Below are 46,243 nucleotides of genomic sequence, written 5' to 3' on the forward strand. Positions count from 1 at the left end.
TGTTAAGCACGCCGCCAGCGTTCGTCCTGAGCCAGGATCAAACTCTCCGTTGAAAACGTAAAATTCTACCCTGACAGGAGACACTGACATCAAATATTGTCAGAATCATTGTCAAAGAAATCCGCGACCAAACCCACCCGAAGGCAGACCCAGTCAACGGGGCATAAACAAACTAATTCGTCGACTATGACACACTGTTGAGTTCTCAAAAATCAGACGCACTCGACGCTCGGCCCGAGTGGGGCTCCGCTGCCGGGGCAACCTGCGAAAACTTACCGGCTTCGTCTGGCCCCGTCAACTCGGGGCCATCCTCGCGGCTGTTCTCGCGATGTCTGGGCGTGCAGCAACCCCTTCGTTTGGCCTCTCGGCCCGAGGGGGCTTGCCGCTCGCGGCGACAAGAAGAACGTTAGCAGCGGGTTACGGGGATGCCAAAATCGGGTCACGTCCTGGGGCGCAGGGGTGCCGCCGGACGGTAGGTGGAGACGCTCCGCTCCCCCGTGATCCAGAACCGCCAGGGCCGCTCAGCTGCGGCGCGGAGACCCACACGCGGGCCGGTGGAGACGTCCCTCGGCGGGGTGCCGAGCTCGAGCGTCACGGGACCGGTGTCGAGGTCGACGCCGTCGTGGTCGAGCGTGATGCCGAGGGCGTTGCAGAGCCGGGCGGGTCCGCGCGCGAGGTCGCGGTCGGAGGCACCGGGGCGTCGGGACCGCGCGACGTCGATGCCGTCCACGATCTCGCCGGCGCGCAGCAGCACGGCGCTGGCCTGTCCCTCGGGGCCGCACACGACGTTGCAGCAGACGTGCATGCCGTAGGTGAAGTAGCAGTAGAGGTGACCGGACGGGCCGAACATGACGGCGGTCCGCTTGGTGATCCCCCGGAAGGCGTGGGAGCCCGGGTCGGTCGTCCCGTCGTACGCCTCGACCTCGGTGAGGCGCACCGCGACCTCGCCGTGCCGGAGCACGGCGTTGAGGAGGCGGGGTGCCTCGTCGAGGACGGGCCCGGACAGGTCAGGCAAGACGGGTGCGGTGCCCCTCGACCCGAGCGGACAGGTCCGCGAGCTGCTCGCGCACCCGGGCGGGCGCGGTGCCGCCGCGGCCGTCGCGCGCGGCGACCGAGCCCTCGACCGTGAGCACGTCGCGCACCGCGGGCGTGAGCGCCGGGGAGATCTCCGTCAGCTGGTCGTCGGTGAGCTCGTCGAGCTCGATCCCGAGCTCCTCGCAGCGCCGGACGCACTCGCCGGCGACCTCGTGCGCGACCCGGAACGGGATGCCCTCACGGACCAGCCACTCGGCGACGTCGGTGGCGAGCGAGAAGCCCTGCGGCGCTAGGTCGGCCATCCGACCGGTGTCGAAGGTCAGGGTGGCGACCATGCCGGTGAACGCCGGGAGCAGCACCTCGAGGGTGTCGACGGAGTCGAAGACCGGCTCCTTGTCCTCCTGCAGGTCCCGGTTGTAGGCGAGCGGGAGCGCCTTGAGCGTCGCGAGCAGCCCGGAGAGGTTGCCGATCAGGCGGCCGGCCTTGCCGCGAGCGAGCTCGGCGATGTCGGGGTTCTTCTTCTGCGGCATGATGCTCGACCCGGTCGACCAGGAGTCGTGGAGCGTCACGAACCCGAACTCGCGCGTCGACCAGAGGATCACCTCCTCGGCGATCCGGCTCACGTCCACGCCGATCTGCGCGGAGACGAACGCGAACTCCGCGACGAAGTCGCGCGAGGCGGTGCCGTCGATCGAGTTGGCGGTCGAGCCGGTGAAGCCGAGCTCCGCAGCGACCCCCTCGGGGTCGAGGCCGAGGGTCGAGCCGGCGAGGGCGCCGGAGCCGTACGGCGAGTCGGCGGCGACGCGGGCGTCCCAGTCGCGGAGCCGGTCGACGTCGCGGAGCAGCGCCCAGGCGTGGGCGAGCAGATGGTGGGAGAGCAGCACCGGCTGGGCGTGCTGGAGGTGGGTGCGGCCGGGCATCACGACGTCGAGGTGGTCGCGGGCCTGGGTGGTGAGGGCGTCGACGAGGTCGAGGACCTGGCCGGCGACCACGGCGGCGTGGTCGCGCAGGAAGACCTTGAAGAGCGTCGCGATCTGGTCGTTGCGGGACCGGCCGGCGCGCAGCCGGCCGCCGACGTCGGCGCCGACCTCGTCGACCAGCAACCGCTCGAGGGCGCCGTGGACGTCCTCGTCGGACGGATCGGGGTGCAGGTCGCCGGCGGCGTACCGCTCCCCCAGCGCCTCGAGCCCGCGGAGCAGCTCGGTGTGGTCGGCGTCGGTGAGCAGGCCGGCCCGGTGGAGCGCGTTGGCGTGGGCACGCGAGCCCGCGAGGTCGTACGGCGTCAGCCGCCAGTCGAAGTGGGTCGACCGCGAGAGCGCATCGAGCTCGGGCGAGGGGCCACCCGCGAACCGGCCGCCCCAGAGCTTGCCGGTGTTGGTGCCGGAGTCCTTCGTGGTCATGCGTCTGTCTCTCCCAGGATGGTGCGGATGGCGATCCGCATGTGGCTCGTCAGCTCGTGGTCGGCGGCGGTCCCGGCGGCGTCCAGCGCGTCGGGGGTCCACCAGCCGGCCTCGTCGGTGGTGGCTCGCTCCAGCGGCTCGAGGCCGTCGAAGCTGAGCTCGACGGTGTCCTCGAGCGCGATCGCGTAGAACGTCTGGTGCTGCACGAAGTGCCACATGCCCCAGTCGAACTCGACGGTCGCGCGGGCGATGGAGGCGGTGAGGTCGGCCGCCCTGACCTGGACGCCGATCTCCTCGCGCATCTCGCGGGCCGCGGCCTCGACGAGGTACTCCTCGCCCTCGACCGCCCCGCCGATGGTGAACCAGAACGGCCGCTCGGGGCGGACGGGGTCCCAGCCGTGGAGCAGCAGCACCTCGCCGCGACTGTTGACCGGCAGCACCCGGCCGGTGTGCCGCTCACGGACGGGACGGCGAGACATCAGTCGGTGCCGAACTCCATCGCGGCCGCGTCGAGGGCGACCTCGTCGGGCTCGGCGTCGACCGCGGGATTGGCCTCGATCCGCTCGGCGCCACCGGCCGGGAGCTCACCGAAGAGGGTGCCGTGCTCGACGAGCACCTGACCCTGGTCGAGCGGCTGCGCGGCGTACATCTCCAGCTTGGCGCGGGAGTCGGCGATGTCGAGGTTGCGCATCGTGAGCTGACCGATCCGGTCCGTGGGGCCGAAGGCGGCGTTCTCGGTGCGCTCCATCGAGAGCTTGTCCGGGTGGTAGGAGAACGCCGGGCCCTCGGTGCGCAGGATCGTGTAGTCCTCGCCCCGGCGCAGCCGGATGGTGACCTCGCCGGAGACCAGCGAGGCGATCCAGCGCTGGATCGACTCCCGCAGCATCAGCGCCTGCGGGTCGAGCCACCGGCCCTCGTAGAGGAGCCGGCCGAGCCGCCGGCCCTCCAGGTGGTAGTTGGCGATGGTGTCCTCGTTGTGGATCGCGTTGAGCAGCCGCTCGTAGGCGATCCAGAGCAGCGCCATGCCCGGCGCCTCGTAGATGCCGCGCGACTTGGCCTCGATGATGCGGTTCTCGATCTGGTCGGACATGCCCAGGCCGTGGCGGCCGCCGATGGTGTTGGCCTCGTGGACCAGCGCGACCGGGTCGTCGTACGACGTGCCGTTGATCGCGACCGGCCGACCCTCCCGGAAGACGACCGTGACGTCCTCGGGGGCGATGTCGACCGCGGGGTCCCAGAACTTCACGCCCATGATCGGCTCGACGGTCTCGAGGGAGACGTCGAGGTGCTCGAGGGTCTTGGCCTCGTGGGTGGCGCCCCAGATGTTGGCGTCGGTGGAGTAGGCCTTCTCCTTCGAGTCGCGGTAGGGCAGGTCGTGCTCGGTGAGCCACTGGCTCATCTCGGCGCGACCGCCCAGCTCCGTGACGAAGTCGGCGTCGAGCCACGGCTTGTAGATCCGCAGCTCCGGGTTGGCGAGCAGGCCGTAGCGGTAGAACCGCTCGATGTCGTTGCCCTTGAACGTCGAGCCGTCGCCCCAGATGTCGACGCCGTCCTCGTGCATCGCCCGCACCAGCAGGGTGCCGGTCACGGCGCGGCCGAGCGGGGTGGTGTTGAAGTAGGCGCGGCCGCCGGAGCGGATGTGGAAGGCGCCGCACGCCAGCGCGGCCAGGCCCTCCTCGACCAGCGGGCGGCGGCAGTCGACGGCGCGGGCGATCTCGGCGCCGTACTGGAGCGCACGGTCGGGGACGCCGCTGATGTCGGGCTCGTCGTACTGGCCGATGTCGGCGGTGTAGGTGCACGGGACGGCGCCCTTGTCGCGCATCCACGCGACCGCCACCGAGGTGTCCAGGCCGCCGGAGAAGGCGATGCCGACCCGCTGGCCGACGGGAAGGGACGTCAGGACCTTGCTCACGCTGGTGGGTTCCTCACTGCTGCTGGGAGTGGGTGTCGGCGAGGGAGAGGAAGCGGCGGGCGAGGTCGTCGCCGCCCTTCGGCTCCCGGCCGATCACGAGAACGGTGTCGTCCCCGGCGATGGTGCCGAGGATGTCGGGGAACTCTGCCTTGTCGAAGGCGGAGGCCAGGAACTGGGCGGCGCCGGGCGGGGTGCGCAGGACGACCAGGTTGGCGCTGGCCTCGGCGCTGACGAGGAGCTCCCCGCACAGCCGGGCCAGTCGCGCCGCGGCCGCCTGCGTCTCCGCCGGCGCCGCGGGTCGTCGGTCGCCGCCCTCGGCGGGCACCGCGTACACGAGGGCGCCGGAGGCGGTGCGGACCTTGACCGCGTCGAGCTCGAGCAGGTCGCGCGAGAGGGTGGCCTGGGTGACCCGAAGGCCGCTCTCGGCGAGCAGGTCGGCGAGCTCGCCCTGCGAGCGCACCTCGTGCTGGGTGACGATCTCGACGATCCGCTGGTGCCGGGCGTTCTTGGTGGTCGGCCGGAGGGCCGTGCTCATGACGTCGCCTCCTCCATCAGGAAGGTGAGGATCGCCTTCTGGGCGTGGCGACGGTTCTCGGCCTCGTCCCAGACGACGCTCTGCGGTCCGTCGAGGACCTCGGCGTCGATCTCCTTGCCGCGGTAGGCGGGCAGGCAGTGCATGGCGATCGCGTCGGGCTTCGCGTGCTCGAAGAGGGCGGTCGTCAGGGAGTACGGCGCGAAGACGGCCGCGCGGGCGGCGGCCTCGTCCTCCTTGCCCATCGAGATCCAGGTGTCGGTGACGACGACGTCGGCGCCGGTCACGGCGGCGACCGGGTCGGCCTCGAGGGCCGCCGAGCCGCCGGTGGTCGCGGCGATCGCGGCGGCGCGGTCGACCATCTCCTGCGCCGGGGCGTAGCCGTCGGGCGAGCTGATCCGGACGTGCATGCCCGCGGTCGCGCCGGCCAGGAGCCAGGAGTTGCCCATGTTGCAGGCGCCGTCGCCGACGAACGCGACGGTGAGGCCGGCGAGCTGCTGCTTGTGCTCCTGCACCGTCAGCAGGTCGGCCAGCAGCTGGCAGGGGTGGAAGTCGTCGGTGAGCGCGTTGACGACGGGGACGCCGGAGTGCTCGGCCATCTCCTCGAGCCTGGCCTGGGCGTAGGTGCGCCAGACGATCATCGAGGCCTGCCGCCCCAGCACCCGCGCGACGTCGTGGACCGACTCGCGCACGCCGATGCCGGCGAGCGAGCCGTCGACCAGCATGGGGAAGCCGCCGAGCTCGGCGATGCCCGCCGCGAAGGACGACTGGGTGCGCAGCGTCTGCTTGTCGAAGATCATCGCGACCGTGCGCGGACCCGCGAGAGGCTTCGCGTCGTACGGCGCGTGCTTGAGCTCGGCCGCGAGCGCGAGGACCTGGGCCTGCTCGGCCGGCGTGAGGTCGTCGTCGGCCAGGAAGTGACGCATCACAGGCCCGCCTCGTCGAGGATCCCCGGCCAGGCGGCGAGGAGCGCGTTGACGTCGTCCTGGGTCACGACCAGCGGCGGCGCGAGCCGGATCCGCTTCGGCGTGGGGTTGTTCAGGATGAAGCCGGCCCGCTGGGCGGCGGCGACCACGTCGGCTGACTTCTCGTCGGCGAGGTCCAGGCCGATGAGCAGACCCTCTCCCCTCACCTCGGTGACTCGCGGGTCGGCGGCAAGGCCGTCGCGGAGCTTCTGGCCGAGGACGGTGACGTGTTCGAGGATCTCGTCGTCCTGGATGGTGCGGACGACCGTGAGCGCGGCGGCGCAGGCGACCGGGTTGCCGCCGAAGGTGGTGCCGTGGTTGCCGGGCTGGAGCAGGTCCGCGGCGTCGCCCAGCGCGATGCAGGCACCGATCGGGAAGCCGCCGCCGAGGCCCTTGGCGAGCGTGACGACATCGGGCCTCACCGCCATGGTCTGGTGGGCGAACCACTGGCCGGTGCGGCCCATGCCGGACTGCACCTCGTCGAGCCAGAGGAGCGCGCCGTGCTCGTCGGCGATCGACCGGGCGGCGGCGAGGTAGCCCTCGGGAGCCACGTTGACGCCGGCCTCGCCCTGGATGGGCTCGAGCAGGATCGCGGCGGTCTGGTCGGAGACGGCCGAACGCAGCGCGTCGGCGTCGCCGTACGGCACGAAGACGACGTCGCCCGGGAGCGGCTCGAACGGCGCCCGGTAGGCCTCCTTGGAGGTCAGCGCGAGCGCGCCCATCGTGCGGCCGTGGAAGCCGCCCTCGGCGACGACGACCTGCGTCCGACCGGTGCGCCGGGTCAGCTTGAACGCGGCCTCGTTGGCCTCGGTGCCGGAGTTGGCGAAGAACACCTTGCCCGGGCCGGCGTCGAGGAGCGTGAGCAGCGCCTCCGCGAGCTCGACCTGCTGGGGGCTGGTGAAGAAGTTGGAGATGTGACCGAGCGTCTGCAGCTGGGCGGTGACGGCCTCGACCAGGGCCGGGTGGGCGTGCCCGAGCGCGTTGACGGCGATGCCGCCGAGGAAGTCGACGTACTCCTTGCCGTCCTCGTCCCAGACGTGCGCGCCCGCGCCCCTGACCAGCGCGAGCTTCGGCGGCCCGAAGGTGTTCATGAGGGAGGCGGAGTACCGCTCCTGGTAGGAGGTCACTGGGAGTCCCTCGCCTTCCGGGTCTTGGTCTCGACGCCCGGCAGCACCTGGGTGCCGACGCCCTCCTTGGTGAAGAGCTCGAGCAGCACGGCGTGCTCCTCGCGACCGTCGACGACGGTGGCGCGGGACACGCCGCCCTGGACCGCCTGGAGGCAGGCGTTCATCTTGGGGATCATCCCGGACGCGAGGGTCGGGATGATCTCCTCGAGCGCCTCCGGGCTGATCTCGCCGATGACGTCGTCGGAGTCCGGCCAGTCGAGGTAGAGGCCCTCGACGTCGGTGAGGACGAGCAGCTTCTCGGCGCCGAGCGCGACCGCGAGCGCGGCGGCCGCCGAGTCGGCGTTGACGTTGTGCACACGGCCGTGGACGTCGGGGGCGACGCTGGACACGACCGGGATCCGGCCGGCCTCGATGAGGTCGAGGACCGACTCGGGGCGGACGTGCTTGACCTCGCCGACCAGGCCGAGGTCGACCTCCTCGCCGTCGACGACCGTGTTGGTCGGCTCGGCGGTGAAGAGGCCGGCGTCCTCGCCGGAGCAGCCGACCGCGAGCGGGCCGTGCTCGTTGATCAGCCCGACGAGCTCGCGCTGCACCTGGCCGACGAGCACCATGCGGACGACGTCCATCGCCTCGGGCGTGGTGACCCGGAGGCCGCCGCGGAACTCCGACTCGATGCCGAGCTTGTCGAGCATCGTGGAGATCTGCGGGCCGCCGCCGTGGACGACGACCGGCTTGAAGCCCGCGAACCGCAGGAACGCGATGTCCTCGGCGAACGCGCGCTTGAGGTCGCCGTCGGTCATGGCGTTGCCGCCGTACTTCACCACGACGATCTTGCCGTGGTACTTCTTCAGCCACGGCAGCGCGGCCGCGAGCGTGCGGGCCTTCGCCGGGTCGGGCTTGGACGGGTCGTGGTGGGTGTGTTCGATCGTCATGAGCTGTAGGCGCTGTTCTCGTGGACGTAGGCGTGGGTCAGGTCGTTGGTCCAGACGGTGGCGCGGGCGTCGCCGGCCTTGAGGTCGATGGTCACGCTGACCTCGCGTGGCTTGAGGTCGACGGTGGTCGGGTCGGCGTGCGGGGTCGACTGCTTGCAGACCCAGACGCCGTTCATCGCGACGTCGAGGTCGGCGGGGTCGAACTGCGCGTCCGTCGTACCGATGCTGGCCAGGACGCGGCCCCAGTTGGGGTCGTTGCCGAAGACCGCGGCCTTGAAGAGGTTGGACCGGGCGACGCTCCGGCCGACCTCGACCGCCTCGTCCTCGGACGCGGCGTGCAGGACGGTGATCGCGATCTCGTGGTCGGCGCCCTCGGCGTCCTGGAGCAGCTGCATGGCCAGGTCGGTGCAGGCCTGGGTCAGCGCGGCGGTGAAGTCGTCGAGGCTCGGCGTGATGCCGCTGGCGCCGCTGGCCATCACGGTAACGGTGTCGTTGGTCGACATGCAGCCGTCGGAGTCGAGCCGGTCGAAGCTGACCCGGGTCGCGGCACGCAGAGCCGTGTCGAGGTCGGCGGCGGGGACGACGGCATCGGTGGTGAGGACGACCAGCATCGTGGCGAGCTGGGGCGCGAGCATGCCGGCGCCCTTGGCCATCCCGCCGATCGACCAGCCGGCACCCTCGACGACGACGGTCTTGCTGACGCTGTCGGTGGTCATGATCGCCTCGGCCGCCTGCTGGCCGCCGTCGGCGGCGAGGGCGTCGTACGCCGCCTCCGCGCCGGCCAGCACCTGCGTGCGGTCGTTGGTGAGGCCGATCAGGCCGGTGGAGCAGACGACGACGTCGACCGCGCCGATGCCGAGCTTGCCGGCCACGGTCTCGGCTACCGCGTGCGTGGTCTGGAAGCCCTCGGGGCCGGTGTAGCAGTTGGCGCCGCCGGAGTTGAGGAAGACCGCCTTGACGGTGCCGTCCTTGACGACCTCCTGGCTCCAGAGGACCGGGTTGGCCTTGCAGCGGTTGGCGGTGAAGACGCTGGCGGAGTCGAAGTGGGGGCCGTCGTTGACGACCAGGGCGACGTCCTTGTTGCCGGTGGACTTCAGACCGGCGGCGACGCCGGCGGCCCGGAAGCCTGCGGGGGTGGTGGTGCTCATTACGGGGCTACTCCTACGGTCGAGAGGCCCAGCCCTTCGTCGAGGCCGAGCGCGAGGTTCATGCACTGGACGGCAGCGCCGGCGGTGCCCTTGGACAGGTTGTCCACGGCACCGACGGCGACCATTCGTCGTGCGTCCTCGTCGACCGTCACCTGGAGGTGGACGGCGTTGGAGCCCGTGACGGACTTGGTCTGCGGCCACTGCCCCTGCGGGAGCAGGTGGATGAACGGCTCGTCGGCGTACGCCTTGGCGTAGACGTCGTAGACCTCGTCGGCGGTCAGGTCCTCGACGAGGGTGGCGCTGCAGGTGGCGAGGATGCCGCGCGGCATCGGCACCAGCAGCGGGGTGAAGCTGACCCGGACGGTGCCGTCGGTGAGCTTCGAGAGGTTCTGGGTGATCTCGGGGGTGTGCCGGTGGACCCCGCCGACGCCGTACGCGCTGGCGTTGGACATCACCTCGGAGCCGAGGAGGTGTGGCTTGGCGGCCTTGCCGGCGCCGCTGGTGCCGGACGCGGCGACGACGGTGACGTCGGGGTGCACGATGCCGGCGGCGATCGCCGGGGCGAGGGTCAGGGTCGAGACCGTCGGGTAGCAACCGGGAACGGCGACCCGGGTGGCGCCGCGCAGCTGCTCGCGCTGACCGGGGAGCTCCGGCAGGCCGTAGGGCCAGGTGCCGGCGTGGCTGCCGCCGTAGAACTTCTCCCAGGCGGCCGGGTCGGCGAGCCGGAAGTCCGCGCCGCAGTCGACGACCACGGTGTCCTCGCCGAGCTGGGCGGCGAGCGGCCCCGACTCCCCGTGCGGGAGTGCGAGGAAGACCACGTCGTGGCCGGAGAGCGTTTGGACCGAGGTCTCGTCGAGCACCCTGTCCGCGAGGGGCACGAGGTGCGGCTGCAGCGCACCGAGCGGCTGCCCCGCGTTGGAGGCACCGGTGAGCGCGCCGATCTCCACCTCCGGATGGGCGAGGAGGAGGCGCAGCAGCTCACCTCCGGCGTACCCGCTGGCTCCGGCGACGGCGATCCTGATCGGCATGTGCATGACCATACATGACTCTGCATGTATATGTAATCCAGAGGCGCGTGTCGGCGGTCACCCCTAGGGTCGACCCATCATGGCGCGCCTCTTCTTCGACGACTACCTCCGACACATCCGCCTCGAGTCCGCGCGACTGCGCGAGGCGCTCGCCGCGTGCGACCCCGCCGCGCGGGTGCCCGGCTGTCCGGACTGGACCGCCGCCGACCTGCTCGGGCACCACGCCGGTGTGCTGCACTTCTGGTCGACGATCGTCGAGCAGCGCCCGGCCGGTCCCGACGACTGGACGGAGCCGGACAAGCCGGCGGCGTACGACGCGCTGCTGGCCTTCCACGAGGAGCAGGCCGAGCGGTTCGTGGTCGCCCTCACCGCGGCCGACCCGGCGGAGCCGGCCTGGACGTGGTCGGAGGAGCAGACCGTCGGGTTCACCTTCCGCCGGCAGGCGCACGAGGCGCTGATCCACCGCCTCGACGCCGAGCAGGCGGCCGGCACCGTGACACCCCTCGACCCGGCGCTCGCGGCCGACGGCGTCGACGAGGCTCTCGACGTGATGTACGGCGGCACCCCGCCCTGGGGGACCTTCAGCGGACTCCCCCACCACGTCCGCGTCGACATCACCGACGCCGGCGAGTCGATCTGGGTCCGGCTCGGACGGTTCGCGGGCACCCACCCCGAGTCGGGCGAGACCTACGACGTCGAGGACATCGAGACCGTGACGGACCCGGGCACGGGGCCGGACGCCGTCGTCGCCGGCCCGGCGGCCGCGCTCGACGCGTGGCTCTGGCGCCGTGGCGACGACGCCGACATCACGGTCACCGGCGACGTGGAGAAGTACGGCTACTTCCGGCGCTGCGTCGACCAGCCGATCGACTGACCGGTCGCGCGACCGGTGAAACCGGCGTGAAGGCGACGTGAAACCGGGACCCTCCACGGTGGTTCCATGACACGAGTTCCTGACACCGACCTGGCCGTCGCGGCCTCCGGGCTGGTCAAGACCTTCGGCGACGTCAACGCGGTCGACGGGATCGACCTCGAGGTGCGTCGCGGTGAGGTATTCGGCGTGCTCGGCCCCAACGGCGCAGGCAAGACCACGACCCTCAAGATGCTCGCCACCCTGCTCCCCATGGACGGCGGCGAGGCCAGCATCTTCGGTGTCGACGTCCGTCGGCACCCGCACATGATCCGCCAGCTCGTCGGCGTGACCGGGCAGTACGCCTCCGTCGACGAGAACCTCACCGGCGCGGAGAACCTCTGGCTCTTCGGCCGCCTGCAGGGCCTGTCGTCCTCGAGGGCGAAGGCCACCGCCAACGACCTGCTCGAGCGGTTCGGCCTCACCGAGGCCCGCGACCGGCAGATCTCCACCTTCTCCGGCGGCATGCGCCGCCGCCTCGACCTGGCCGCGAGCCTGATCTCGCAGCCGCCGCTGATCTTCCTCGACGAGCCGACGACCGGCCTCGACCCGCGCACCCGCGGCCAGATGTGGGACACGATCCGTGACCTGATTCGCGAGGGCAGCACCGTGCTGCTGACCACGCAGTACCTCGACGAGGCCGACCAGCTCGCCGACCGGATCGCGGTCATCGACCGCGGCCTGAAGGTCGCCGAGGGCACGCCCGACGAGCTCAAGACCTCCGTCGGCAGCTCGACGCTCCAGCTCCGCATGGCGGAGCCGGCCGACACGACGCCGGCCGTCGACGTCGTACGGCGGGTGCTCGGCGAGGAGCCGGTCCTCACCCCGGAGGCCGGCGGCATGAACGCCGCCCTCACCGACGCCAACCAGGCCGCCGACGTCCTGATCGCGCTGCGCCAGGCCGGCCTCTCGATCGCGTCGGCGACCGTCCAGAAGCCCACCCTCGACGAGGTGTTCATGGCCATCACCGGTCACGGCGCCGAGGACGAGACCGATCAACAGCCACGGCACGAGATGGAGGTGGCCTCATGAGCACGAGCCTGCTCGCCGACCACGAGACGACCGAGGTGCTCGACCGCACCATCATCACCCGGCCGTCGCTGCGCGACACGATCGACCAGAGCCTCGCGATGGCGTGGCGGGCGCTGAAGAAGATGCGGCGCAACCCGGAGCAGTGGTTCGACGTCACGCTGCAGCCGCTGCTCTTCACCGCGATGTTCGCCTACATCTTCGGCGGCGCGATCTCCGGCAGCGTCGAGGACTACCTGCCGATCGTGATCACCGGCATCCTCGCGCAGACCGCGCTGACCGCCTGCATGGCGACCGGCATCCAGCTCCGCGAGGACATGGACAAGGGCGTCTTCGACCGCTTCAAGTCGCTGCCGATCGCCCGGATCGCTCCGCTCGTCGGTCCGGCGCTGGCCGATCTCATCCGCTACGCGACCGCGGCGACGCTGACCATCCTGACCGGTCTGCTGATGGGCTACCGGCCCGGCGGCGGCTTCGTCGGCGTGCTCGGTGGCTGGCTGCTGACCGTCTTCGCCGGCTGGTCGCTGGCGTGGATCTTCACCTACTTCGGCACCCGCGCTCGCAGCGCGCAGGCGGTGCAGGGCATCTCGATGATGGTGATGTTCCCGCTGACCTTCCTGTCCAACGCCTTCGTGCCGTCCAGCACCCTGCCGGGCTGGCTCGAGGCCTTCGTCAAGGTCAATCCGGTCTCCCTGGTGATCTCCGCCGTGCGGGACCTGATGAACGACGGCGCGCTGACCGCGAACGTCGGCTGGGCACTGCTCGGCTGCGGCATCGTGGTCGCGATCTTCCTGCCGCTGTCGGTGCGGTCGTACTCGCGCAAGATGTGAGCGCCCGTCGTACCTGACGAGATGGTCGTGGGTCGGCGCGATCCACCGCCAGAACGTCAGGTACGACGCGTCAGCCGAGCTCCGCCAGCAGGGCACCGACCTCCTGGCGGAGCTCGGGTGCCTTCCGGCCGTCGAGCGTCGCGCGGAAGCGCGCCACCTCCCCCGGCAGCACCGACTCGGCCATCGCGAGGCCACGGTCCCAGGCGAGGCTCGGGAGCTGCCGGTTGTAGCCGAACCGGTCGGCGTAGACGAGCAGGCGGACGGCGCGGACCGCGCGCTCGGGGTCGGGGTCGTCCGCGAGCTCCCACTCGGCGAGCGCGAAGAGGATCGACCCGAAGACCGGGAAGTCCAGGAAGCCGACCATGCCGGTGAGGATCTCCGGCGCCTTGGTCAGCAGGTCGCGCCGCATGCCCTCGACCTCCTCCTGGCGGCCGTGGTGGACGTGGGCGGCGATGGCGGCGGCCTCGGCGTACAGGGTCCAGGGCTCGAACCCGAGCATGGTCTCCAGCTCCGGGAAGCCACGGGCACCGAGCGTCGTCACGGCCTCGCGGAAGCGCTGGAGGCCCAGGTCGACCCGGCCCGCGATCAGATCGAGCTCGGGGCGGCCGCAGAGGAGGATCAGCGCCGCGCCGAAGATGCCGGCGCCGGCGTCGTCGGCCTCGATCTCGTCGAAGATCCGCTCGGCCTCGTCGAGGTCCCCGATCTCGATCGCGCCCATCGCCAGGACCGCCTTGAGCTGCGCGACGTCCTCGGACGCGCCGAGCGCGTCCAGCACCGGGATGGCGTCCCGGGCGTAGCCCATCGCCTCCTGGGTGTCGCCGACCTGCATGGCCAGCCCCGCCAGCTGGGCCCGGATCAGCGCCGTCCCCCACGGGCCGTCGCCGTCGTCGGTGATGGCGAGCGCCTCGAGGCCGCGCCTCAGGGAGAGCTCGACGTCGCCCTGGTTCTCGTAGAACTGGGCCGACCACTGCATCGCGAGCCGCGCGACCCGACGGTCGGGGTCGGTGCAGAGCTCCTCGAGGACGTCGAGACGCTCCTCGGCGATGTCCTTGCGGGCAGCGAGCAGGACCCGCGCGGAGACCGAGCCACGCGACCCCGGGTCGCCGGAACCCAGGGCCTCGAGGCGGTCGAACGCGCGGCCCGCGACCGAGTCGGTGAAGATCATCGAGTTGAAGGCGATCGCGCTCAACGTGGTGCGCAGGGCGTCCTCGAGGTCATCGCCGATCTCGGCGGCGAGGACGACCTCCTCCACGTCGGGGGCGATGTTGACGACCTTGAGGTGGCTGCCCTCGATGGTCCAGAAGTCCGACAGGCAGGCCATCAGCGCGACCGTGCCCTCGCCGGCCCGGTCGCGCAGGCAGCGGCGCAGGAGGTCGACGAGGTTGCCCTCCTCGGTGCGGATCGCGGTCATCGTCTCGATCTGCAGCGGTCCGAAGAGCTGACGGGAGCACCGCAGGGCGTAGTCAGCGCCCCAGTCGCGGAGCCGCTCGACGGTCTCGGCGTCGTCGCCGGCGTCGACGAGGGCGACGTGCCCGAACTCGCGCACCGTCTCGAGCAGGCGGTAGCGGATGCCCTCGGCCGCCTCGACCACCGTGACGAGGGACTGGTCGACCAGGTCCGCGACGGCCGCGAGCGCGTCGTCGCCGACCACGGCCTCGGCCGCGTCTAGCGAGAAGCCGTCGCGGAAGACCGAGAGCCGCCGCAGCGCCCGCCGCTGCACGTCGTCGAGGAGGTTCCAGCTCCAGCCGATCACGGCGAGCAGCGTCTGGTGACGCTCGGGCGCGTCCCGGGAGCCGCCGCGGAGGAGCGCGAAGCGGTTCTCGAGCCGCCGCTCGATCTCGGCCACCGACATCACCCGCACCTTCGCGGCCGCGAGCTCGACCGCGAGGGGCAACCCGTCGAGCCGGGCCACGAGCGAGCGGACCTCCGCCTCGTCGAGGCGTACGCCGGGGCGGGCGGCCGTGGCCCGCTCGCGGAAGAGCTCCACGGCGTCGTCGTCGCTGAGCTGCGGCAGCTGGTAGACGCGCTCGGACGCGATGCCGAGCGGTGCCCGCGTCGTGGTGAGGACCCGGAGCTCGGGGGTGCGCTGGACGAGGACCGAGACGAGATCGGCGACCGCGTCCACGAGGTGCTCGCAGTTGTCGAGGATCAGCAGCGCGGGCGCCGTACCGATCTGGTCGACGATGCGGCTCATCAGGTCCGCCCGGCGCGTGACGGCGGCGTTCAGGCGCCCGGCGGCCACCGACTCCCGCACGCCGAGGACGTCGCCGACCTCCACCGCGACCCCCTCGGGCGAGGTGACGCCCGCGAGCTCGACGAAGTGGACGACCGGCTGCTCGGCGAGCCGGCCCATGAGGTGGGCCAGGCGGGTCTTGCCGAGGCCGCCGGGGCCGACGATCGAGGTGACCCGCGAGGACCGGATCATCGACTCGAGCGCGGCGACGTCGCCCGCGCGGCCGATCAGCCGCGAGGCCTCGTAGAGCAGGCCCTCGCGCACCGGCCGGTCGCGCGCCAGCAGCTCGGTGTGCAGCGCCTGGAGCGCCGGGCTGGGGTCGACGCCGAGGCGGTCGGCGAGGTCCTCGCGGTAGGACTCGTAGCGCTCCAGGGCGGCCGGGACGCCGTGGACGCCGGCGGTCGCCCGGAGCAGGGCGACGACCACCTCGTCGTCGGGGTCGGCGCGCTCGAGGAGCGGCAGCGCGGCGGCGTACTCCCCCGCCGCAGCGAGCCGGAGGCCCTCGGGTCGCAGCGCCCAGGTGTCGACGTCGAGCGGGCCGAGCGCGAGCCGGTAGCCGCGCGGGGTCCGCTCGATCACCTCGGCGCTGGTGGCCGACCGGGCGCGGGAGACGACGACCTGGAGCGCCTTGGTCGGGTTGGCCGGGACGTCGTCCCCCCAGATCTCCTCGACCAGCGCGGACTCGCTCAGGCCGCGCGACCCGGCGTCGGCCAGGATCCGCAGCAGGGCGTGGGTCCGCTCGCCCGGGACGGGCCGGCCGTCCCAGCTCACCTCGTCGAGCACCCGGAGCCGGGTCATCGCGCGACCACCCGCTGCTCGGTCGCGAGATCGCGCAGGTCGGCGTCGGTCAGCCGCACGGATGCGGCCGCGACGTTCTGCTCGAGGTGCCGGAGGTCGCCGGTGCCGGGGATCGCGAGGACGTGGGGCCCGAGCGCGAGGGTCCAGGCGATCCGGACCTGCGCGTCCGTCACGCCGTGCCGGCCGGCGACCGCCGCGACGACCGGGTCCGCCTGGACCGGGCCGTGGTGCCGCCCGGCCCCGGCGACGCTGAAGAACGGCACGAACGCGATCCCGAGCTCGCCGCAGCGCTCGAGCACGTCGAGGTCGCCGGGCAGGTCGGGCGCGAGCCGGTTCTGGACCGCGACGACGGGGGCCGTCGACCGCGCCTCGTCGAGCTGCTCGAGCGACACCCCGGAGACGCCGAGGTGGCCGATCAGCCCCTCGGTGACGAGGTCGCGCAGGACGCCGAGCCGCTCGGCGAGGGAGCCCGGGTCGGAGACCCGGAGGTAGACGAGGTCGAGGCGGTCGCGGCCCAGCTGGCGGAGGTTCTCCTCGACCTGTCCGCGCAGCTGGTCGGGGCCGGCCGGCTCCGTCCATCGGCCGTCGCGGTCGCGAGCGGGTCCGACCTTGGTCGCGACCGTGACCTCCGGCGCCGTGCTCAGCGCGGTGGCGAGCACCTGGTTGGCCGAGACCCGGCTCGAGAAGTAGAAGGCGGCGGTGTCGACGTGGTCGACGCCGAGCTGGAGCGCCCGTCGTACGACGCGCAGCGCGGTCGCCGGGTCGCGGGGCGCACCGTCGTGGAAGGGGCGGGTGCCGGTGAGCCGCATGGCGCCGAGGCCGAGCCGGCGCACCGGCCGGCCAGCGAGCGGCCACGTTCCCGACGCGCCTGCCCCGGGAGCGTGGTCAGCGCTGGACGGCACCGGTCCGCTCGGCGGCGAGCGCCACGGCGGCGTCGCGCGCCGCTGCGGTCTCCTCGACGGTGAGCGTGCGGTCGGGCGCCCGGAAGCGCAGCGCGAACGCGAGCGACTTGTGGCCCTCGCCCACCTGCGCGCCGGTGAACACGTCGAAGAGCCGGACGGACTCGAGCAGGTCGCCCGCGCCCTCGCGCAGCGCCTCCTCGACGGCGGCGGCGGTGACGGCGTCCTCCACGACCAGCGCGACGTCCTCCTTTGCGACGGGGTAGGTCGAGAACTCCGGGCCGGGCACGACGTCGCGGGCCAGCCTCATGAGCTGGTCGAGGTCGATCTCGACGGCGGCGCTGCGCGGCGGCAGGCCGAGCTCCTGGCAGACCTTGGGATGGAGCTCGCCCGCCTGGCCGAGGAGCACCTCCCCGATCCGGACCTCGGCGCAGCGGCCGGGGTGCCACGGCATCAGCTGGGTGGCGGCGACCTCGACGGTCACCCCCAGCTCGGCGCCGAGGCGGCGGACCAGCGCGATGGCGTCGGCCCACCCGGCGGCGCGGCCCTCGCCCCACCAGCCGGAGCGCTCGCGCTCCCCGGCGAGGACGACGGCGAGGTGCAGCGGCTGGACCGGGAGGGCCTCGAAGAGCTTGGCGAGCTCGGCGTCGCTGGGACGCCAGTCGACGCCGTAGATCGGGGCCGGACCGGCGTCGACCGGGAACGCCACGGTGCCGGTCTCGAAGAGGGCGACGCCCGGGGCGCCGCGACCGATGTTGCGCGCGGCGGCCTTGAGCAGCCCCGGGAGCAGCGTCGTAGTGTACGACGGCTCCTCCGACGAGAGCGGGTTGGCCAGGCGGACGGTCGTCCGGCGGACGTCGTCGGCGGGCAGGCCGAGCGCGTCGAAGGTCGCCTCGCCGACGAACGGGAAGCTGATCACCTCGACGCAGCCGGCGCCGGCCAGGGTGCGGCCGATGCGGCGGCGCAGCCGCTGCTCACGGGTGAGCCCGCGACCGGCGGCCTCGCGCGGCAGCACCGACGGGACCTGGTCGTAGCCGACGATCCGGGCGACCTCCTCGACGAGGTCGAAGGGGTCGGTGAGATCGGGGCGCCACGGCGGCGGCGTCGCGGTGACGGTCGAGTCCTCCTTGACCAGCACGCAGCCGACGGCCTCGAGGTTGGTGACGGTCGTGGCGGCGTCGATCTCCATGCCCGTCACCCGCGCGGGCAGGTCGTAGGAGATGGTGATCGGCGCCTGGCGCGGCGGGGTACCGACGACGGTGACGCCGGCGTCGGCCGTGCCGCCGCCGTACGTCGTGAGCAGCTCGACCACCCGGTCGGCGGCCGCCTGGGTGACGACCGGGTCGACGCCGCGCTCGTTGCGCTTGCCGGCCTCGGAGGTGATCTTGTGGCGCTTGCCGGTGCGGAACATCGAGGTGGCGTCCCAGTGGGCGGCCTCGACCAGGATGTCGGTGGTGGTCGCGGACATCTCGGTGGTCTCGCCGCCCATCACGCCGCCGAGGCCGATGATCCCGGAGTCGTCGGTGACGACCAGGTCCTCGACCGACAGGGTGCGCTGGGCGCCGTCGAGCGTCGTCATCCGCTCGCCCTCGTGGGCGCGGCGGACCCGGATGGTGCCCTGGAGCTTGGCCGCGTCGTAGCCGTGGATCGGCCGACCGATCTCGAGCATGACGTAGTTGGTGACGTCGACGGCCAGCGAGATCGGGCGCATCCCGGCCTGGGTGATCCGGCGGACCATCCAGTCCGGCGACGCCGCGGTCGGGTCGAACCCGGTCACCCGGCGGACGACGAAGACCGGGCAGCCGGCCGGGTCGTCGATCTCGACCGGGTAGCCGGCGCCGTTGGGCTCGGGGACGCTGCGCTCCGCGGGGTCGCGGTAGGGCGCGTCGTAGGCGAGCGCCGCCTCGCGGGCGACACCGCGCAGCGACAGCGCGTAGGCGCGGTCGGGGTTGATCTCGAACTCGATGACCTCGTCGTCGAGGCCGAGCACCGGGAAGGCGCTGTCGCCGGGCTCGCCGGCGCCCTCGGGCAGCACGATGATGCCGTCGTGATCCTCGCCGAGGCCGAGCTCGCGGGCGGAGCAGATCATGCCGGCGGAGAGGTGGCCGTAGGTCTTGCGGGCGGAGATCTCGAAGTTGCCGGGCAGCACGCCGCCAGGCAGCACCGCGACGATCAGGTCCCCGGGCTTGAAGTTGTGCGCACCGCAGACGATGCCCTGCGGTTCGCCGGTGCCGTTGGCGTCGCCGACGTCGACGGTGCACCAGTTGATCGTCTTGCCGTTCTTCTGCGGCTCGGGGTCCATGGTGAGCACGCGGCCGACGACGAGCGGGCCGGTGATCTGGTCGGCGGGCTTCTCGATCGCCTCGAGCTTGAGCCCGAGCGCGGTCAGGCGCGCGGTGAGGTCCTCGGTCGAGACGCCGTCGGGCAGGTCGACGTACTCGCGGATCCAGGAAACGGGGGCCTTCATCTCGTCCTCAGAGCTCGGTGCCGAATGCGGTGGTGAAGCGGACGTCGCCCTCGAAGAGCTCGCGCAGGTCCTCGATGCCGTGGCGGAACATCAGCGTGCGGTCGATGCCCATGCCGAAGGCGAAGCCGGTGTAGCGCTCCGCGTCGACGCCGCAGGCGGCGAGCACGCGCGGGTTGACCACGCCGCAGCCGCCCCACTCGATCCAGCCCTCGCCGCGGCAGGTGCGGCACGGGGCGCCGTCGAGCACGCCGGCGCCGCGGCAGACGAAGCAGACCAGGTCGACCTCGGCGCTGGGCTCGGTGAAGGGGAAGTACGACGGGCGGAAGCGGGTGTTGATGCCCTCGCCGAACATCTGGGCGGCGAAGTGGTCGAGCGTGCCCTTGAGGTTGGCCATCGTGATGCCCTCGTCGATGGCCAGGCCCTCGACCTGGTGGAAGACCGGGCTGTGCGTGGCGTCGTACTCGTCGGTGCGGAAGACCCGACCCGGGCAGACGACGTAGATCGGGGGCTTCCGGGACAGCATCGTGCGCGCCTGCACCGGGGAGGTGTGGGTGCGCAGCACGAGGTGGTTGTCGGCCGGCTCGGTCCAGAAGGTGTCCTGCATGGTGCGGGCCGGGTGGTCGGGCCCGAGGTTGAGCGCGTCGAAGTTGAGCCACTCGGCCTCGATGACTGGGCCCTCGGCGACCTCCCAGCCCATCGCGACGAAGATGTCGGCGATCAGCTCGGCGCCGGTCGTCAGCGGGTGCCGGGCGCCGGTCGCGACCCGGTCGGTCGGCAGGGTGACGTCGACGGTCTCCTCGACGAGCATCCGCTCCTCGTGCTCGTCCTCGAGCACGGCCTGGCGCTGGCCGAGCGCCTGGTTGACGGCGCCCCGGGCCTGGCCGATCCGCTGACCGGCCTCCTTGCGCGCCTGCGGCGGGAGGGCGCCGATCTCGCGGTTGGCGAGCGCCAGCGGAGACCGGTCACCGGTGTGGTCGATCCGGACCTGCTTCAGCTCGGCGAGGTCGGCAGCGGCTGCGATCGCGGCGAGTGCGGCGTCGCGCGCGGCCTCGACCTCCTCGGCCTTCAACGGGGTGACCTCCACGGGGTCGTAGTCGGTGTTGGGTCCGGACACGGGGACGAGTCTAGGAAGGCGGGCGGGACGGGCGCGAACCGGTAACGCTGGGCGGACGGCGCCTCGGGGCTACTCGTGGGGCGCGGAGGCCGGGAGGAGGACCTCGATCCGGGCGCCGCCGCCCGCGGCGTCGCCGATGACGACCGTGCCGTCGTGGGCGCGCACGAGGCCGTTGACCAGGTAGAGGCCGAGCCCGGAGCCGCCGCTCTTGCCGCCGGTCCAGAACTTCGTGAACACCCGCCGGCGGATCTCCGGCGAGATGCCCTCCCCCTCGTCCTCGACGACCAGGCGGACGCCCGGGACGTCGGGGGCGTGCTCTGCGGGCTCCAGCCGTACGGCGACGCTGCCCTCGCCGTGTCGGACGGCGTTCTCGACGAGGTTGGTGACGACCTGGGTGAACTTGTCCGGGTCGACGGTCACCTCGGGCACGGGCGCGAGGACGGTGAGCTCGATCGGCCGGCTGGTGCCGGCCGACACCGAGTCGGCGACCCGCTGCACGAGCACGGTGGGGTCGACCGGGCGGGGATAGAGCTGGAGCCGTCCGGTGTCGATGCGGGCGACGTCGAGCAGCTCGGCGATCAGCCGGCTCAGCCGGTCGGAGTCGGACGCGACGGTGGTGAGCATCAGCTTGCGCTGCTCGTCGGTGAGCTTGTCCCAGCGGTTGAGGAGGGCCTGGACGAAGCCCTTGACGCCGGTGAGGGGCGAGCGGAGCTCGTGGGCCACGGTCGCGACGAGGTCGGAGCGCTCGCGGTCGAGCCGGGCGCGTCCCCGCCCGGAGCGGATGCTGACGGCGACCTGCTCGACGGGCCGGTCCAGCGAGGACCGGTGCAGCTTGGCGACGACGAGCACCTCGGTGCCGTCGGGCAGCAGCCAGGACTGCTCCGGGACCGCGGTCCGGGTCGGGAGTCCGTCGTACGGGCAGTTGAGCGAGCACCAGTCGCGGCCCTCGTGGTCCTGGAGCGCGAGGACGTCGCCGAGCGGACTGCCCACCGCCGCGGACGCGTCGACACCGAGCCAGCCGGCCGCGGCGGCGTTGACCGCGGTCACCCGTCCGTCGCCGCCGGCGAGGACGACGCCGTCCGCGAGCAGGTCGAGCGCGGTGGTCACCAGGTCACCCTAGGGCGAGGACCCACGCGCTTACAGGCCGGCGGCTTCGATGCGGTGGCGCAACCGCTTCGCCCACGGGTCGCCGACCTTCACGAACGCCGCCGGGGTGCCGATCGGGGCGGTGACCGTGGCGGTCCGGTTGCCGGCGTAGACCTTGCCGGTGAGCAGGTGCTCCCACTTCCCGGGCGGGAAGGTCACCCGCACCGAGGTGGCGCCCTGGCTGAGCACCGGCGCGACCAGCACGTGCGCGCCGAGGAAGAACTGCGTCTCCGCGTCGGCTGCGCGGGTGCCTGGCACGACCAGCCAGCCCTGTCGGACCGCGGGCACGCCGGTCCGGGTCGCCTCGTCGACGACCGTGCGCCGGTACGGCGTGAGCGCGGCGTACAGCCGCGTCATCCGGGCGAAGGTCTTGGCCGACGCGGCGGAGCTGAAGACCTGGGCGTTCTCGGCCGGCCGGTTGCCCTCGTGGGTGCGCATCATCGTGCCGAACGCCTGGAGCTCCGCCCACCGCGGCAGGAGGTCGGCCGAGCGCTGCGCGAGCACCTGGACCGAGGTGTAGCCGCCGATGTCGGAGTGGGTCAGCGGCCAGCCGGAGACCCCGGCGGAGAAGGTGCCGAGCAGGACGGAGGCGAGGCCGTCCTGGCGGCTGAAGTCGACGAGCTGGTCGCCGTTCCAGAACATCGGGGAGGACGCCGCCTGACCGAGGCCACCGCTGCGCAGCCAGGTCACGCAGCCCGGCTTGCCGGCGAGGAGGCAGCCCTCCCGCACGGTCTGCGCCCAGAGCGTCGGCCAGCGGTTGTGCAGGTCGGCCGCGTCGCCGTGGGCGAGCACCGCGTCGAATGGCAGCCCCTCCGCGAAGTCGGCCATGAAGCCGGAGACGCCGTGCGCGAGCACCTCGTCGGCGATGACGTGGGCGAACCACTCCTGCGCTTGGGGGTTGGTCAGATCGACGAGGGAGGCGTCGAAACCGCCCTGGTCGAGCAGGTAGGGCCCGCCGTCCGGGTCCCGGACGAGGTAGCCGGCGGCGTCGGCCTCCGCCCACAGGTTGCGGATCGAGTCGTCGCCCTTCGGCGCCGCGTCGACGAGGAACGGGTTGACGTACGTCGTGACCCGGATGCCCTGCTTGCGCAGCCCGGAGACCAGGCCGGCCCACCCCGGGTAGCGGCTCCTGTCCAGCTGCCAGGTCCACCACAGCCGGCTGCCGAAGGACGTGACGCGCTGGCCGGTCCAGTCCTGGAGCCAGACCCCGGAGATCTTGGTGCCGGCCTTCTGGAGGGTGCGCAGCTCGCTGCGGACCTCGTCGGTACCGCCCTGGAGCCCGATGATCGCGCCCTTCGTGGCCCACGGCGCGAGCGCGGGGCGGGTGTCGCCGGCCTGCTGGGCGCGCACCAGGCCGACCGGGCTGCCGGCGGCCGAGGCCTGGGCACTCATCGTCGGCGACCAGAGCTCCAGGTCGACGGCGTCGGGATCGCGGGTGTCGGCCATCGCGAACGCACTCGAGCCGGGGGCGTCGGCCGCGAGCCGGAGCCCGCGGAGGTCCTCGGTGAGGAAGGACGGCCAGGCGGCGTACGTCATGTCCTCGGTGCCGCCGGCGCCGTAGTTGGTGGAGTCCGCGGCGCCGGTGATGGGCTGCTCACCGCGGCCGACGCCCTGCTCGCGGTCGACGATCGGTAGCAGCCGGCCGTCGAGGTCGAAGTCGGTGAACTGCTCGCCGAGGCCGTGCACCGCCGCATGGTCGGAACGGCCGGACACGAGCCCGACCGAGGTCAGCGGGGTCGCCGCGTCGGTGGTGAGGTCGAGGGACGCGCCGTGCGCTCGGCGCGGGCCGATGGTGAGCGTGTACGTCGCACCCTCGGTGCTGCTCTCGCCCACCAGCCCGCCGGTCACGACGACGGTGTCGCCGTCCTGCGTGACCGCGTCGACGCTCTGGTCGCCGAGGCGGTCGGCGTAGGTGACGGTCGGCCAGAAGTAGCCGCGGGACTCCTCCCACGCGACGGTGCCGCGGCCACCGGTGACGAACGCCTGACCGGCGGGCGACGCCCAGACGGTGCGCCCGGCATCGGTGGTGACCGCCAACCCGGCGTCCGCGGTGATCGTGACGGTGAGGTCACCGGCGTGCCAGGTGCCGCCCGCCGCGTCGGCGACCGTGAGGGTGCCGGGGGCGACGATGTCGGTGTGGTCGACGGGGAACGCGTCGGCCCGCTGGGCGTCCGCCGCCGAGGGAAGCAGCGCGAGGCCGACGGCCACGGCGAGCGAGACGGGGAGGAGAGGCAGACCGCGGGCAGGCACGAGGCGGGAGACTACCCGCGCTGGACCCTCGCCGAGGCGTAGAGGCACAGCGCGGCGGCGGTCGAGAGGTTGAGGCTCTCGGCGCGGCCGAAGATCGGGATCGAGACCACGTGGTCGGCGAGCGCACGCAGCTCGGGCGGCAGGCCCCAGGCCTCGTTGCCGAACAGCCACGCCGTGGGTCGGGCGAGCAGCTCGTCGGCGTCGTAGAGGTCGACGTCGCCACCGCCGTCCGCGGCGAGGACCGTGTAACCGGCGGTGCGGGCACGCTGGACGGCGGTCGCCGCGTCGCGCTCCTGCCCGATCGGCAGGTGGAAGAGGCTGCCGACGCTCGCGCGGACCGCCTTGGGGTTGTAGGGGTCGACCGAGTTGCCGGCGAGCACGACGCCGCTCGCACCGGCAGCGTCCGCGCAGCGGATCACCGTCCCGGCGTTGCCCGGGTCGCGCACGTCGGCGCAGATCGCGATCAGGGGGGCCGTGCGTGGATCGAGGACCGGCTCGTCGTCGAGGAACCGGCACACGGCGACGACGCCGGCCGGGCTCACGCTGTCGGAGAGCGACTCCATCGCGCTGTCGTCGACCAGGGTCACCGGGAACGCGGCGACGACGTCGGCGTACTGCTCGGCCGCAGCGGGGGTGGCGAAGAGCTCGACGACCACGCCGGCCCCGAGGGCCCCCTCGACAGCCTTCGGCCCGTCGGCAAGGAACAGCCGCCGCTCGGATCGCTCCGAACGGCGGCTGATCAGCTTGCGTGCCTCCTTGACCCGGGAGTTGCCACGGGCGAGGGGCCGCGGGTTGCTCAGGCCGAGACCTTGGGCGCGTTGACGTCCTCGGGCAGCGCAGCCTTGGCGGTCTCGACGAGCGCGTTGAACGCGGCGACGTCGTTGACGGCCAGCTCGGCGAGGATCTTGCGGTCGACCTCGACGCCGGCCAGGTTGAGGCCCTGGATGAAGCGGTTGTAGGTCAGGCCCTGCGCACGCGCGGCGGCGTTGATGCGCTGGATCCACAGGCGACGGAAGTTGCCCTTGTTCTTGCGCCGGTCGTTGTAGCTGTAGACCAGCGAGTGGGTGACCTGCTCCTTCGCCTTGCGGTAGAGGCGCGAGCGCTGGCCGCGGTAACCGCTGGCGCGCTCGAGGGTCGTCCGGCGCTTCTTCTGGGCGTTCACTGCCCGCTTGACGCGTGCCACTGTCTTACTCCTTGTTGCTTGTTAAGTCGGGTGCGGGAGGCCGGTCAGAGACCGAGCATCTTCTTCGCGCGGGGGACGTCGGCCTTGGCGACCTCGACGGTGCCCGTCATGCGGCGGGTGACCTTGGAGGGCTTCTTCTCCAGGTTGTGGCGCTTGCCGGCCTTCTCGCGAAGGATCTTCCCGGACCCGGTCACGCGGAAGCGCTTGCCGGCGCCGGAGTGGCTCTTGTTCTTCGGCATCTCTTTCGTCTCTCTCTCGTTGCTGCAGATCGCACCGGCCGAGCGGACTCGGGCTGGCTCGACCGGCTGGTGGCGGTCTGCGAAGGTCAGGCGTCGATCTCGGGATCGAGGTTCTCGGAGCGGCCGCGCTCCTTCTTCTGCGCGACCGGGCCGGCGGCGTGGGCGGCGTCGCGCTCGGCGCGCTCCTCCGCCTCGATCGCGGCACGCTCGGCGGCGCGGGTCTCCTTCTCGGCCTTCATCTCGACCTTGGCGTCGGCCTTCTTCTTGTGCGGGCCGAGCACCATGATCATGTTGCGGCCGTCCTGCTTGGGCGCGGACTCGACGAAGCCGAGCTCCGTGACGTCCTCGGCCAGCTTCTGGAGCAGGCGGAAGCCCAGCTCGGGGCGGTGCTGCTCACGACCACGGAACATGATCGTGATCTTCACCTTGTCCCCGGCCCGGAGGAACCGCACGACGTGACCCTTCTTGGTCTCGTAGTCGTGCTGGTCGATCTTCGGGCGGAGCTTCATCTCCTTGATGACGACGTTCGTCTGGTTCCGCCGCGCCTCACGGGCCTTCTGGGCGTTCTCGTACTTGAACTTCCCGTAGTCCATGAGCTTGCAGACGGGCGGCTTGCCCTGCGGCGCGATCTCGACGAGGTCGAGGTCCGCCTCCTGGGCAAGCTTCAGGGCCTGGTCGGTCGGCACGATGCCGACCGTCTCCCCGTTGGGTCCAACAAGACGGACCTCGGGAACCCGGATCCGCTCGTTGATACGCAGCTCGGTGCTGATGTGTCCTCCTGTGGCCTACTGAACCGGAAGTCCTTCGCCGGCCCGGGCCTCTGGGGTCCGAAATCAACAATGGCTTCCGCTGTCACAAGCGGAAGCCAGTCCGACGCTCCCCGAACGCGGGGCACGCCACCGAGCGAACCCAGATCCGTGGCGTACGGCGTACGCACCGGGATCGAGCCCTCGGGACCGGACCCGACGACCTGGTGGAGCGACGGTCGGTGCGGGTGGGAGGCGATCGTGCGGGCCTCCGCTTGTCTGATCGGCTCCGGCGCGGGTGCACCGGAACTGATCGGTCAACAAGGAAGGGTAGCCGAAGATTCCGCTGCGGGCCGAATCCAGACGACCTGACCCCCCGCGCGGGCGATCGTCCAGCCCTCGGCGAGCCGGCGCAGATCGTCGCCCTCGACCACGAACCGCACCGGTCCGGCGACGTCCACGACCAGCGCGGCCGCGCCGTCCTGGAGGGCGGACTGCGCGGCCAGCTCGGCGCGCACCGGCACCGGCCGGCCCTCGGGGTTCCACGCGGCCAGGGACGCCGTACCGGTGAAGGCGAGCAGCGCGAGCCGCCCGTCGGCGCCCTGGAGCAGCACCGTGGCCATGTCGCTCGTCTTGTCCTGGGCCAGGCCGGCCTCGTCGACCTCGACCTCCCCGAGCACCGCGACCACGGGCACCAGGAGGCGGGAGCGCTGCAGCGCCGCCAGCGCCTCGGAGTAGGCCTGGGACGCCGACCGGTCGCCGTCCCAGGCGGCGAGCGCGGCGGCCAGCTCGGGGGCGGCGGTCCCGTCGTCGTCGGCGAACCCCGGGTCGGGGATCACCCGCGACTGGGTGGGGTCGGGCTCGAGCACCCGCCCATTGTGCTCACCCGCCGCCGCCCGACCGAATCGGGCGCCGTCTCGGGTGGTCGGCACCGGGAGACGCCGGCCGTGTCGTCCCGACGCCGCGCGCGTCGCGTCGTACCTGTCAGTAGGCTGGCGACGTGGACGACGCATCGTGGGCAGCCCTCGCGCTGAGCCTGACGGTGGCCGGCGGGATCTGGACGTGGTTCTCCTTCCGGCGCCGGGGCATCGCGTCAGGCCTGCGGGCGCTGGCGTTCACGCTGCTGCCGGTCGCGGCGTACCTCACCCGCACGCTGCGGCTGCTGGCCGACATCAGCCACGCCGTGTCGGTGTGGGCGAGCAACTTCGTGTGGCGGCCGACGGTCTGGCTCGGCCTGATGGTGCTCGGCGTGTCCGTGCTGCTCTTCGGGGTGTCCGCCCGGCTCCGCCGACGTGAGAAGCCCGCGGCCGAGAAGGTCGAGGGCGCCGAGCCGCGACGGCTCGGGCGTGCGGCGGCCGCCCCGGCCGCCCCGGCCGTCGACCCGGAGATGGCCGAGATCGAGGCGCTCCTGCGCAAGAGAGGGATCAGCTGATGGGCGGCGCGTCTCTGGTGGATCGCAACCACCTCTGGTCCCGGCTCCAGGGAGCCGTCGAGAAGCACGGCGTGCCGCTGCCGACGCCGGCGTTCGTCGTCGACCTCGACGCCTTCGACGCCAACGCCGCCGACCTCGAGCGCCGCGCCGGCGGGCTGCCGATCCGGGTGGCGTCCAAGTCGCTGCGGATCCCGGCGCTGATCCGCCGCGCGCTCGCGCGCGACGGCTTCGAGGGCGTCCTCGCCTTCACGCTCCGCGAGGCGCTCTGGCTGTACGCCGAGGGCGTCACCGACGACCTGGTCGTCGCCTACCCGACGGTCGACAAGGGCGCGCTCGCCCAGCTGGTCGCCTCCCCGGACGCGGCCGCCGCCATCACCCTCATGGTCGACGACGTGGCGCACCTCGAGGTGGTCGACAGCGTCCGCTTCGACGCCGACACGGAGATCCGGATCGCCATCGACGTCGACGCCGGCCTGCGGGTCGCGGGTCAGCACGTCGGTCCCAAGCGCTCCCCCGTGCACGACGTGGACGGCGTGCTCCGCCTCGCGCGGGCGATCACCGAGCGCGACGGCTTCCGCCTGGTCGGCGTGATGACCTACGAGGGCCAGGTCGCCGGCCTGCAGGACACGCTCCCCGACGCGAAGGCCCGGTCGGTGATCGTGCGGCGGATCAAGGCGCTCTCGATGTCGCAGCTGGCGACCCGCCGGCGTGAGATCGACGACGCGCTGCGCCGGATGGCGGCCCTCGAGTTCTGGAACGCCGGCGGGTCCGGCTCCGTCCAGGCCACCGCGGCCGACCCGGTGGTCACCGAGATCGCCGCCGGCTCGGGGCTGCTCGTGCCGACGCTCTTCGACCACTACCAGTCCTTCTCGCCGCGCCCCGCGTCGTACTTCGGGCTGCCGGTGAGCCGACGGCCCGGCCCCGGCATGGTGACCGTCCACGGCGGCGGCTTCGTCGCCTCGGGACCCGCTGGCGTCGACCGGATGCCGGTGCCGTGGGCGCCGGCCGGCCTGTCGCTGACCGGGCTCGAGGGGGTCGGTGAGGTGCAGACCCCGCTCACCGGGCAGCCGGCGGACCTGCTGCGGATCGGCGACCTGGTGTGGTTCCGGCCCGCGAAGTCCGGCGAGCCCTTCGAGCACACCACGACGGTGCACCTGCTCCAGGGCAGCGAGTTCGTGGAGTCGGTGCCGACGTACCGCGGCTGTGGCCAGTCCTTCTGACGCCGCTGACGCCGCTGACGCCGCTGGCGTCGTCGACCTGCTGCTGAGCCGACCGTCGACGCTCGGCTCCGCACGCCTGCTGTGCATCGACGGGCCGTCGGGCTCGGGCAAGACCGAGCTCGCGGCGGCCGTGTCGGCGCTCGTCGAGACGCCGGTGGTGCACATGGACGACCTCTACGAGGGCTGGGACGGCCTCGCGGCGGTCGACGGCCAGCTGGAGAGCCTGCTGCGGCCGCTCTCCCGTGGGCTCCCGGGCGGCTACCGCCGCTACGACTGGCACGCCCGCGCGTTCGCGGAGACGGTCACCGTCTCCCCCGCCCCGGTCGTGGTCGTCGAGGGCGTCGGCTCGGGTGCGCGCACCGTCGCCGACCTGGTGACGGTGCTGGTGTGGGTGGACGCCGACCGCGACGTACGCCGGCGCCGCGGCCTGGAGCGCGACGGTGCGACGTTCGCGCCGTACTGGGACGCCTGGGAGGTCGCCGAGCGGGAGCGCTTCGCCCGGGACCGGACCTCGGTCCGCGCCGACCTGGCCCTGTGGACCTCGTGAGAGGTCAGCGGTGGATCTGGCGCTCGGCGGTGAGGCGGAGGTCGCGGGCGGCCCTCTTGGCGCGCAGTCCGTCGGAGCCCTGGATGCCCATCGCGGAGACGGTGGTGCCGTCGGCGAGGTCGAGGGTGACCCAGGGGGCGCCGGGCGGGAGGTGGACGGCGACGACCTGCGCCCAGTCGTACTCGCGGCGGCGGTAGCCGTTGACGACCACCAGCCGGTCGGCCTCGGCGACCACGCGGGAGCGCACCAGGGCGTAGAACAGCGTGAACACGAGCAGTCCGAGCGCGACGAGGGTGCCGCGCTGGAACGCCGTGAACCGGGCGCGCGTCTCGTCGTCGAAGCCGATCCAGGTCAGCGCGCAGATGACCAGCAGCCCACCGCCGAGGACCACCGCGGCGACGCGGACGCCGAGCGGCCGCCAGGTGTGCGGCAGCGTCAGCGGCGCGGACTCAGAGCCGGCAGGCATGGATGTCGGTGAGCAGGATGCCGCGGGCACCGATCTCGAAGAGCTCGTCCATCAGTCGCTGGGCGCCGGCGCGCGGGACCATCGCCCGGACCGCCGACCACCCCTCCCGATGGAGCGGCGCGACGGTCGGGCTCTCGATGCCGGGGGTGAGCCGGACGGCGTCGGCGACCCGGTCGGTCGGGATGTCGTAGTCCATCATCACGTAGCTGCGGGCCACCAGGACGCCGTCGACGCGTCGCTTGAAGACCTCGAAGCCCTCGGGCACGGCGCCGGTCCGCGTGACCAGCACGGCCTCGGACTCGAGGATGGTGTCGCCGAAGACCTCCAGGCCCGCCTGACGGAGGGTGCTGCCGGTCTCGACGACGTCGGCGATCACGTCGGCGACGCCGAGCTGGATGCTGGTCTCGACGGCGCCGTCGAGCCGGACCACGGTCGCGTCGATGCCGCGCTCCTCGAGGAACGCCCGCACCACCCCGACGTACGACGTCGCGATCCGCAGGCCCGCGAGCTGGGCCAGGGACGTGTAGACGCCCGCCGGTCCGGCGAACCGGAAGCGGCTGCGGCCGAAGCCGAGGCCCATGACCTCCTCGGCCTTCGCGCCGGAGTCGGTGAGCAGGTCGCGGCCGGTGATGCCGACGTCGAGGGTGCCCTCGCCGACGTACAGCGCGATGTCGCGGGGCCGGAGGTAGAAGAACTCGACGGAGTTCTCACCGTCGGTGAGGGTCAGCTGCTTGGCGTCGTCGCGCTGGCGGTAGCCGGACTCGCGCAGGATCTCGGACGCGGCCTGGGAGAGCGACCCCTTGTTGGGGACCGCGATGCGGAGAAGAGACATGGGTTGCCAGTGATCCAATGCTGCTAGAGGTGTGCGTAGACGTCGTCGAGCTCGATGCCGGTCGCGAGCATGAGCACCTGGGCGTGGTAGAGCAGCTGGCTGATCTCCTCGGCCGCCCGCTCCTTGCCCTCGTGCTCAGCGGCCATCCAGGACTCGGCGGCCTCCTCGACCAGCTTCTTCCCGATGAAATGGACGCCGGCGTCGAGCTCGCGCACGGTGCCGGATCCCTCGGGGCGGGACCGGGCCTTGTCGTTCAGCTCGGTCCAGAGCTCGTCGAACGTCTTCACGGTCGACCAGCCTACGGCGTGGCCGTGGCGATCTCCTTCAGGGTCCGGGCGGTGAGCAGCGCGGCCGCCGTGGCCTCGTAGCCCTTGTCCTCGCGGGAGTGCGGGAGCCCGGCCCGGTCCAGCGCCTGCTGGTCGTTGTCACACGTGAGGACCCCGAAGCCGACGGCGACCGTGTGGTCGAGCGCGACCCGGGTCAGGCCGTCGGTCGCGGCGTTGCAGACGTAGTCGAAGTGCGGCGTGCCGCCGCGGACGACGACGCCGAGAGCGACGACCGCGTCGTACCCCTGGACCGCGAGCGCCTTCGCGGCCACGGGCAACTCGAAGGTGCCCGGCACCCGGAGCAGCGGCCCGCTGGCGTTGAAGTCGGCCAGGGCGCGCTGCGCGCCGCCGATGAGGCCGTCGGTGACCTGGCTGTGCCAGCTCGCCGCCAGGATCGCCACCTTGAGGTGGCTGGCGTCGAAGGTCTCGGTCTCGGGGGATCCGTCTCCGGACATGTCAGGCTCCGTCCTGCGTCAGGTCGTGGGTGAGGTCGAGGTTGGGCAGGTCGTGGCCCATCCGGTCGCGCTTGGTGAGCAGGTAGGCGATGTTGTGGTCGTTGGGGTGCGGCGTGAGCGGCACCCGCTCCGCGACGTGGACGCCGAAGTCCTCGAGGTTGTCGACCTTGTCGGGGTTGTTGGTGAGCAGCCGGACGCTGGTCACACCGAGGTCGCGCAGCACCTGGGTGGCGGTGCCGTAGTGACGGGCGTCGGCCGGCAGCCCGAGGTCGAGGTTGGCGTCGACGGTGTCGCGGCCACCGTCCTGCAGCTGGTAGGCCTGCAGCTTGGCGACCAGGCCGATCCCGCGGCCCTCGTGACCGCGCAGGTAGATCACCACGCCGCGGCCCTCCTCGACGATCCGCTCGAGCGCCTCCTCCAGCTGGGGTCCGCAGTCGCAGCGGTCGCTGCCGAAGACGTCGCCGGTCAGGCACTCGGAGTGGACCCGGGTCAGCACCGGCTCGGAGCCCGACACGTCGCCGTGCACCAGCGCGATGTGCTCGGAGTCGTCGACGGTGATCCGGTAGCCGTACGCCGTGAACTCGCCGTGCTTGGTCGGCAGCCGGGTCTCGGCGACCCGCTCGACGAGGTTCTCGTGGCGCCGCCGGTAGCGGACCAGGTCGTCGATGGAGATCATCGCGAGGTCGTGCTCGTCGGCGAACGCGCGCAGCTCGGGCGCCCGCTTCATCGTGCCGTCGTCGTTGACGACCTCCACCAGCACCCCGGCCGGCGTCAGCCCGGCCAGCGTGGCGAGGTCGACCGCGGCCTCGGTGTGGCCCCGCCGGACGAGGACGCCGCCCTCGCGGTAGCGCAGCGGGAAGACGTGTCCGGGGCGGGTGATCTCCCACGGCTCGGTCGCGGAGTCGGCCAGCACCCGGGCGGTGTGGGCGCGGTCGGCGGCCGAGATGCCGGTCGAGACCCCGTCGCGGGCGTCGACCGAGATCGTGTACGCCGTCCGGAGCTTGTCCTTGTTGTGCGGCGTCATCAGCGGGATCTCGAGGCGGTCGAGCATGTCGGCCGGCATCGGCACGCAGATCACGCCGCTGCTGTGCCGGATCGTGAACGCCATCAGGTCGGGGGTGGCCTTGCTGGCCGCGAAGATGATGTCGCCCTCGTTCTCGCGGCCCTCGTCGTCCACGACGATGACGGCCTTGCCGGCCGCGATGTCGGCGATCGCCCGCTCGACCGTGTCGAGCCGGACGTTCGGGTGCTCGTGCGGGTGGCTCATGCCGGGACCTTCTCTCGCAGGGTGGGTTCGGCCTCGTCGGAGGTGGCGCGCCACCAGGTCACGAAGCCGGCGACGCACAGGGCGCCGTAGAAGACGTAGAGGATCGCGCTCGGGTAGTAGGACGAGTGCCAGAGCAGCGGCACGCCGACCAGGTCGACGCCGATCCAGGCGAGCCAGAAGTCGTTCCAGCCGCGAGCCATCGCGTAGGTCGCGAGCATCGAGCCGACGAAGATCCAGGCGTCGCACCAGTAGTACCAGCGCGGGGCGGGCCAGCCGGCGCCGACGACGGAGAAGACCCACTGGCAGACCAGGACGCCGGCGGCCGCCGCGACGAGGTACGCCGCGCGCTCCCGGGCGGTCGCCCAGCGCGGGTCGATCGCGGGTGCGTCTCCCCCGCCGTGCGCGCGCTTGACCTCCTGCCAGCGGTACCAGCCGTAGACGCTGGTGACGATGAAGAAGACCTGACGTCCGGCCTGGCCGAAGAGCGGCTGCTGGGCCTGGGCGTCGAAGGTCGCGGCGATGAAGACCGTGAAGAGCAGGACGTTGCCGACGATGCCGACCGGCCAGGCCCAGACCCGGCGGCGCAGGCCGCCGACCGCGGAGGCGAAGCCGAAGGCGTTGCCGAGGATCTCGCGCCAGGTGATCGGATGACCCGCGATGGTCAGGTGCGCGTCGTAGAACGAGGTCAGGGCGCTCATGCGGACTCCTTCGCGAAGGGCAGCAGGCGCTCGACGTACTTGGCGATCACGTCGACCTCGAGGTTGACCCGGTCGCCGGGCCGGCGGGTGCCGAGGGTGGTGCGGGCGAGGGTCTCGGGGATCAGGCTGACGGTGAAGCGGTCCGCGCCGGCCTCGACCACGGTGAGGCTGACGCCGTCGACCGTGATCGAGCCCTTGTCGACGAGGTAGCGGCTGAGCCCGGTCGGGATCTCGATCTCGACGACCTCCCAGTGCTCGCTGGGCGTGCGGGAGGCGACGGTGCCGACGCCGTCGACGTGACCCTGGACGATGTGGCCGCCCAGGCGCTTGTCGGCGGTGACCGCGCGCTCGAGGTTGACCGGGGTGCCGGGGCCGACGCCGAGGAGACTGGTCTTGTCGAGCGTCTCCTGCATGACGTCGGCGGTCCAGGTGTCGCCGTCGACGGTGGTGACCGTCAGGCAGCAGCCGTTGACCGAGATCGAGTCGCCGAGGTGGACGTCCTCGAGCACGGTGGTGGCGCGGATGCTGAGGCGGATCGCGTCGCCCTGGTCCTCCACGGCGGCGACGGTGCCAAGCTCCTCGACGATGCCGGTGAACATGTCAGTTCTCCTCAGGGGTGAGCGTGAGTCGGACGTTGTGCTCGGGGTCACCCGCGAGCACGGTGACGTCGGTGACGCGGGGACGGAACGCGTCGGCGATGGTGGTGATTCCGAGGTCGGCCACGGCGGAGCGACCGGCGCCGAGGAGCATGGGCGCGACGTACACGACGATCTCGTCGACCAGGCCGGCCCGCAGGAAGGCCGCGGCGAGAGTCGGCCCGCCCTCGAGGAAGACGTGCTGCCGGTCGAGGGCGTGGAGCTGCTCGAGCGCGGTCCGGGGGTCGCGGGTGCGGAGGTGGACCGACTCGGCACCCTGCGAGTACTGGGTGTTGAAGATCCGGCGGCCGGGGTCGAGGTCGCGCTCCCCCATGACCGCGCGCAGCGGCTGCACGGCGATCGGCCGGTCGTGCTCGTCGCGCACGGTCAGCAGCGGGTCGTCGACGGCGACGGTGTTGGTGCCGACCAGCATCACGTCGCAGAGCGCGCGGAGCCGGTGGGTGTCGAGCCGCGCGGCCCGCGAGCTGACCCACCGGCTGGTGCCGTCGGCGGCGGCGCTGCGGCCGTCGAGGGTGGTCGCGAACTTCCAGGTGACGAACGGGCGGCCGTGCTCGACCGCGAAGGTCCAGATCGTGTTCAGAAGTCCCGACTCGGTCGCCAGAAGTCCGGACTCGACCTCGACGCCGGCGGCGCGCAGCGTCTCGGCGCCGCCCGCGGCGGCCGGGTTGGGGTCGGCCTGCGCGAAGACGACGCGGCGTACGCCGGCGGCGACGAGGGCCTGGGCGCACGGGCCGGTGCGGCCGGTGTGGTTGCAGGGCTCGAGGGTGACCACGGCGGTGGCCCCGCGGGCGCGGTCGCCGGCCTGCGCGAGGGCATCGGCCTCGGCGTGGGGGGTCCCGGCGCCGCGGTGGAAGCCCTCCGCGACGGTCGAGCCGTCGTCGGCGAGGAGCACGCAGCCGACGCGCGGGTTGGGGCCGAGCGGGACGCCGGGGGTCGCGGCGAGCTCGAGCGCGCGCCGCATGGCGGCCTGCTCGGCGCTGCTGCTCATCGCGATGCCCTCTCGGTGTCCGCTCACGGACTCCGGGGCTGGACGGGTCGGGCACGTACGACGTACGTGGACGACGCCTGCGTGCGCTTCCCATCCGGACTTTGACCGTCGGTCCAGGAATTTCACCTGGTCAACCGGTCACTGGCTGTGACCGGGTCGCGGACTGTTACCGCCGGCTCGGAATTTCACCGACCCCAGAGCACGCGAGCTTGATAGCTCGTCGGGTCGAGTGTGCCACAGGGCGACGACCGGACGGCCGTGAGCCGTGTCACGGAGCGGGATAGGGCGTCGGCACCGCGACGTGCGGTCCCTCGTGGTCGGGCTCGCGGAGGTCGTCGAGCTCCCTCAGCCGTCGGGGCAGCAGCGATCCGATCGCCAGGACGAGGACGGCCATGGCGAAGAGGATCGAGGCCGTGCGCACGCCCCAGCCGTCGATCGCGGGGCCGGCGAGCAGGAGGCCGACCGGGCCGGCGGCGTACGTCGCCGAGGTGATCACCCCGATCACCCGGCCCCGCAGCTCCTCCGGGGTGCGCACCTGCATCGCGAGGTCGAGGATCGGCTGGACCGGTCCCCAGAACAGCCCGGTCACCAGCGCGAGGCCGAGCAGCGCGGGCAGACCGGGCAGGAACCCGAGGCCGAGCAGCGCCAGGCAGGCCATCAGGACGCTGACGACGAACACCCGGTAGCGGCCGAACCGGCGGACCACGACGGCGGTGGCGAGCGACCCGATGACGCCGCCAACGCTCATCGTGGTGACGACCAGGCCGAGCTGGGCGGGTCGGTCGATGTCGGTGAAGTGCACGGGCAGGATGACCGACTCGAACGGCAGGTACGCCGCAACGACGAGGCAGACCAGCAGCGTGGTGACCCGCAGGAGCGGCTGCCGCCACACGAACGCCAGACCCTCGACCGTGCCGCGCCAGAGCCCCTCCGGGCGCTCGTGATGGTCGGGCCGGCCGGCGCCGGGCACCCGGAGGAACGCCGTCGCGACGACCGACACGGCGAACGCGGCGGCGGTCGCCCAGAGCGCGTTCGAGGCCCCGACCAGGCCGATGAGGAGACCGCCGATGCCGGGGCCGAGGATGTACGCCGCGCCGTACACCGCCTCGTGGACGCCGTTGGCGCGCTCCCACGCCCAGCCCGCGCGAGTGGCGGCACCGGGGAGCATCGCCTTGCGCGCGGTGTAGCCGGCCGGGTCGAGGACCGCACCGCCGATGGCCAGGCCGATCAGCCACGTGGCGTCGAGGTGGCCGAGCAGCGCGACCAGAGGGATGCCGGCCGTGCTCAGCCCGGAGAGGGCGTCGGCGAGCATCGCGACCCGCTTGCGACCGACCATGTCGACCACCGTGCCGACCAGGAGGCTCGCGAACAGGACCGGCACCAGGGTCGCGGACGCGACCAGCCCGGCGGCGGAGGCGCTGCCGGTGATGTCGAGGACCAGCCACGGCAGCACGACCATGGCGACGCCGTTGCCGACGCCCGAGAGGAGGTTGCCGACCTGGAGGAGAGCGAACGGTGTGCGGCGCACCGCCGTCAGCCGCGTGCTTGCTCGGCCCTGCCGCGGAGGTCGGCGACCATCCGGTCGGGGTCCTCGGCGGAGTAGACGGCCGAGCCGGCGACGAAGACGTCGGCACCGGCCTCGGCGCAGCGCTCGATGGTCTCGAGGCTGACCCCGCCGTCGACCTGGAGCCACGTCTCGACGCCGTGCTTGTCCATCAGCTCGCGGGCGCGGCGGATCTTGGGCAGGCAGAGGTCGAGGAACTTCTGGCCGCCGAAGCCCGGCTCGACGGTCATGATCAGCACCATGTCGAGCTCGGCGAGGAGGTCCTCGTAGGGGTCGATCGGGGTCGCCGGCTTGAGCGCCATGCTCGCCCGCGCCCCCTTCGCCCGGATCTCGCGGGCGAGCCGGACGGGCGCCTTCGCGGCCTCGACGTGGAAGGTGACCGATCCGCAGCCGGCCTCGACGTACGCCAGGGCCTCGCGGTCGGCGTCCTCGATCATCAGGTGGGCGTCGAGCGGCACGTCTGTCGAGCGGGCGAGCGCCTCGACCATGGTCGGCCCGAAGGTCAGGTTGGGCACGAAGTGGTTGTCCATCACGTCGACGTGCACCCAGTCGGCGCTGCCGATCCGGGCGACCTCCTCCCCCAGCCGCGCGAAGTCGGCGTTGAGGATGCTCGGCGTGATCTGGATGGACACGATCGCGGAGTCTATCGGGGCGATTGTCGGACGATGCGAGCGAGTTGCTACGGCCGCCATCCACCAGTCTTGAGCCAATCATCGACGGCAAGCCACAACCCCGCCAGCACGTCGTCGACGTGCTGGAGTTTCTTGTCCAGGTCACCGAAGGTCAGTGTGCGGCCAGCCTGAACAACCGTTTCCTCGCCGTGTGCAACCCGGTTCCGCCTTCCAGCGAGATCCCGAAGGGTCGCAGACTGGATAGGGCTACCGAATGTGTTGCCCTTGAGCCCGAGGACACGCCAGACCGTCGTGAAGGTGCCGTCGTTTACGGTCTTACCATCGAGGAAAGTGAAACTTTCCGGCCAATCGTCCGTCCCCATTGTGTGAGTGCTGACCAGCTCGATGCGCCTGATCAGCCCATTCCGATCCTGAGTAGCGGCTGACTGCCAAGCCCCTTGACTCAGCGCCATCGCAAGGTTCGTATGTAGAACCTCAGGTGTCGTAACGCTTGCCTGGACTGCACTTCGAAGCTCGTCCGCTAGTTGCCGGACGAGTTCCTCCAAGATCGCCATTACCCAAACGACGCATCCGGCCTTGAAGTGAGCGGTGAGCCCAGACTTGTCGAAAGAACCGCGCTTGAGCGCCTCTGACTCCTCATGGGCGAGCCTGGTCCTAAGCGAGTCGAGCTCACCACTCGCGTCCGCAATGCACCGCATTGGCTCAGCTCAGCAATTCCTTGGCTCTCTGGATCCGACCCCGAAGGGCTGCGGTCGTGTTCGTCCCCTTCGTGCTGTGCTTCAGAAGGTCGGGATCATTCATCACACGCGCTGGCGTACCACGCGGCTTCTTCTTCTCTTCGAGAAGCTCAGCCGTAGCGACCATCAGCGCCTCGAACTGATTGAGCGGCGTCAGCGGGTAGTTGCCCTTCAGAGCTGGTCCCTTAAAAATCCCCCACAGCGCGTCCACCGTGTCGTCGAAGAGCTTCCGCCACTTCTTCAGGTCCTTCCCGGCGCGGTTCTCTTCCATGAAGGTGTTGAGGAACTCAGTAACTCGGCCATCGAAGCGATCGCGTGCGTAGAGATACGCGAAGAACTTCAGTACCTGCTCCTCACGAGTTCCATCAGCCTCACTTCCCTTCTGCAGCTTCAGCAGAGTCTTGAACGGCTCGCTATGAGCGGCTTCTCCGATGTACGCGTTGAACGGGCCGCGATAGATGCACGCTCGGACCTCCTGAGGAGTGAGGACGACGCCGCCGCGATTCAATCGCTCGAAAAGATCGAACCGCACCTCTAGTTGGCTCTTATCGGACAGTGCAGTGACTCGCAGAGCGCGCCGCAAGAGAGTCACCTGCAGTGAGGTAGGCAAGTCATCGAAAGTCAGCCCGTTGAACGCCGTCAGCTTCTTGAGATCCGTAAGCTCGAGAGGCTCTGCGTCTTCAGCGATGTGCTCTTGGATCTGTTCCCCGGACCCAGCGAAGTGAATCATGGTCGACACACGCTGCAGTCCATCTACCAGTTCCCAGGTGGCGTCGGGGTTCGTGGCAACGAAGAGCGGAGGTACCGGAAGGCCGAGCAGGAGGCTCTCGATCAGCTCGGACTCGCGCTTCGCGTCCCATCGAAACTGCCGCTGATACTCGGGTGCGATCGCTAGCTCTTGATCTTCAAGCATCCGCAGCAACTCACGCACAGGGATGTCGAAGTGGTCGACGTCGACCTTCTGTCGATGCTTGTCGAGTTGCGCTTGGAGCTCGGTCATGTCCTCACCCTATGGGCACGAGCGCCGCCGGACGCATGAAGCCAGACCCGCAATTCGATTCGTCTCCCAGCGGTGGCTAACGAATGCTCGGCGTGATCTGGATGTGGCCCACGGGCGGTCAGTCTAGAGCGCGGCTACGGTGAGGTCGTGGCCACCTACGAGGAGCTCCACGACCACGTCCGCGCGCTGGTGCTCGGTGTGGCGCCGGACGCCGAGGAGGGCACGTCGTACGGCATGCCGGCCTGGAAGGTCCGGGGCAAGCCGCTGCTCGGGCTCAACGAGACGAAGCACCACGTCGGCCTCTACCCCTTCGGGTCGGCGATCGTCGACGCGGTCCGGGACCGGCTCGACGGCTTCACCACGACCAAGGGCGGGGTGCAGTGCACTCCGGACCACCCGCTGCCGGACGACGTGATCGTCGAGATGGTGCGGCTGCGACTCGCCGAGATCGGCTAGTCGGCCGACTCCTCGGGACGCCACGTGACGCGGTCACCCATGAACTCGTGCACGAAGCCACACTCGCGGCACACGACGCCGACCGCTGCCCTGTTGAGCCAGTCGAGCCCCACGTACGTCATGCCGGCGGTGTTGAGGAGCACCTGCCGGTAGGCGAAGAGGCGTCCGTCGCACACCAGGCAGGACAGCTGACGGTCGCCGATCCAGGCCGTCGGCCGCGTGCCGTTCGCGTCGCCGAGCGGCTCTGCCGGCTTTCCCAGTCCGGGCACGTGCTCACTCCTCGGGTTCCTCGGGTTCGTCGGGCGCCGCGCCGTCGCGGTCGGCCCACTCCAGCAGCGGGGCGATGTCGAAGACGTGGTCGTCGATGTCGGCGTGCAGGTCCCCGAGCTCGGCGAACCGGTCGGGCACGGTGAAGATCGTGAGGTCGCGCGGGTCGGCGTCGTCGACCTCGTCCCAGCGGATCGGGGTGGAGACGCGGGCGTCCGGCAGGCCGCGGACGGAGTAGGCCGCCGCGATCGTGTGGTCGCGGGTGTTCTGGTTGTAGTCGACGAAGAGGTGGTGCGGGTCGCGGTCCTTCTTCCACCACAGCGTCGTCACGTCGTCGGGCGCGCGCCGCTCGATCTCACGGGCGAAGGCGTGGGCGGCGCGGCGGACGTCCGGGAAGCCGTGGTCGGGCGCGATGCGGACGTAGACGTGCATGCCCTTGCTGCCGCTGGTCTTCGGGTAGCCGACCGCGCCGAGCTCGTCGAGGACCTCGTGGACGACGTGCGCGACCCGGCGTACCTGGTCGTAGTCGCTCAGCGGCCCGGGGTCGAGGTCGATGCGCCACTCGTCGGGCTCCTCGGTGTGACCCCGACGGCTGTTCCAGGGGTGGAACTCGACGGTCGACATCTGCACCGCCCAGATCACGCTGCCGAGCTCGGTGACGCAGAGCTCGTCGGCGGTGCGGTTCCAGCGCGGGAAGTGCAGCTGCACGGTCTCGACCCACGGCGGCGCGCCCGCAGGGAGCCGCTTCTGGTGGACCTTGTCGCCGGCGAGCCCCTTCGGGAATCGGTGGAGCATGCAGGGCCGCTCGAAGAGGGCGTTGACGATGCCGGGCCCCACGGCGAGGTAGTACTCGACCAGGTCCAGCTTGGTCGCCCCCGACTCGGGGAAGTAGACGCGGTCGGGGTTGCTCACCCGCACCACCCGGTCATCGACCTCGATCTCGACCGCGGGCGGCTTGGACGGCATGCGGTCAGCGTAGGGGGAACCCCCGGCTACGGTGCGGACGTGGACTTCGACCAGCCGCCCGTGGTGCGCGTGTCCGTCGAGGACGACCTGCCCGGCGACGCCTGGCCGGGGACGGTCCCGGCGGTCGCGCAGCTCGTGCGCGAGGGGCTCGACCTGTCGCCGTTCGTCACCTTTCTGGTCGGCGAGAACGGCACGGGCAAGTCCACGATCGTCGAGGCGGTCGCCGAAGCGTTCGGGCTCGGCGCGGAGGGTGGTTCGACCGGCAGCCAGCACTCGACGCGCAGGTCGGAGTCGCCGCTGGGCCGGGCGCTCCACCTCCAACGCGGTCTCGCGGCGAGCCGCCGGGGCTTCTTCCTGCGAGCGGAGACCATGCACGGCTTCTACAGCTACCTCGAGGACAACCCGGCACCGGTGCGCCATGGGCCGCCCGAGCCGGCCTTCCACGAGATGAGCCACGGCGAGTCGTTCCTCGAGGTGCTGCGCACCCGCTTCGATGCCCCCGGCTTCTACTGCCTGGACGAGCCGGAGGCGGCGCTGTCCTTCTCCTCGACGCTCGCGCTGATCGGAGCCCTCGGCCGGATCGTCGAGAGCGGGGGCCAGGTCCTGTGCGCGACCCACTCACCCGTGCTGGCGGCGATGCCCGGCGCGACCATCCTCGAGGTGGGCGACTGGGGCCTCCGCCGTACGACGTGGGAGGAGCTCGACCTCGTGCACCACTGGAAGGCCTACCTCGACGCGCCCGCCCGCTACCTGCGGCACGTGCTGGACTGAACCGGCCGGCTCAGCCCTTGCGCAGCACCGCGATGAACATCGCGTCGGTGCCGTGCCGGTGCGGCCAGAGCTGGACGGTGCCGTCCAGCGGGCCGGCGCAGTCCGGGACGTCCGGGAGGAGCGCGGTCGCGTCGCCGAGGGTGACGTCGCGGCGGCGCTCGAGGACCGCGGTGACCACCTCGCTGGTCTCGGCGAGCAACGGTGAGCAGGTCGCGTAGACGACGACGCCGCCGGGGCGGGTCAGGTCGAGGGCCGCGCCCACCAGCTGCCGCTGCAGCCGGACCAGCTCGACCACGTCCTCGGGCTTGCGACGCCAGCGCGCCTCGGGCCGCCGCCGCAGCGCACCGAGGCCGGTGCACGGGGCGTCGACGAGGACCCGGTCGAAGACCGCGTAGCGGTACGGCGGGGCGGTGCCGTCGGCAGCGACCACGCCCGCGACCCCGGGCGACCCCGCGAGGGCGCGGCGGACCAGGCCGGCCCGGTGCACCTGCCGCTCGGAGCCCACGATCCGGGCTCCACGCTCGGCCGCGAGCGCGGCGAGCAGGGCGGCCTTGCCGCCAGGCCCGGCGCAGAGGTCGAGCCAGTGCTGGTCGCGACCCTCGATCGGCGCCGCCGCGGCCGCGATCGCCACCAGCTGGGAGCCCTCGTCCTGGACGCCCGCGCGACCCTCCGCGACGGCCGGGATGCCCCCCGGGTCGCCACCCTCCATGACCACGCCGTACGGCGAGAAGCGGGTCGGCGTGCCGGGCAGCTCGTCGCGCGTGGAGCGGCCCGGGCGGGCCACCAGGGTGACGCTGGGCGAGACGTTGTCGGCCGCGAGCAGGTCGTAGAGCTCGGCGGCTCCGACGGCCTCACGCAGCTCGTCCACCACCCAGCGCGGGTGGCTGTAGGCGGTGGCGGCGAACCGGGTCGGTGCGACCCGCGGGTCGGGCGCGACCCGGCCGATCCACTCCGTCAGCGGGTGCTCGGAGACGCGGCGCAGCACGGCGTTGGCGAAGCCGGCGGCGCCGGCGCCGACCCGGTCGCGGACCAGGTCGACGGTGGTGCTGATCGCGGCGTGCACCGGCACCCGCATCGCGAGCAGCTGGTGCGTGCCGAGCCGCAGCGCGTCGAGGACCTTCGCCTCGACCTTGCTGAGCGGCCGGTCGATGCAGGCCGCGAGGATCGCGTCGTAGGTCCCGCGGCGACGGATGGTGCCGGCCGCGAGCTCGGTCGCGAATGCGGCGTCGCGGCCACTGAGGCCGTGCTGGCGGAGCAGCCCGGGCAGCACCAGGTTGGTGTAGGCGCCGTCGACCCGGACCGCCTTGAGGACCTCGAACGCGACGAACCGCGCCGGGTCGATCCTGGCCCGGGGCCCGGTCGAGCCGGCCCGGCGTTGCTGCCCCCGTGGACGGGGCTCAGTCATCCTCGACGCGCTCCGACGGGAAGGTCATGGGACGACCGTAGCGATCAGATGGTTCAGGATTCATCGAAATGGGCCCCCGTCTCGATGCGCAGACCTCGGGCCCAGTCGGCGGCGTCCATCGCGCGCTTGCCGGGTGCCTGCACCTGGCCGAGCCGGACCGCGGTGGTGCCGGTCCCGACGACCACGTCGCGCTTGCCGACCGCGAGCTCGCCGGGCGCGAGCGCGCCGTCGACGAGGGTGACCGGGCCGAGCTTGAGGCGCGCGCCGTCGAGCTCGGTCCAGGCGCCGGGCGCGGGCGTGCAGGCGCGGACCTGACGGTCGACGGCCACCGCCGGACGCGACCAGTCGACCCGGGCGTCCTCCACCTCGATCTTGGGCGCGTAGGACAGGCCCTCCGGCTGCTGCGGCCGCGCGTCGACCGCGCCGTCGGCAAGGCCGTCGAGGGTCGCGACCAGCAGTCCGGCGCCGCCCTCCGCGAGCCGGGCGAGCAGGTCGCCGGCCGTGTCCGTCGGGCGGATCCGCTCGGTCATCACCCCGAAGGTCGGCCCCGCGTCCAGCTCCTTCACGATCCGGAACGTGGTGGCGCCGGTGACCTCGTCGCCGGCCCACAGCGAGTGCTGGACAGGAGCGGCGCCGCGCCAGGCGGGCAGCACCGAGAAGTGCAGGTTGACCCAGCCCAGCGGCGGGATGTCGAGGGCCGACTGCGGCAGGAGGGCGCCGTACGCGACCACCGGGCAGCAGTCGGGGGCGAGAGCCCGCAGCTGCTCCTGGAAGTCGGGGTCGCGGGGGTGCGCGGGCTTCAGGACCGGTACGCCGAGCTCGGCGGCCCGGTCCGCGACCGGGCTCGCCACGAGGCTGCGACCGCGGCCGGCGGGCGCGTCCGGACGGGTGACGACCCCGGCCAGCTCGTGGTCGGACTCGGCGATGGCGTCGAGGGCCGGGAGGGCGACCTCGGGGGTGCCGGCGAAGACCAGCCTCACCGCGCGGACCCGAAGGTCGGGTGCGGCGAGACCTTGACGGTCGGCTGGTCGAGGCCGAACCACTCCGCCTCGCGGATCGCCTTCATCGCGGCCTTGCGGGCGTCGGCGTCGAGCCGGTCGACGAAGAGGACGCCGTCGAGGTGGTCGGTCTCGTGCTGGATCGCGCGGGCGAGCAGGTCGGAGCCCTCGACGACGATCGGCCCGCCGTGCATGTCGAAGCCGCGGGCCACCACGAGGCGGGCCCGCTTGCAGTCGAAGCTGAGGTCCGGGATCGACAGGCAGCCCTCGGGGCCGTCCTGGATCTCCTCGCCCAGGTCGAGCGACGGGTTGACGAGGTGGCCGACCTCGCCGTCGACGTACCAGGTGAAGACACGCAGCCCGACGCCGATCTGGGGGGCCGCGAGGCCCGCGCCCGGAGCGGCACGCATGGTGTCGGTGAGGTCCTCGACGAGACGCCGCAGCTCCTTGTCGAAGTCGACGACCTCGGCCGCGGGCTTGCGCAGGATCGGGTCCCCGAAGAGGCGGATCGGCTGGATGGGCACCCGGCAAGTCTAGAGAGGCCCCCGGCCGGGTCAGAGGGTCGGTGGGTCGACCTGGATCCGCACCGGGTCGAGCTTGCGGCTCGAGCGCACTCGCTGCAGCTCGCCCAGCGCCGTCGACAGCTGGGCACCCTGGGCCCGCGGGACGCGGACGACGAGGCGGCACTCCCCCTCACCGACGTCGACCGGGCCGAGCAGCTCGGCCGCGGCGGGAGCGGCGAGCAGCGTGACCGCGTCGTCGACCGCGCCCGGGTCACCGGTGATGGTGGCCAGGCGGCTGGCCGGCGGCAGGTGCGCCTCCACCCGGTCCGCGGTCTCGCGGGCGGCGAAGCCGGCCGGGTCCCACCGCACCAGGGCCTGGAGGGCCGGGTGGGCGGGATCGCCGACCGCCACGACGCGCCCGCCACGGGCGACGAGGGCGGCGGCACCGGCCCATCGGCGCAGGGCCTCCTCGCCCGCGCGCAGGTCGATCCGCGAGAGCAGGAGCCAGGTGTCGAGCAGCACCACGGCGGCGTAGCCGCCCTCGACCACCGGCTCGGCGCCCGGCGTGGCGACGACGATCTGCGGACCGGGCGGGACGGTGGCCAGCACGGCGTCGCCGGAGCTGGTGCGCACCCGGGTGTTGGCGAAGGCCCGGCCGAGCTCCTCCGCCGTCCGGGCGTCGCCGAGGACGGGTGCGCGGAGCCCCCGGTGGCCGCACTCGGGGCAGGCCCAGTCCTCGGCGACCGTGCCGCACCAGCGGCAGGCGGGCGGGGTGGTGGGGCCGGTGAGCGCGAGCGGGCCCTGGCAGGCGCCGCAGCGGGCCGGCGTACGGCACCGCTCGCAGGCGAGCGACGTGACGTAGCCGAGGCGCGGGGTCTGGACGAGGACCGGCCCCTGCGCGAGCGCGTCGCGGACCGCGGTGTGGACCTCCCGCGGGATGCGTGAGGCGCGCCCGTGCACGTCCTTGATGGAGGGATCTCCGGCGATGCTGACCGTGACGCGGCGGCGTACCTCCTCCCGGCTCGGGCCGAGCTCCTGGGCCCAGCCCGTGCGCAGGAGGTACTCCGACTCGACGGTCCGCACGAAGCCACCGACCAGCGCGGCCGCGCCCTCCCGCTCGGCTCGCAGGAGCAGCGTCTCGCGCGTGTGGGGGTAGGGAGCGCGCGGCTCGGCGTGCAGGTCGTCGCCGTCGTCCCAGCAGACGACGAGCCCGAGGTCGTGGACCGGCGCGAAGCTCGCGCCGCGGGTGCCGACCACGACGCGGCGCGCGTCCCGGCTGATCGCGAGGAAGTCGCGGTAGCGGCGGGCCGGGCCGGCCTCGGCGGTGAGCGTGACGTGCCGCTCGGGACCGAGGACGTCGGCGAGCGCCCGGTCGACCCGCGCGACGTCCTTGCCGTCGGGGACGCAGACGAGGGCGCCCCGGCCGGAGGCGAGCGTCGCGGCGACGGCGTGGGCGACCAGGAGCGGCCAGTCGGTGGCCGGCGCGGCCGCCCAGACCGCGCGGGGCGACCCGCCGGAGGCCAGGTGGCGCAGGTAGGCCGCACCCGGCTCGTGACCCGTCCAGGCTGCCTCTCCGGCGGCGGCGTCGTGCCGCCACTCCCCCGGCTCGGGCCAGCTCGCGTCCTTCTCGGTGGTCGCGTGCCGCTGCGGGACGGCCAGCCGCAGCACGTCGGCGCGGCTGCCGGCGTACCGCTCGGCGAGCTCGGCGCTGAGCGCGGCCACCTGGGGGGCGAGCACCGGCTCGGGGCTGATCACCCGCCGCAGCGACGCCAGCTGGCCGGTGTGGTCGGAGCTGGCGGCGCGGGCCACGAGGTAGCCGTCGACGTCCTGGCCCGCGAAGCGCACCTTGACCCGGACGCCGGGCTGCGCGGCGTCGGCCATGGACTCGGGCACGGCGTAGTCGAAGGGCCGGTCCAGGTGCGCGAGGGGCACGTCGACCAGCACCCGCGCCACCGGGTCGACCGAGGCGACGGCCGCGGCGGCGGCCTTGCGCGCCCGGGTCTCCCGGGCGCGGGCCTGGGACGCCTTGACCTGCTGGCGGACCAGCCCGGGCAGGAGCTCGGGCTGGTCCTCGGTCATGCGCGCAGTTCTACCAGCGCCAGCGGACGGTCCGGCAAATGCGCGAGTCGGCGCA

Annotated in this window: 47 protein-coding genes and 1 riboswitch; of the genes, 8 read left to right on the forward strand and 39 right to left on the reverse strand. The window is 72.3% G+C overall.

Annotation, left to right across the window (positions count from 1 at the left end; all coding sequences use genetic code 11):
- Window positions 1–439: 439 nt before the first annotated feature.
- The 10 genes from K8U61_RS23260 to argC are packed head-to-tail and all read right to left on the reverse strand — an operon-like array spanning window position 440 to window position 10,085.
- A complete protein-coding gene (locus K8U61_RS23260) occupies window positions 440–1,015 on the reverse strand; it encodes a DNA-3-methyladenine glycosylase (RefSeq protein ID WP_224125400.1) in 576 nt (191 codons plus the stop codon).
- Window positions 1,008–2,435 (reverse strand): argininosuccinate lyase, encoded by a 1,428-nt coding sequence (gene argH / locus K8U61_RS23265; protein ID WP_224125401.1) that lies wholly within the window; start codon window positions 2,433–2,435, stop codon window positions 1,008–1,010. Before argH ends, K8U61_RS23260 begins: the two co-directional genes overlap by 8 nt.
- Entirely contained in the window at window positions 2,432–2,914 is a 483-nt protein-coding gene (locus K8U61_RS23270; RefSeq protein WP_224125402.1) for an NUDIX hydrolase, read from the reverse strand. The genes argH and K8U61_RS23270 overlap by 4 nt, the downstream gene beginning before the upstream one ends.
- Window positions 2,914–4,347, reverse strand: a complete 1,434-nt coding sequence (argG, locus tag K8U61_RS23275) for an argininosuccinate synthase (protein WP_224125403.1) — start codon at window positions 4,345–4,347, stop codon at window positions 2,914–2,916. The genes K8U61_RS23270 and argG overlap by 1 nt, the downstream gene beginning before the upstream one ends.
- A gap of 13 nt (window positions 4,348–4,360) precedes the next feature.
- On the reverse strand, window positions 4,361–4,882 hold the full coding sequence (locus K8U61_RS23280; RefSeq protein ID WP_224125404.1) for an arginine repressor: 522 nt from the start codon (window positions 4,880–4,882) through the stop codon (window positions 4,361–4,363).
- Window positions 4,879–5,808: an ornithine carbamoyltransferase gene (gene argF, locus K8U61_RS23285; protein WP_224125405.1), complete on the reverse strand. Its 930-nt coding sequence runs from the start codon at window positions 5,806–5,808 to the stop codon at window positions 4,879–4,881. The genes K8U61_RS23280 and argF overlap by 4 nt, the downstream gene beginning before the upstream one ends.
- Entirely contained in the window at window positions 5,805–6,935 is a 1,131-nt protein-coding gene (locus K8U61_RS23290; RefSeq protein WP_372454346.1) for an acetylornithine transaminase, read from the reverse strand. The genes argF and K8U61_RS23290 overlap by 4 nt, the downstream gene beginning before the upstream one ends.
- A 32-nt stretch (window positions 6,936–6,967) precedes the next feature.
- Window positions 6,968–7,903: an acetylglutamate kinase gene (gene argB, locus K8U61_RS23295; protein ID WP_224125407.1), complete on the reverse strand. Its 936-nt coding sequence runs from the start codon at window positions 7,901–7,903 to the stop codon at window positions 6,968–6,970.
- Window positions 7,900–9,051, reverse strand: a complete 1,152-nt coding sequence (gene argJ / locus K8U61_RS23300; protein ID WP_224125408.1) for a bifunctional glutamate N-acetyltransferase/amino-acid acetyltransferase ArgJ — start codon at window positions 9,049–9,051, stop codon at window positions 7,900–7,902. Before argJ ends, argB begins: the two co-directional genes overlap by 4 nt.
- Window positions 9,051–10,085 carry an N-acetyl-gamma-glutamyl-phosphate reductase gene (gene argC / locus K8U61_RS23305; RefSeq protein ID WP_224125409.1) on the reverse strand — a complete coding sequence of 345 codons (1,035 nt, stop codon included), beginning with the start codon at window positions 10,083–10,085 and terminating at the stop codon, window positions 9,051–9,053. Before argC ends, argJ begins: the two co-directional genes overlap by 1 nt.
- Window positions 10,086–10,158: 73 nt before the next feature.
- Here argC and K8U61_RS23310 point away from each other — a divergent pair, with 73 nt between their 5' ends.
- The 3 genes from K8U61_RS23310 to K8U61_RS23320 all read left to right on the forward strand — a co-directional run bounded on the left by K8U61_RS23310 (window position 10,159) and on the right by K8U61_RS23320 (window position 12,848).
- Window positions 10,159–10,953, forward strand: a complete 795-nt coding sequence (locus tag K8U61_RS23310; RefSeq protein WP_224125410.1) for a maleylpyruvate isomerase family mycothiol-dependent enzyme — start codon at window positions 10,159–10,161, stop codon at window positions 10,951–10,953.
- 66 nt (window positions 10,954–11,019) lie between these two features.
- On the forward strand, window positions 11,020–12,021 hold the full coding sequence (locus K8U61_RS23315) for an ATP-binding cassette domain-containing protein (RefSeq protein ID WP_224125411.1): 1,002 nt from the start codon (window positions 11,020–11,022) through the stop codon (window positions 12,019–12,021).
- Window positions 12,018–12,848 carry an ABC transporter permease gene (locus K8U61_RS23320; protein ID WP_224125412.1) on the forward strand — a complete coding sequence of 277 codons (831 nt, stop codon included), beginning with the start codon at window positions 12,018–12,020 and terminating at the stop codon, window positions 12,846–12,848. The genes K8U61_RS23315 and K8U61_RS23320 overlap by 4 nt, the downstream gene beginning before the upstream one ends.
- A gap of 70 nt (window positions 12,849–12,918) precedes the next feature.
- Here the strand turns inward: K8U61_RS23320 and K8U61_RS23325 are convergent, their stop codons facing one another.
- The 11 genes from K8U61_RS23325 to K8U61_RS23375 form a co-directional block, all read right to left on the reverse strand.
- Window positions 12,919–15,879, reverse strand: a complete 2,961-nt coding sequence (locus tag K8U61_RS23325) for an ATP-binding protein (protein ID WP_224125413.1) — start codon at window positions 15,877–15,879, stop codon at window positions 12,919–12,921.
- Complete coding sequence (locus tag K8U61_RS23330; protein ID WP_224125414.1) at window positions 15,876–16,712, reverse strand: aldo/keto reductase; 837 nt, start codon at window positions 16,710–16,712, stop codon at window positions 15,876–15,878. Before K8U61_RS23330 ends, K8U61_RS23325 begins: the two co-directional genes overlap by 4 nt.
- Before the next feature lie 52 nt (window positions 16,713–16,764).
- A complete protein-coding gene (pheT, locus tag K8U61_RS23335; protein WP_224125415.1) occupies window positions 16,765–19,245 on the reverse strand; it encodes a phenylalanine--tRNA ligase subunit beta in 2,481 nt (826 codons plus the stop codon).
- Between the two features lie 7 nt (window positions 19,246–19,252).
- Window positions 19,253–20,359 (reverse strand): phenylalanine--tRNA ligase subunit alpha, encoded by a 1,107-nt coding sequence (pheS, locus tag K8U61_RS23340; protein ID WP_224125416.1) that lies wholly within the window; start codon window positions 20,357–20,359, stop codon window positions 19,253–19,255.
- Between the two features lie 69 nt (window positions 20,360–20,428).
- Entirely contained in the window at window positions 20,429–21,466 is a 1,038-nt protein-coding gene (locus K8U61_RS23345) for a sensor histidine kinase (protein ID WP_224125417.1), read from the reverse strand.
- 30 nt (window positions 21,467–21,496) lie between these two features.
- The gene (locus tag K8U61_RS23350; protein WP_224125418.1) at window positions 21,497–23,755 is read right to left on the reverse strand and encodes an alpha-glucosidase; all 2,259 of its coding nucleotides are present in this window, start codon (window positions 23,753–23,755) and stop codon (window positions 21,497–21,499) included.
- Between the two features lie 11 nt (window positions 23,756–23,766).
- The gene (locus K8U61_RS23355; protein WP_224125444.1) at window positions 23,767–24,555 is read right to left on the reverse strand and encodes a TrmH family RNA methyltransferase; all 789 of its coding nucleotides are present in this window, start codon (window positions 24,553–24,555) and stop codon (window positions 23,767–23,769) included.
- Window positions 24,552–24,938, reverse strand: coding sequence for a 50S ribosomal protein L20 (rplT, locus tag K8U61_RS23360; protein WP_224125419.1), 387 nt, complete (start codon window positions 24,936–24,938; stop codon window positions 24,552–24,554). Before rplT ends, K8U61_RS23355 begins: the two co-directional genes overlap by 4 nt.
- A gap of 44 nt (window positions 24,939–24,982) precedes the next feature.
- Window positions 24,983–25,177 (reverse strand): 50S ribosomal protein L35, encoded by a 195-nt coding sequence (gene rpmI, locus K8U61_RS23365; RefSeq protein WP_157339999.1) that lies wholly within the window; start codon window positions 25,175–25,177, stop codon window positions 24,983–24,985.
- An 86-nt stretch (window positions 25,178–25,263) separates the two neighbouring features.
- A complete protein-coding gene (infC, locus tag K8U61_RS23370; protein ID WP_224125445.1) occupies window positions 25,264–25,947 on the reverse strand; it encodes a translation initiation factor IF-3 in 684 nt (227 codons plus the stop codon).
- A gap of 293 nt (window positions 25,948–26,240) precedes the next feature.
- Window positions 26,241–26,792 (reverse strand): SseB family protein, encoded by a 552-nt coding sequence (locus K8U61_RS23375; RefSeq protein WP_224125420.1) that lies wholly within the window; start codon window positions 26,790–26,792, stop codon window positions 26,241–26,243.
- 131 nt (window positions 26,793–26,923) lie between these two features.
- On the opposite strand from K8U61_RS23375, the gene K8U61_RS23380 reads away from it, so the two are divergent.
- Genes K8U61_RS23380 through K8U61_RS23390 form a run of 3 tightly spaced genes read left to right on the forward strand, consistent with a single transcriptional unit; the run spans window position 26,924 to window position 29,122 of the window.
- Window positions 26,924–27,355 carry a hypothetical protein gene (locus tag K8U61_RS23380; protein WP_224125421.1) on the forward strand — a complete coding sequence of 144 codons (432 nt, stop codon included), beginning with the start codon at window positions 26,924–26,926 and terminating at the stop codon, window positions 27,353–27,355.
- Window positions 27,355–28,575 carry an amino acid deaminase/aldolase gene (locus K8U61_RS23385; RefSeq protein WP_224125422.1) on the forward strand — a complete coding sequence of 407 codons (1,221 nt, stop codon included), beginning with the start codon at window positions 27,355–27,357 and terminating at the stop codon, window positions 28,573–28,575. The genes K8U61_RS23380 and K8U61_RS23385 overlap by 1 nt, the downstream gene beginning before the upstream one ends.
- Complete coding sequence (locus tag K8U61_RS23390) at window positions 28,559–29,122, forward strand: nucleoside/nucleotide kinase family protein (RefSeq protein WP_224125423.1); 564 nt, start codon at window positions 28,559–28,561, stop codon at window positions 29,120–29,122. The genes K8U61_RS23385 and K8U61_RS23390 overlap by 17 nt, the downstream gene beginning before the upstream one ends.
- A gap of 4 nt (window positions 29,123–29,126) precedes the next feature.
- Here K8U61_RS23390 and K8U61_RS23395 read toward each other — a convergent pair whose 3' ends face one another.
- The 12 genes from K8U61_RS23395 to K8U61_RS23450 form a co-directional block, all read right to left on the reverse strand.
- Window positions 29,127–29,588 (reverse strand): PH domain-containing protein, encoded by a 462-nt coding sequence (locus tag K8U61_RS23395; RefSeq protein WP_224125424.1) that lies wholly within the window; start codon window positions 29,586–29,588, stop codon window positions 29,127–29,129.
- Window positions 29,572–30,420: an ATP phosphoribosyltransferase gene (gene hisG / locus K8U61_RS23400; RefSeq protein WP_224125425.1), complete on the reverse strand. Its 849-nt coding sequence runs from the start codon at window positions 30,418–30,420 to the stop codon at window positions 29,572–29,574. Before hisG ends, K8U61_RS23395 begins: the two co-directional genes overlap by 17 nt.
- Window positions 30,421–30,443: 23 nt before the next feature.
- Window positions 30,444–30,707, reverse strand: coding sequence for a phosphoribosyl-ATP diphosphatase (locus K8U61_RS23405; RefSeq protein WP_224125426.1), 264 nt, complete (start codon window positions 30,705–30,707; stop codon window positions 30,444–30,446).
- An 11-nt stretch (window positions 30,708–30,718) separates the two neighbouring features.
- Window positions 30,719–31,201: a 6,7-dimethyl-8-ribityllumazine synthase gene (ribH, locus tag K8U61_RS23410; protein ID WP_224125427.1), complete on the reverse strand. Its 483-nt coding sequence runs from the start codon at window positions 31,199–31,201 to the stop codon at window positions 30,719–30,721.
- A gap of 1 nt (window position 31,202) precedes the next feature.
- Window positions 31,203–32,468, reverse strand: coding sequence for a bifunctional 3,4-dihydroxy-2-butanone-4-phosphate synthase/GTP cyclohydrolase II (locus tag K8U61_RS23415; protein ID WP_224125428.1), 1,266 nt, complete (start codon window positions 32,466–32,468; stop codon window positions 31,203–31,205).
- Window positions 32,465–33,166 (reverse strand): nicotinamide mononucleotide transporter family protein, encoded by a 702-nt coding sequence (locus K8U61_RS23420; protein WP_224125429.1) that lies wholly within the window; start codon window positions 33,164–33,166, stop codon window positions 32,465–32,467. Before K8U61_RS23420 ends, K8U61_RS23415 begins: the two co-directional genes overlap by 4 nt.
- Complete coding sequence (locus K8U61_RS23425) at window positions 33,163–33,780, reverse strand: riboflavin synthase (protein ID WP_372454348.1); 618 nt, start codon at window positions 33,778–33,780, stop codon at window positions 33,163–33,165. The genes K8U61_RS23420 and K8U61_RS23425 overlap by 4 nt, the downstream gene beginning before the upstream one ends.
- Window positions 33,767–34,810, reverse strand: coding sequence for a bifunctional diaminohydroxyphosphoribosylaminopyrimidine deaminase/5-amino-6-(5-phosphoribosylamino)uracil reductase RibD (ribD, locus tag K8U61_RS23430; protein ID WP_224125431.1), 1,044 nt, complete (start codon window positions 34,808–34,810; stop codon window positions 33,767–33,769). The genes K8U61_RS23425 and ribD overlap by 14 nt, the downstream gene beginning before the upstream one ends.
- A gap of 77 nt (window positions 34,811–34,887) precedes the next feature.
- Window positions 34,888–35,017, reverse strand: a riboswitch (FMN riboswitch).
- Window positions 35,018–35,078: 61 nt separating this feature from the next.
- The gene (locus tag K8U61_RS23435; RefSeq protein WP_224125432.1) at window positions 35,079–36,338 is read right to left on the reverse strand and encodes an MFS transporter; all 1,260 of its coding nucleotides are present in this window, start codon (window positions 36,336–36,338) and stop codon (window positions 35,079–35,081) included.
- Window positions 36,339–36,343: 5 nt separating this feature from the next.
- Window positions 36,344–37,006: a ribulose-phosphate 3-epimerase gene (gene rpe / locus K8U61_RS23440; RefSeq protein WP_224125433.1), complete on the reverse strand. Its 663-nt coding sequence runs from the start codon at window positions 37,004–37,006 to the stop codon at window positions 36,344–36,346.
- A gap of 47 nt (window positions 37,007–37,053) precedes the next feature.
- The gene (locus K8U61_RS23445; RefSeq protein ID WP_224125434.1) at window positions 37,054–37,560 is read right to left on the reverse strand and encodes a hypothetical protein; all 507 of its coding nucleotides are present in this window, start codon (window positions 37,558–37,560) and stop codon (window positions 37,054–37,056) included.
- A gap of 148 nt (window positions 37,561–37,708) precedes the next feature.
- Complete coding sequence (locus tag K8U61_RS23450; protein WP_224125435.1) at window positions 37,709–38,743, reverse strand: GmrSD restriction endonuclease domain-containing protein; 1,035 nt, start codon at window positions 38,741–38,743, stop codon at window positions 37,709–37,711.
- 147 nt (window positions 38,744–38,890) lie between these two features.
- On the opposite strand from K8U61_RS23450, the gene K8U61_RS23455 reads away from it, so the two are divergent.
- Entirely contained in the window at window positions 38,891–39,199 is a 309-nt protein-coding gene (locus K8U61_RS23455) for an iron chaperone (protein WP_224125436.1), read from the forward strand.
- On the opposite strand, the gene K8U61_RS23460 is transcribed toward K8U61_RS23455, so the two are convergent.
- Window positions 39,196–39,468, reverse strand: coding sequence for a hypothetical protein (locus K8U61_RS23460; protein WP_224125437.1), 273 nt, complete (start codon window positions 39,466–39,468; stop codon window positions 39,196–39,198). The two genes, K8U61_RS23455 and K8U61_RS23460, sit on opposite strands and share 4 nt — an antisense overlap.
- A 4-nt stretch (window positions 39,469–39,472) precedes the next feature.
- The gene (gene ligD, locus K8U61_RS23465) at window positions 39,473–40,432 is read right to left on the reverse strand and encodes a non-homologous end-joining DNA ligase (protein WP_224125438.1); all 960 of its coding nucleotides are present in this window, start codon (window positions 40,430–40,432) and stop codon (window positions 39,473–39,475) included.
- 39 nt (window positions 40,433–40,471) lie between these two features.
- Here ligD and K8U61_RS23470 point away from each other — a divergent pair, with 39 nt between their 5' ends.
- Entirely contained in the window at window positions 40,472–41,203 is a 732-nt protein-coding gene (locus K8U61_RS23470; protein ID WP_224125439.1) for an AAA family ATPase, read from the forward strand.
- Between the two features lie 10 nt (window positions 41,204–41,213).
- Here K8U61_RS23470 and K8U61_RS23475 read toward each other — a convergent pair whose 3' ends face one another.
- The 4 genes from K8U61_RS23475 to K8U61_RS23490 are packed head-to-tail and all read right to left on the reverse strand — an operon-like array spanning window position 41,214 to window position 46,188.
- Complete coding sequence (locus tag K8U61_RS23475; RefSeq protein WP_224125440.1) at window positions 41,214–42,608, reverse strand: RsmB/NOP family class I SAM-dependent RNA methyltransferase; 1,395 nt, start codon at window positions 42,606–42,608, stop codon at window positions 41,214–41,216.
- Between the two features lie 53 nt (window positions 42,609–42,661).
- Complete coding sequence (fmt, locus tag K8U61_RS23480; RefSeq protein WP_224125441.1) at window positions 42,662–43,588, reverse strand: methionyl-tRNA formyltransferase; 927 nt, start codon at window positions 43,586–43,588, stop codon at window positions 42,662–42,664.
- The gene (gene def, locus K8U61_RS23485) at window positions 43,585–44,130 is read right to left on the reverse strand and encodes a peptide deformylase (RefSeq protein WP_224125442.1); all 546 of its coding nucleotides are present in this window, start codon (window positions 44,128–44,130) and stop codon (window positions 43,585–43,587) included. Before def ends, fmt begins: the two co-directional genes overlap by 4 nt.
- Before the next feature lie 30 nt (window positions 44,131–44,160).
- Window positions 44,161–46,188 (reverse strand): primosomal protein N', encoded by a 2,028-nt coding sequence (locus K8U61_RS23490; RefSeq protein ID WP_224125443.1) that lies wholly within the window; start codon window positions 46,186–46,188, stop codon window positions 44,161–44,163.
- Between the last annotated feature and the right edge of the window lie 55 nt (window positions 46,189–46,243).

The organism is Nocardioides mangrovi (assembly GCF_020073815.1).
Classification (GTDB): domain Bacteria; phylum Actinomycetota; class Actinomycetes; order Propionibacteriales; family Nocardioidaceae; genus Nocardioides; species Nocardioides mangrovi.

What these genes read in the sequence shown, in the direction of transcription:
- K8U61_RS23310 (WP_224125410.1), top strand. Translation starts at nt 10,159, where the DNA reads ATGGCGCGCCTCTTCTTCGACGACTACCTCCGACACATCCGCCTCGAG.
- argC (WP_224125409.1), bottom strand. Translation starts at nt 10,085, where the DNA reads ATGCACATGCCGATCAGGATCGCCGTCGCCGGAGCCAGCGGGTACGCC.
- K8U61_RS23395 (WP_224125424.1), bottom strand. Translation starts at nt 29,588, where the DNA reads ATGCCTGCCGGCTCTGAGTCCGCGCCGCTGACGCTGCCGCACACCTGG.
- K8U61_RS23325 (WP_224125413.1), bottom strand. Translation starts at nt 15,879, where the DNA reads ATGACCCGGCTCCGGGTGCTCGACGAGGTGAGCTGGGACGGCCGGCCC.
- K8U61_RS23490 (WP_224125443.1), bottom strand. Translation starts at nt 46,188, where the DNA reads ATGACCGAGGACCAGCCCGAGCTCCTGCCCGGGCTGGTCCGCCAGCAG.
- K8U61_RS23280 (WP_224125404.1), bottom strand. Translation starts at nt 4,882, where the DNA reads ATGAGCACGGCCCTCCGGCCGACCACCAAGAACGCCCGGCACCAGCGG.
- ligD (WP_224125438.1), bottom strand. Translation starts at nt 40,432, where the DNA reads ATGCCGTCCAAGCCGCCCGCGGTCGAGATCGAGGTCGATGACCGGGTG.
- K8U61_RS23320 (WP_224125412.1), top strand. Translation starts at nt 12,018, where the DNA reads ATGAGCACGAGCCTGCTCGCCGACCACGAGACGACCGAGGTGCTCGAC.
- pheT (WP_224125415.1), bottom strand. Translation starts at nt 19,245, where the DNA reads ATGAAGGCCCCCGTTTCCTGGATCCGCGAGTACGTCGACCTGCCCGAC.
- argH (WP_224125401.1), bottom strand. Translation starts at nt 2,435, where the DNA reads ATGACCACGAAGGACTCCGGCACCAACACCGGCAAGCTCTGGGGCGGC.
- K8U61_RS23290 (WP_372454346.1), bottom strand. Translation starts at nt 6,935, where the DNA reads ATGAACACCTTCGGGCCGCCGAAGCTCGCGCTGGTCAGGGGCGCGGGC.
- rpmI (WP_157339999.1), bottom strand. Translation starts at nt 25,177, where the DNA reads ATGCCGAAGAACAAGAGCCACTCCGGCGCCGGCAAGCGCTTCCGCGTG.
- ribD (WP_224125431.1), bottom strand. Translation starts at nt 34,810, where the DNA reads ATGAGCAGCAGCGCCGAGCAGGCCGCCATGCGGCGCGCGCTCGAGCTC.
- K8U61_RS23415 (WP_224125428.1), bottom strand. Translation starts at nt 32,468, where the DNA reads ATGAGCCACCCGCACGAGCACCCGAACGTCCGGCTCGACACGGTCGAG.
- ribH (WP_224125427.1), bottom strand. Translation starts at nt 31,201, where the DNA reads ATGTCCGGAGACGGATCCCCCGAGACCGAGACCTTCGACGCCAGCCAC.
- K8U61_RS23475 (WP_224125440.1), bottom strand. Translation starts at nt 42,608, where the DNA reads ATGACTGAGCCCCGTCCACGGGGGCAGCAACGCCGGGCCGGCTCGACC.
- K8U61_RS23420 (WP_224125429.1), bottom strand. Translation starts at nt 33,166, where the DNA reads ATGAGCGCCCTGACCTCGTTCTACGACGCGCACCTGACCATCGCGGGT.
- K8U61_RS23315 (WP_224125411.1), top strand. Translation starts at nt 11,020, where the DNA reads ATGACACGAGTTCCTGACACCGACCTGGCCGTCGCGGCCTCCGGGCTG.
- argB (WP_224125407.1), bottom strand. Translation starts at nt 7,903, where the DNA reads ATGACGATCGAACACACCCACCACGACCCGTCCAAGCCCGACCCGGCG.
- K8U61_RS23270 (WP_224125402.1), bottom strand. Translation starts at nt 2,914, where the DNA reads ATGTCTCGCCGTCCCGTCCGTGAGCGGCACACCGGCCGGGTGCTGCCG.
- hisG (WP_224125425.1), bottom strand. Translation starts at nt 30,420, where the DNA reads ATGTCTCTTCTCCGCATCGCGGTCCCCAACAAGGGGTCGCTCTCCCAG.
- K8U61_RS23385 (WP_224125422.1), top strand. Translation starts at nt 27,355, where the DNA reads ATGGGCGGCGCGTCTCTGGTGGATCGCAACCACCTCTGGTCCCGGCTC.
- K8U61_RS23445 (WP_224125434.1), bottom strand. Translation starts at nt 37,560, where the DNA reads ATGGCGATCTTGGAGGAACTCGTCCGGCAACTAGCGGACGAGCTTCGA.
- K8U61_RS23450 (WP_224125435.1), bottom strand. Translation starts at nt 38,743, where the DNA reads ATGACCGAGCTCCAAGCGCAACTCGACAAGCATCGACAGAAGGTCGAC.
- argJ (WP_224125408.1), bottom strand. Translation starts at nt 9,051, where the DNA reads ATGAGCACCACCACCCCCGCAGGCTTCCGGGCCGCCGGCGTCGCCGCC.